Origin of the sequence: Streptomyces celluloflavus, from assembly GCA_000720995.1 — a bacterium.
Taxonomy (GTDB): Bacteria; Actinomycetota; Actinomycetes; order Streptomycetales; family Streptomycetaceae; genus Streptomyces; species Streptomyces celluloflavus.
Window position 1 is genome coordinate 1 of the sequence record JOEL01000039.1, and the last position, 56643, is coordinate 56643.

Sequence of the window (56643 nt, forward strand, 5' to 3'; positions counted from 1 at the left end):
ACCACGATCCACCCCGACCGAGCACTCCCCGCGTGACACTGGTCGGACCGACCAAGACCAGACCCACCAGCCGGAAAGCCACCTAAATCACCGGTATTGGGTCTAGGCAGGCTGCCTGCCGAATAGTTGCCGAACTGTCCGCCACGCATGCATGCGCCCGGCTGCCTCCTGTCGCGGTGCAGTTCGCCACCTGCGCCTGGGCCGCCTTCCGGTCGCCCGCCACGGACGGACTGCGCGCCATCGCCAGTAACCGCTCCAGTGAACTGCGGTTTCCGGGCGAGGCGTTCGACCGGCTCGGCCGGGAGTACCCGGCGGTTCACGACGGGTTGTCGCCGTCCGAGCGGCGGATTCCGGCTGCCGTCTCCGACGGTGCGACGGATGCCGAGTCGACGTTCGCCCGCGTCACCGCGTGTCAAACGCGTCCGTTCCTCGGCGACAGCTGGTGCTTCGCGATGACGGACCGGATGGCACACGCGCCCGTCCCGCTCCTCCAGGCCGAACCATCGGACCGCCCGGTCGGGATCGGGACCGGCCTGCGCCCGACCGACACCGGAGTACGGGTACTCGCCGGTGTGGCGGACCATACGACGCTCAACGGCATCGACCGGTGGATGGGCGGGGTGCACCTGCGCGGGCGCCACCTGCCCTGGCGTTGGGACGACGGGACCGAAACCCTCGTCCGCCCGCCCGAGGGGACGCGTAAGCCGCAACACGCCCCTCCCTCCGTGACGGCAGCCGGGCCCGGTGCGGCAGCCGGGCCCGGCGTCCGCGACATCGTGCCGCGGCGTATGGGGTGTGGTCTCTCCGCGTGCCAGCCGTGATCAAACGCGGGACTGTCGGCGGGGCGGCACGGGCGCGAGCGCTACGCCGGGGCCGTCACCCTGGTATCGCGTGCCCGGGTCCCGTCCGGCGCACCGCCCGCCCGGCTCACCGCCCGGCCCGCGCCGGCATATGCCTGTCGAACCACATGACGACCCGGGTGAGGTAGTCGGTCAGCGCCGGGTACATCCGTATCCCGTGCCCTTCGAGCGGGTAGACGGCGAGTACCGATTCGACGCCGTGGGCGAGCAGGGCTTGGTGGAATTCCTGGGCCTGACCGGCAGGTGTGCACAGGTCCTTCGCCCCCGCGACGTTGAGGCACGGTGTACGTACCTTGCCGGCGTGCAGGACGGGGCTGCGGTCCTGGGCCGGCGCACCGGGAGCGTCGCGGTCCGCTTGCAGGAACGCGAGGCCCCAGCCGCCAATATTGCTGGTGAACGTCTGGCTGCACCAGTCGGTCACCGGTGCCGTCGGGACCGAGGCGGCGAACCGCTGATCCTGTGTGACCAACCAGGACGACATGAATCCGCCGTAGCTGCCGCCGATCAGCCCGATCCGGTCCGGGTCGGCCAGGCCACGCTCGACCAGCGCGTCGATGCCCGAGAGGATGTCCAGCGCGTCCGCGCCGCCCATGTCCCCGACGACGGCGCCGGCGAACTCCTGTCCGCGTCCGCCGCTGCCTCGCGGGTTGGGGTGGAACACCGCGTAGCCGCGCGAGACCAGGAGCGGCACATAGGGGGCGTGCATGGACCACGTGTCGCGGTACGCCCACACCGGCCCGCCGTGCACATTGACCACCAGGGGGTGCGGACCGTCGCCGGGCGGGGTGCACAGGATCCCCTCGATCTCCAGGCCGTCGCGCGAATTCCACGTCACCGCCTCGGCGTTGCCGCAGGTCGAGAGCAGGAAGTCGGTGCCGGGATGCGACGTCGAGGCCAGTACCCGCTCACTCCCGGCCGCGACGAGAGCGAGGCGCGGTGGCAGGCGGTACGCCGACTGCACGACCAGCACTCCGCCGTCAGCGGTGAACGTCCCCTCCGGATAGAACAGTCCGCCGCACGAAAGGCCGGTGCTGAACACCTCGGTCACCTTGCCGTGCGGGACGTCGGCGATCGCGGCCACCGAGTCGAGATGGCGCTGGCCCAGATAGCCGAGCCGGTCCGCGTCCAGCCACTGGAGGCAGGTCACATCGGTCCCGGCCGTGTCGATCGCCGACCTGGTGCCGGTCCGCAGGTCGATCACGCTGAGCTCCCCGGCCACCAGCCACCGGTCGCTGCACACCGCTTCCACGACGCCGACGTAGCGCCCGTCCGGTGAGCCGGCCGGCCACCCGAGCTGGACGTCGCTGCGCATCAGCTCGCGGCACTCGCCCGTGTCCAGCTCGATCAGCGTGAGGACCGCCCCGTACCAGTCGTCCTCGGCCGGCGCGTCGCTGGTGACGGCGGCCAGCCGGGACGGGCCGCACCAGCCGGCCTCCCAGCAGTTCATCCCCTCCGGCGACACCCGGGACAGCTCCCCGGTGGCCACCGTGTAGAGCCACAGGCTGCGCCACGACGCCTCGCCGGGCCCGGTGTCGATGGCCGGGTGCCACTCCGGCAGACCGCCGTCCTGGGCCACGTTCTTCCTCGCACCCTGACCGCCGGACAGGTCGGCGCCGAGGCCCGCGACGCCCAGCAGGAGCCGGGTGCCGTCCGGCGACCAGTGCGCGTACTCCACCGTTCCCGGAACGGCGGGGGCGGCTTCGGCCTCGCTCATGCGCCCTTCGTGGAGGAGGTGGAGCTGGAACCGGCCCGACTGGGCGCGGTCCGAGAGGAACGCCAGCGTCCGGCCGTCCGGCGAGACGCGCGGGTACCGCGCCGACGCCGTACCGGAGGTGATCGCCCGCAGTTCGCCGTCCTCGACCGCGTAGACCGTGGTGCGAGGCACACCGGCCAGCTTGTCCAGCACCGCTCCGGTCACCACGATCCGGCGGCCATCGGGTGAGGTGTGCGGCTCCGACAGGGCGGCCGGGCGGCCGAAGGCAGGCTCGTGCGACCTCAGCAGATAGCCGTGAACGGCCTCGTACTCGGCGGTGTCACGCACGTCGGTCGGCAGCATTGCGATCTCCTTTGCGTTACGTCGGCGCACGGCGTCACACGATGCCCGCGCCATCGGCGGTCGTACTCATCCACGTCTGTCGAAGGACCGCAAGGGGGCCGCTCGACAGCCTTGGATCCTGCGGCCACCGGAACTCTTCGCTGCGCGCGCCCCGCATCCGGCCGGCGTCGCTCGCCCGTTGCACGGCTGAGCGGACGCACACGGAACCGTCCGGTGACCTGGCTCCGTCGGATCAGCCCAGGACGGTGCCGGAGGAGGTGGTGGGGCGGTGGTTGCGGGAGAAGGTTCCGAGGTTGATGCGGTGGCCGGTGTGCTCGTAGGCATGGTGCGGCGGTTGGCGGTCATGGTCGTGGCCGTGGTCGTGGTCGGCCTCTGTCTCGTGGACCGGGGTGGCGACGAATCGGCCGGTGAGGGGGCGTACTTGACCTGTTTGGCGCTGCTGCCGCTGGTGCCGATGGCGATGTGGAAGCCATCGAGGTGGGTGCGGTAGTAGAGGAGGCCCGGTCGTCGGTGACGTTGTGAATGTCGGCGACCCCTCCGGGCCTGCTGGGGACGCGCAGTCCGGGCAGCCGTCGGCGGCGCGGGGCACCAGCGTGCGTAAGCGTGGCAACGGTGGCGCCGGGGCCGGCCAGGTCCGGGTCGGCGATCCATTCCAGCGGGTCGCAGTCCGGTTCGGTGCCGCCGGTCATCGGCCGGCCCCTCCGGCACCGGCCGGCTTCTGGACGGCCCGGTGCGCTCGCGACCGCATCGTGGCCGGCGGACGGCGTCGACCGGCCGTCATGACCCGGTGTCCGGTGCCCGGATCGCTGCCGCGGGCGGACTCCCGGGCCCGCCGGAAGGCCAGGAAGCCACTGCGGTGGGAGAGCGCCTGCGCCGGCACGTATGGGGTGCGGCGAAGTGCCTCGGCGGCGATCCGGCGGTCCATCGATCGCTCTCGGGGGGCATGGTGCCTCCTGCTCTGCTCTGTGTCGTCGGGGGTGGTTTCGCCGCGGCGGGCGGATCGGGGGGCGGCCGGGGTCGGCCGGAACTTGGCGTCGGGAGGCGGACCGGCCCGGAGGGCGGCCGGCGGCCGTGCGGTCCGATCAGCTCTGCGGGAGATGGTAGGAGCCATGGGACTGCCCCGACCCCCCACACCTGTCGCGAGCGCACGGTGCGGGAATCGACAGATGTCGGCCCGACGATCCGACGGCCCGAGGCACGGGCACGGTTCCGCTGGGACCCATGGGCCTTTACGGTGCGGGCGCAAGGTCTCCGAACGAGTTGATCGACGAGCCCGGCGCCCTCGGCGCCCTTCTTGCCCGTGGTGATGACGAGCCGGGCGGCGATGTCGCGCAGGCTCATCTCCTGCCTACGCAGGTGGAGGCCATGGAGAGCATGTGGTCGTCCATGACGCCCGCGCCGCCGATGGTCCTGCCGCGCTCGCGAGCGGACTCGTGGCCGTCGAGGGTGCCGTCGCCGATGTACTCGCGTTCCACCCCGGACACGGCTGCGAGCACGGTGAACACGATGCCGGACGGGTCGTGCGAGCCCGTCAGCTCCCCGGTGAGGAACTCCAGCCCGACATCGCCGGTCTTCAGTCCCTCGGCGCGCATGGCGAGTTCGATGCCGAGGCCGAGCCCGCCTGTGCTCGTGGACAACGAGGGTCACGGCGACGCCGGAAGAGCGGATCTCCCCGGAGAGCTGCACGGCGGCCGCCAGCTCGGGCCGCTTCGTGGCGCGGGTGGAGATCTTCTCCGAGAAGAGCCGCGTCACCCCGGCCTTCCGCGAGTGAGTCGAGCTGTGCGTCGAAGGACTGCCGGGCGGTCGCGGCGCGGGCACAGCCAAGGCGGACATGCCCGACCGGTTCGGCGCCGGTGCTCACCGGCCGGGGCAGCTCGGTCCACACCGACCCCGGCTGCGTACGGCGGGGGCCGGCACGCTGAGCGCCTTGGCGAGTTGGGACACGAGGCGGAAGCGCGCGGTGTGGTACCGGATGCCCACCTTGCCCCTGTCGGCCCGACACGGGGACCCTGCTGGGGCGGCGCAGGTGGCCATCGGGCAGTCGTGCGATTCCGTCTCGTGCCCTTGTGGTCGTCGCTCACGGCGGCCCGGACCGTTTCATGAAGGTGCTTCAGATGCCCCGTTGATTGCAACGGCTCATGAAACATGATCACCGCAGGTGGGCCGCCGGGCAGCCGGGTCTTTCACGAGCGGCTACCTGTGGAACATCGCGCTACGTCGTCGGTCCGGGTGTCCGGGCTGGCGGAGCTGTCTGCGAAGATCCCGAGTTCGGATGGCTACGCTGGATCCGCACGCAGGAGGAGGCCGCGATCCGCATGGGTGACGGGAACGGACCCGGAACGTCTGAGCAGGAGGACTCGCTCGGAGCCGGATGGGAGAGGCACCGGCCCGCGGTTTTCGGTGTGGCCTACCGGCTGCTGGGGAGCGTGGCCGATGCCGAGGACGTGACCCAGGATGTGTGGCTGCGGGCGGCCGGAGCGGATCTGCGGGGCATCGTTGATCTGCGGGCCTGGCTGGTGACGGTGGCCGCGCGGCGGTCGTACGACATTCTCAGGAGTGCGCGTTTCCGTCGGGAGACCTATGTCGGACCGTGGTTGCCGGAGCCGCTGCTGACGGGGCCGGACGCGTCGCAGCCAGTACTCGTCGATGAGTCCGTCAGCTCGGCGATGCTCCTGATCATGGAGGAGCTGTCCCCGCCGGAGCGGGTGGCCTTCGTCCTGCACGACGTCTTCGGCCTTGAGTTCGGCCGGATCGCCGAAGTGCTGGACGTCTCCGTGCCGGGTGCCCGGCAGCTCGCCTCTCGGGCGCGGCGGCGGGTGGCCAAGGCGAAGCAGTCCGTGCCGCCAGCGCCGAAGGCGGAACGCGAACGCGTCCTCGCGGTTTTCCGCGCCGCATACGAGGCGGGGGACCTGGCCGGTTTGGTCAGGCTGCTGCACCCGGACGCCGTCTACGTCACCGATGGCGGCGGCAAGGTCTCCGCGGCACGCAAACTCATCCACGGCGGCGAGCGCGTCGCCGAGGTCATGGTGCGCGTGGGGCGTCAGTGGCGCCCGGACCGCATCGACTTCGCCGAGGTCGGCGGCGAGCTCGCCCTTGTGTACCGTCGCGAAGGCCGGGTCTACTCCGTCGACACGGTCCAGATCGCAGACGGTCTGATCACCGCGTACCGCAGAGTCATCAATCCCGACAAACTCGCCCGCGTCTGAGCTGTCACATGAGCCGTCACATGAGCTGTCACACCCGGAGGGGCTACCTCGTCTCCCTGATGAGACCGGAAAACAGGCGACGAAGGAATGCGCGAGCAGGTGATATCGATCATGCGGAACGGCATACATACCCCTGTCGCACCTTCCCGATGACGAGCCGCTGTGAGCCCTGTGTGTGAACGGGCTGCGCGTTCGAGTCGCCCCTCCCAGTAAGGACCTGTATGCAAGCCATCACTGTGCGAGACCGTGACGCCGGTCTTGCCGGGATGTCCCTGACGGACATGCCCTACCCCCATGCGGCCGAGAACGACGTCATCGTGCGGGTGCACGCCGCGGGCTTCACCCCTGGCGAGCTGGACTGGCCGGGCACGTGGACCGATCGCGCAGGCCGCGACCGGACGCCGAGCGTGCCCGGGCACGAGCTGTCCGGTGTCGTCGTGGAGCTGGGGTACGGCACCACCGGCCTGAGCGTCGGACAGCGGGTGTTCGGCCTGGCCGACTGGACCCGCAACGGCACGCTCGCCGAGTACACCGCGGTGGAAGCCCGCAACCTCGCCCCACTGCCGGCGGACATCGACCACACTCTGGCCGCCGCACTGCCGATCTCCGGGCTGACCGCCTGGCAGGGCCTGTTCGACCACGGCCGGCTCACCACGGGCCAGACCGTCCTGATCCACGGTGCCGCGGGCGGCGTCGGCTCGATCGCGGTCCAGCTCGCCCGCGAGGCCGGCGCCCGCGTCATCGGCACGGGCCGGTCCTCCGACCGGGACAGGGTGCTCGCCCTGGGTGCCGACACCTTCCTGGACCTGCAGACCGAGCAACTGGGGGACGACGGTGAGGCCGATGTCGTGTTCGACGTGATCGGCGGCGACATCCTCGACCGCTCGGCCGCCCTGGTCCGGGCCGGCGGCACGCTCGTCACCATCGCCATGCCGCCCAAGGTCCGGCCCAAGGACGGGCGGGCCGTCTTCTTCGTTGTCGAACCCGACCGCGCCCGGCTCACCGATCTCGCCGCGCGCCTGAGGGACGGACGGCTCAAGCCGGTCATCGGCGCCGTGCGGTCACTCGGTGCAGCACCTGCCGCATTCGCCCCGGCCACGCGCACCCGCGGTAAGACGATCATCCGCGTCACCGAAGGCTGAACGGGAGACCCCTCGTGATCACCATGCGGATCGCCGGCGGCTTCCTGGCCGCCTCCACGCTGGCCGGGGCCACCGGCTGTACCGCCTCGGCCCGGCTCACCCCCGCCAAGACGCCTACCGCCACCGCGGCATCGGAGCACCCCGCCGAAACCCTGACCCCTCTGCTCCAGCAGGCCCTGCCGAACGTGAAGGGCAAGACGTTCACCTCGGTGGTCGTCAGCTTCCCGCCCCGTGCACGCGCCGTGCCGCACCGGCACGGCCAGGCATTCGTCTACGCCCACGTCCTCGAAGGCACCGTGCGCAGCAAGCTCGACGGCAAGCCCGCCACCACCTACCGCCAAGGCCAGAACTGGGTCGAGCAGCCGGGCGCCCACCACGTCCTCACCGAGAACACCAGCCGAACCGAACGCGCCAAGCTCCTGGTCATCTTCGTCTCCCACACCGGAGACAAACTCAAGGTCGACGACCCGAGCCCGTAGCCCGGGACACGCAGCGAGCGGCAACGCTCCGCACGAACTCTTCCCCTGCCGGAACACACACCACCGGCCACCAAGACGCGCCCGAAGGACGCAGCGCAGACCACACGAACGAATCGAACGTGCCATGTCCGCCCCTCCGACGCGTCAACATCGGCAAGCAGCACCCGACCGCCCACAAGGACCTCATGCCCTGTCGTCGGAGGGAGAAGAGACCGGATGCTTCTCCGAGACCGACCGCGCCGCCCTCCGCCTGGCCGAGGCGACTTCGACGCCGTGACAGCCGGACTCACCCTGGAATGGAGCTCCGATGGCACCGAGGGCGCCGTGAACCGCATGGAGAAGATCAGATGCAGCTCTACGGACGCGCCGGATTCGAGCCACTCCGCAAGATGATCCTGCTTCGGTGACCGATCACGAAGGCTCCCTGATCGATGCCGGAGTCCGCTGAACGGGGACTTTCCAAGCTGTGGCCACGGCTGGACGCGAGTGCCTGAACGGTGCCGGCGGCAGCTGCGAGGGGAGCAAAGCAGCGTTGCCATCGCCCCCCACGAAACCTTTTGCGCGTGCCGCCGTCCGGATGATGAGCTGGCACAGTGACCAATCACGACGAGGCAGTGGCCGTCCGACCGTTGACGCTGGCTTGGGTGGGCCGGCACCTGGATGTCGGCGAACGGATCGTCAGAGTCCAGGCGTTGCAGGGCGGCATCACTGCCGAAATGCGGAGGCTGACCATCGGTACGCGGGATGGAGGTACCCGTGACCTGGTGCTGCGGAGTTTCGTCGACCCGTTCTCTGTGGAGCGCGCCGACGACTGGTTGAACAGGGAGGCCGGCGCCCTGACCCTGCTCGCGGGGACCGGTGTGCAGGCTCCTGGGCTGGTCGCGGTTGATCCGGCCGCCGCGCATTGCGAGTATCCGTCGCTTCTGATGACGCACCTGGCGGGACGAACGGTCCTCGACGATGAGGGACTTGAGGCGCGCGTCCCACTGCTGGCCCGTCAGCTCGTGGCGATCCACGCGGTGCGACCCGCCGAGCGGCCCCCGGAGTATGTGGCGTTGACGACCGCGGACACCGTCGTGACTCCGAAGGGCGCCGACGCGGCGGCATGGGCCGCGGCGATCAACGTGATCCGCAACCCCGCGCCGCCCTATGAAGGGCGGTTCCTGCACCGGGACTTCCAACCCGGCAACGTGCTGTTCGACGTGCCGCCCCCAGGGTCGGCAGATGCCCGGATCGCCGGCGTCGTCGACTGGGCAGCGACCTCCTGGGGCCCGGCGGATCTCGATGTGGCGCACTGTTCCACCAATCTCGCGCTGCTGCACGGCCCGGCGTGGGGTCTGCGGTTCGCCGAGGCGTATGAGGAGGCCGGCGGAGTGCTGGCCGCGGCCGCGAGCGAGCGACTGTACTGGCAGGTACGGGACGGGCTGGCGGCCTCGGAAGAAGTGCAGCAGGTGGCGCAGCTATGGCGGGGGGAAGGGAGGACAGAGCTGACGACGCGGGCCGTGGAGGAGCGGCTGGATGCCTATGTCACCACCCTGATGGACACGCTGGGCTGAGCCAGCGCAGCCCGGGGCGCGGGCACGGTCGAGAGCGCCGGGCCATCGCTCGCTGCGGTAGTCGAGCCAGGCGAGGACAGCCTGGCGGGTGAGGGGTCCAACTGGTCGCGGACGCCCAGGATGTTGTCGTGGGTGACTTCGCGCAGGTGGTCGAAGCGAGTGGAACATTCCAGCAGCACGGGAAGCGCGTGGAACATTCCAATTGCACGGCACCTGCCGTCGGCATCCCGAGCAGGTTCCGACGGCGTGGGCCTGGCCGTAGGTGTCACGGCCGCGGCAGGACAGGCCCGGCGGCCGGCCCCCGGCGGAACAGCCCGTGCAGGAGGCCGCCGGGTCGTTGGCGCTGGTCTTCCCCGTCGCTGTCCTCCTGCATCACGGCAGCGGCAGGGGCAGGGGCCGTACGTACCGGAGCGTGGCCGCCGGCGATTGGGTGCGGTCAGGTCTTGTTGGTGAACAGGCGGTTGAGGTGCTGGTCGACGGCGGCCAGGGCATCTTGGGGCTCGATCACGCTCAGTTCGATGAGCGGGGTCAAGCCGGTGAGTGCCAGGAGCAGGTGGGTCTCCGTCGCCGGGTCGCGGTCGGGGCTGATGTGGCCATCGGTGATGGCCTGGCGGACGATCTGCTCGATGAGGTCGCGGCCGTGGGCCAACCCGTCGCGTGCGCGGGCATGGATGTTCGCGTTGTGCAGTGCCTCCAGGACGTAGGCGGCGCTCATCCGGCTCGTCGCGCGTGCGTCGGGACGTAGCGGGAGCATCTCCGTAAGCATCGCTCGGAGCATGTCACGGGGGTGTGGCGGGTTGCCGAGTTCTCTGACGCCATCGGCGACGCGTAGTGATGTCTGTTCGGACGCGAAGTCCATGGCGAAGACCAACAGCTCTTCCCGGGTGGCGAAGTAGTGCTGCACCGCGCCGTGGGAGATGCCCGCTTCCTGGGCAACCTCGCGGACGCTCGCGTGCGCGATGCCGCGTTGTTCCACTACGCGCCAGAGTGCTCGGGCGATCGTCTCGCGGCGTTCGCGATGATCCACTTGCTTGGGCATCGTCGGCCTCCTATTTCCATACGGTTGACATATTACAGCTGACCGGTAAAAGCTGGGAGTCCGTTCGCGGAGGAGGGGTCTGACATGCCCGAACAACCAAGAGCACGGACTGCGGAGGGCCTCGTCGAAGGGTTCTGGCGGGGAGAGCATGCGGTGTTCCGCGGCATCTCCTATGCCCAACCGCCGGTCGGGCCGCTGCGGTTCCAGGCGCCTGCCCCGGTCAAGGGGTGGGGCGGGACGAGGCAGGCGACCGAGTTCGGCCCCGTGGTTCCGCAGGCGGGACCGACGGCCGAGAAGTCGGTGGGGAACGACTGGCTCACGCTCAACGTCAGCACCCCGGCCCTGGGGACGGCCGGGCTGCCCGTACTGGTGTGGATTCACGGTGGTGCCTACATCGCGGGGGCCGCCAGCGATCCGATGTACGACCCTGCGGCCCTGACCAGCGCGGGCCTGGTCGTGGTGAGCATCAACTACCGGGTGGCGGCCGAGGGTTTCGCTCTTGTCGGGGGCGCCCCGGCCAATCGCGGGTTTCTCGACCAGATCGCGGCCTTGGAATGGGTACAGCGCAACATCGCCGCCTTCGGCGGGGACCCTGACCGGGTCACGGTGGCGGGGCAGTCCGCCGGGGCGGGGTCGATCGCGGCCCTGCTGACGATGGAGCGGGCGCACGGGTTGTTCCGCAGGGCCATCGTGCACTCGGTGCCGGGAACGCTGTGCACCCGTGCGCTGGCGGAAGAAGTCGCCGCCGCGCTCGCGGCCCGGGTCGGTGCGGCACCTGACGCTGAAGCGCTGTCCGGCATCGACCCCTTGCGCCTGGCCGGCGAGCTCACCGCCCTTGGTGCCGACCTTCCCGGCCGCCACAAGAGTTGGGGGCGGCTCTCGCAGACCGGTGTCGCCGTGTGCCCGGTCCTCGACGGCGTGGTGTTCACCGAAACGCCCTGGAGGGCACTGGCCGGCGGCCGTACGGATGGGATCGAACTCCTCGTCGGCCACACCCGCGATGAATTCCGGCTGTTCAGCGTCATGATGGGGCGGCTGGGCACCTTCACCGAGGACGAGGCCCAAACGGCCCTGGATCTGTTCGCCCCGGCACCGGACGGCGCCGACGCCTACCGCGCCGCCTACCCGCAGGCCACCCCCGAAGAACTGCTTGAACTGGTCTACTCCGATGCCCTGTTCCGGATGCCCTCACTGCAGCTGGCCCAGGCGAACCGAGCGGCTGGCGGCACGTCGTTTCTCTTCGAGCTGCAACTGGCGGCTACGGCGTCCGGCGGAGTCCTGGGCGCCTGCCACAGCCTCGACGTTCCCCTGGCGTTCGGCACGTTGGACAGCCCCGCCGGCCGGCACCTCTTCGGCGACCGGCCAACGCCGGAGGTCTCGGCGGTATCCCGGGAACTGCAGCGGGGATGGGTCCGCTTCGCCACGGCCGGCGACCCCGGGTGGCCCGCCCACGGGCCCGAGCGACAGCTGACTCGCGTCCTGGATATCGAGTCGAAGACCTTGCCCTATCCAGAAGAGACATCTCGCCGGATCTGGGAGCGATACGACCCGGCCCCCTTCGACCTCATGTAGAGGAGGGGCCGGTCAGCCTGGGGCTTCCCGACCGGCGGGGCGTAGAGCTGCCCATCATGGCCCCGGTGTCCTGGCTCAGGCATCCGACCCCGCCCAGGGGCGCCCCGGCGCCAGGGTGATCACATGCCGATGGACTGGTACTCGGTATAGGCGCTCAGGCCCGCCGCGCCGTACTCGCGGCCGATGCCGCTGGCCTTGAAGCCGCCGAACGGGGTGCGCATATCGCGGGATGCGCCGTTGACGGAGAAGGTGCCGGTGCGGATGCGGCGCGCCACCTCAAGGCCGTGCTCCGGGTCGGCGGTCCATACGCCGCCGGCCAGCCCGTAGGGGGAGTCGTTGGCGATGGCGACGGCCTCGTCCTCGGTGTCGAACGGGATGACCGCCAGGACCGGGCCGAAGATCTCCTCCTGGGCGATCTTCATGGAGTTGGTGACGTCGGCGAACAGGGTCGGACGCACGTAGAAGCCCTTCTCCAGGCCCGGGGTGTCCGGCGCGTCGGGGCCGCCGAGGACCAGGCGGGCGCCTTCGGCGATGCCGGCCTCGATATAGGAGCGGACGCGCTGCTGCTGCGCCTGCTTGACCATGGGGCCGATCCAGGTGGCCGGGTCCAGAGGGTCGCCCACGGTGACGTCCCGCATCATGGCGGCGATGGCGTCGACGACCTCGTCGTAGCGGCTGCGCGGGGCCAGGATGCGAGTCTGGGCGATGCACGCCTCTCCGTTGTTGCCCAGCGACAGGCCCTTCAGGGCCGTCGCGGCCCGGGCCACGTCTGCGTCCGGCAGGACGATGGCGGCGGACTTGCCGCCGAGCTCCAGGCTGACGCGCTTGAACTGCCCGCCGGCGACCGCGGCGATGCGGCGCCCGGCCGCGGTCGAGCCGGTGAAGGCGATCTTGTCGACGCCGGGATGGGCGATCAGGTACTCGCTGACCTCCCGGTCGGCGGGCAGCACGCTCACCACGCCCTCGGGGAACCCCGCCTCGGCCAGGAGCTCGGCGAGCCGCAGGCCGTCCACGGCCGTCTCGGGCGACGGCTTGAGGATGACCGTGCAGCCCGCCAGCAGCGCGGGGACCATCTTGACCAGAGCGGACTGGTGCGGTGCGTTCCACGGGATCACCGCGGCGACGACCCCTACGGGAGCCCGGCGCACCACGGTGCGGCGGCCGCCCTCACCGGGCAGCTCGGTCTCCCAGTCGAAGCCGGCCGCGATGTCGATGAAGTCGTTGTTGAAGTCCTTCAGGTTGCGTTGCAGCATGCCGGTGAACCAGATCGCCGAGCCGTTCTCCGAGGTGATGAGCGAGGCCAGTTCGTCGGCGCGCGCGGAGTGCAGTTCGTTGAAGCGTGCGACCACCCGCCGGCGCTCCTCGGGCGCCATCCGCGGCCAAGGGCCGTGATCGAAGGCCGCGCGGGCCGCGGCCACGGCGCGGTCGACATCGGCGACGGACGCCTCCGGCACGACGCCCACCAAGGACTGGTCGTGCGGGGAGCGGACGGACAGGACATCGGAGGTGGCAGGGGCGGTCCAGACCCCACCCACCAGCAGCTTGTCGAACGTGATCATGATGCCCTCCCGATTCGGCACGGCCGAGTTAGCGGAACCTTGTTCTCTTACGCCTCTCACCGTAACAGAACTGCGTTCTCTTATGTCGGGGGTGGTCAGTATCCTGGCCGCAGCGACACAGCGAGCGGCGCAATCGGGGCGAGCGGGAAGAAGGCCATGAGCGAGACCACGCAGGGGTTCATCCGCGCACGCAGTCCCGAGAACCGGGAGCTGCGCCGGCAGTCGATCCTGGACGCGGCCGAGCAACTGCTGGACAAGGCGCAGGTCGCCGACATCACCCTTCGTGACATCGGGCGGCAGGCAGGGATCGCCACCTCGAACGTGCTGCGCTACTTCGAGAACCGCGAGGCGGTCTTCCTGGAACTCCTCAACCGGGAGTACGGCGCCTGGCTGGACGCGCTCCCGGCGGAACTGGCACCCGCCGACGACGGCACGGGGCCGACAACGCCGGTGCGCGGTTTCGCCGACGCCTACGCCGCCTCACTCGCCGCCCGGCCGGTGCTGTGCGAGCTCGCGAGCGTGCTGGCCAGCGTGCTGGAACGCACGGTCTCGGTGGAGACGGTGCGCGCCTTCAAACGCCAGGCACTGGCCAGCAACGACCGGCTCGCCGACATCATCCACGCCCGCATGCCCGAGCTGGACCGGGCGGCCGCGAAGGAACTGGCCTCGGCGACCATCGTGCTCATCGCGGGGCTGTGGCCGCTCGCCCACCCCGGACCCACCGTCGTCGCGGCCGTGGAGGACCCCGAGCTCCTCGCCGCCCACGTCGACTTCCCCGCCCGCTACAGCCGCATGATCGAGCTGCTCACCGCCTCACTGCGGGGCCCTGCCGCCCGCTGAAGCGTGGCCGGCGACACCCGGTCCCCGACAACACCCCTATGGCTCGCCCCCCGTCAGCCGACCACCCTCGTCATTCCGGCAGCTCATTCGGCACCTCATCCGGGCGGCGAAGGGCAAACGCGCACGGCGAGTAGCGGCGGTTGAGTCCGGATCGGCATTGCCGTGCGTGCCGGGATGCCGGACCCTGCGTCCAGGAAGCCGTGGTGGTCTCAGGAGGCGCGGATGAGGTTGCTGGACAAGCAGATCAAGGGCGCGCCGGTGAAGCTCTGGGCCGTGCTCGTCGCTCTCGTGCTGTTCGTGCTGATTCTCGTGGCCGGCCCGGCGCTCATCGTGATGACCGGCCTCGGCGACCACTGCTTCAGCAACTGCCAAGCACCGTCGGAGCATTCGGCAGACGGCGGGGGAGGGGGAGGCGGCTGAACCGCATGCCGTTCACCATGCCCACCGGGCTGCACCGTCGCGCCCGCAGCCCCTATGCGGTGGGTCTGCGGCAGCAGGCCAGGGTGCGGGCGGGGCGAGAGCCTGGCCCTCGCGCCGGAGACGCCGCTCGGTCCGCCCGTGGCGCGGAGGGGCGCCACGGGCGGACCGGCTGCTGCTGCGATGTGTTCCGAGGCTTCACACGCGGTGTGGCCTACGGAATGACGCGGTTCCTCAGGTTGTGAGGGTAGGGGCCTTCGCCGTGGATCCGGAGTTCCGTGGCCACGTCGAAGCTGTAGTAGGGGTGCGAGGAGAAGTAGCTGTCCAGGTTGGTGCCGCCGAAGCAGATGAGATCCGATCCGCCCGCGGAGTTGGGCCCGTTGCACAGGCTCAGCGTCGGGTACCGGAACCCGTCGAGCGGGCGGAAGCCGGCGCCACCGGGGCCGGGAACGGGCAGATGTCCGACGAGCCCGCCGGGGTCGCCCGGCCAGTTCGACTCGCCGGGCTGCCGCCGGCCGTCGGCGAACAGGATTCCCTGGATGTTCCGGCCGGGCGGTTCGGTTTCCAGGACGGTGCCCGCGACGAGGGCGCCGAGGCTGAACCCGACGATGTACACCTTGGTGTTGAGGTCGCACCCGTAGGTGACGTAGAGGTTGTAGAGCGCCGTCCTGAGGTTGGCGACACCGGCGTCGACATCGGTGTACAGGTTGATGTCGTTGACGCTGTTGGGGTAGGGGATGCGCACCGGGTTGGCTCCCTCGGGAGCGAACGCCGGGTCCAGGAGCTTCTGGGCCCCGCCGTCCTGCCAGCCCGGGACCACGAACATGACCGGCCCGCAGGGCTGGGCAGGCCGTGCGGGAGCGGCCTGGACCGTACCCGCCGATCCGATGAGGGCGCTGGCGACGCCGGCGATCGACAGGACGATGGCCAGGAACCACCTCCGTCGCGGTGGTACGAAGCTTCTCGTCACGCTTTCTCCTTTCGCTGGTGGTATCCGGTGCCGACCGGGCTACGTCAGGGACGCCGACTGGGCAGCGTTGTAGACGGCCTGCTCCCCGTCACCGAAGTGGGTGGAGCTCATGTTGGGACCCTCCTGCCAGCCGAGGACGCCGATGATCTGGCCGGGGTCGTCGTAGCGGGAGAAGGCTCCGACCTGGACACCCGCGCCGGTGGCGGGGTCGAAGTCCTGCAGCACGGCGCCGCCGCTGCATCCGGGCGACAGGGCCCCGGGCATGACGTCGCTGTAGTAGACCGGGTCGGCCCGGGTGGTGCCCTGGGCGACCATGAGGCTCCGGCCGTCGAAGGTCCGCTGGAGCTCCGGGGAGACATGGCCGGGGCGGTAGTAGTTGCGTTCGTTGATGGTCGGGTAGCCGAAGATGTGGTCGGTCTGGTTCTGCGGCTGGTTGAAGCCGATCCGCTGGGCGCCGGTGACCTCGCCGATCGGCCGCGGGTCGTCGGGGCTGGCCACCAGGACCGCGGCCATATCGTGCCCCAGCAGCCAGTCGGCGCTCTGGCTCCAGGTATTGGTGAACCACTCGCGGGTCACTCCCCAGACCCCGTACGGGGCGATGTCCTTGCCGGGGAGCGCCGTGCTGGTGGTGTGGCGGGGCAGGCTCGCGCCGTTGAATCCCGGTACGAAGGCCATGTTGGTGACCACGATGTTCCCGAAGCCCACATCGACCGGGGTGTGGACGCGCAGACAGTGGGCGGCGGTCACCACGACGCTCTGATTGGCACTGGTCACCACGTTGCCGGAGCATGCTGATTCCGTGACGGCACCGTTGTCGAGGTTCTTGTACTCCATGAAGAACTTGCCCGCGGTGCGCGAGACCAGACCCGCCTCCCGCGGCCACGGCTTGCCGAGGTCGTCCCAGCCCCCCGGGGGCGGAGTGGCGTCCTGGTCCTCGTGGTTGAGGCCGACGGAGGCCATCTTCGCGAGGGTCCAGTGCGCCACTTCGGCCTTGAGCTTCTGCTGGTGGTCGGCGCCGGCCGGCACCAGCGGAAGGAGTTCGAACGCGGGGGTGGCGGCCCGTGCCGGGGTCGCCGCGGTGAGCAGTGCGGCAACCAGGGCGAGCACGCTGAGCAGAGTCGTTCTCGTGCGTGGTGACAGCATCCCGATGGACAAGGCAATTCCCCTTGGCAGTAGGGAGAGTTGGCGGCGATGGCTTCGGTTGATTCCCGCCGGGGACATCACGGGTTGGTGGTCACCTCGAAGCCCGCGCCGAAGACACCGCCGGCGGTGGCGGTGTCCCGGGCGCGCAGGTCGGCGAGGATGTTCGCCGAGCTGGTGTAGAGGAAGGGCGGCAGTGCCAGGGTGATCCCCTTGGTGATACCGGCCCAAGGGCCCGATGCCTGGAAGTTGTTGGCCTGGGAGGGGAGGTCGGTGCCCGGTACGTGCCAGATCGCCGGCCCGCCCGAGTCGCCCCGCATGTTCGCGGCCGGCGACCGGTAGACACCGTCGGCGTTGTCCATGACGGTGCCGTACCACACACCCGTCTGGCCGGACGTGATGATCTCGTTGCTGCCGGTGGCGAGCAGCCGCTCGTTGTCGAGCGCGGGGGTCAGAGCGTTGGGGCTGACGGTCCCGCCGGGGACCTTCACCTCGCCCGTCTGCTTCAGATACGGCCCCTGCGCGGAGGGCGTCACCTGCGGGACCAGCTCGATGACCATGTAGTCCTTGGTCACGTGACCTGTCTGGGAGCCCTCCGGGTCCTTGAAGTAGCGCACGTATCCGATCGGGCCGAACCCGGTGTCCGCCCGGTCGTAGACGGGGGCGATGTCGTCGTGGATCTCGTGGTCCGCGTACTTGGGGTCGTCGAGGCAGTGGCCCGCGGTGATGGCTATCTTGTGCCCGTACTTGTCGCCGCCCACCGCGCCGAGCGTGCAGAAGAGATCCGGCAACGACGGGCTGAAGATGATCTGCATCGCGTTGAAGACCCGCTTGCCCGGCTGGGCATGGGCGGCGCCGGCCCCCACGGTGCACAGGAGCGCCAGGCTCAGCAGCAGCGTGCACAGTCGCTTGAACATGTACGTAGCCCTGTCTTTCGGGAGCGGGAGGGGTCAGGCGGACGCGAAGGCCGCTTCCACGCGCGGTACGAAGTCGACGAGATCCTGCGCCCAGCAGTTGTAATCGTGGCCGCCGTCGCAGTTGCCCCAGCCGGAGCCGTTGCCGTAGTCCACGTAGTGGTACGGGTACCCGAGGGCGTCCAGGTGCTCCTTGGCGTGCTGGGCCGCCGACCTGACCCAGAACTCCGGGTTGGCGGGGTTTCCTCCGCCGTCGCCGGTGTAGAGCGAGATGCCCATACCGGCCAGCCGGTCCATATGCGTGGACGGATCCGCCTCGTTCCAGCGCCAGTCGGCGTCGAGGATCGGGTACGGCGTGCCGAAGATCGCGTCACTGGACACCGTGGGCCCGAAGTTGAGCGAGCAGGTGGGGTCGCCGGAGCCGCAGAGCGGTGCGCCGATGTTGGTGAGCGTGGCGACCACGGCCGCCCGCATGACGGCATGGTCCCTGGAGAGGTCATCCGCGCCGGAGAACGCCCCGACCTGGCTGAACAGTTCGGGATGCGCCTGGGCGTAGTGCAGGGAGCCGAAGCCGCCCATCGAGAGGCCGGCGACGGCCCGCCCCTTCTTGGCCGCGATGGTGCGGAGGTTGGCGTCGATGAACGGGATCACCTGGTCGATGTGGAAGTTCTCCCAGTTCTGCGCACCGGCGGCGGTCTCCTGGTCGAGCCAGTTGCTGTACCAGCCCCGGTGGCCCCCGTCCGGAATGACCGTGATCATCGACTTGGCCGCGAGGAGGGCGGGGTAGGCGAGTCTCGGGTTGCCCGGGTCGTCGGAGGCGCCGTGCAGGAAGTAGAGCACCGGGTAGCGCTTGGCGGGGTTGGCCGAGTAGTCGTCGGGCAGCAGGATCCGGATGCGGTGCTCGCCGGCGACCTGGGCCGTCTTCACGGTGACCACGAAGTTGGTGGCGGAGCCGGATACGGAGTCGGTCTGGGTCAGACCGAATCCGTCGGCCATCTTCGGCGGACCCGAGGGCTCTGCGTGTGCAGAGGGCATTCCCGCGAAGAGGAGGAGAGTGGCGGCCATGGCGGCGACTGCCGCCCTCGCGCGCGGGAGCCGGACGGGCAGGACTAATCTCATCAGGTGTCCTCGGGGTGGGCCGGATGCCAGGCAACCGGTGGTTCGGCCGGACAGCGGAAATCTCACCGCAGTTGCCTCGTCCGGCGCCATACGAGGCGGTGGCGCAATGGGGCCACTGGCACAAGTGCGCCACCCGCGCAGTAGGCTTCGGCGGCCGGGCGGCCGTCCCCGGTACGGGCGAAGGGAGCGCCGTGCGCGACGTGTTGGACCCGGACTCCGACCGCGGGCGCGTCTACCGGTCCCTGGTCGGTCACCCACGCGAGTCCGCCGGCCGGCTGGCGGACCGGGCCGGGCTGAGTGAGGCCGTCGTGCGGGCGGTGCTGAAGGAGCTCGCCGCCGAGGACATCGTCATGACGACGGGCGCCGGCGGCGCGGAGGAGTCCTGGGAAGCGCTGCCGCCCACCCAGGTCGTCGAGGCGCTGCTGCAGCGTGATGCCGCCCGGTGGACGGCCCTGCGCCAGACCGGGACGGAACTGGAACAGCTCTACCGCTTCGCCAGGCGGGACACCGGTCACTACGGCGCGCTGGAGGTCGTCGAGGACGCCGCCCGCGTTCTCGCCGTCAGCGGGCAGCTTCAGCGGTCCGCGCGCCACCAGCTCCGGGCCATCGACATGCCGCCGTACTCCGGCACGGTCGACCACTACCTCGGACAGGAGGCGCTCCAGCGCGAGCGGATGGCCGACGGAGTCGTCTACCGCACCATTTACCACGGCTCCGTGTGCGACGACCCCATCGCGGGGCCCAACATGGCCCGCATGATTGCGGCCGGGGAACAGGCGCGGGCGCTGGACGATCCGCCCATGAAACTCGCCATCGTCGACAGCGAGTTGGCAGTGGTCACCCTCGCCGCCGACGCCCACCCCGGTGTCGTCTCTCTCCTGGTACGCCCCTCCAGCCTCTTCCGGGCGCTGTCCAACGTGTTCGAGTCCCTGTGGAGGCTCGCCGTTCCCGTGACGACGACGGGCACCGGCACCCAACTCGACGCCCGGGACCGCCAGATCCTCACCCTCATGGCCAGCGGCGCCACCGACGACGCGATCGCCCGGCGCCTGGGCCTGGGCCGCCGCACCGTCGTCCGCCGCGTCGCCGTCCTCCTCGCCGGGCTGGGTGCCACCACCCGCTTCCAGGCCGGGGTCCAGGCGGCCCGGCGCGGGTGGCTCTGAGGGGGCAATCTGCGATAACTCGCCAGATTGTGAGGTGAGTTGGGGTCAGGGGTGGCCGGTGCGGGCTGGGCAGGGGTGAACAGGGCGAGTTCGGATTCGGTCTCGCGGGTGGCGGGTCAGTCGTCGGCGGCGTGCCAGGGGGCGTCCGGGCGGGTGCGGCGCGCTTCGGCGGAGAGGCGCAGGGCGTAGACCGTCGGTTCGCCCGGGGAGAGGGGCCCGAGGTAGGTGTGGCCGGTCATATGGCACCAGGCGGGCAGGTCGAGCGGGGCCGCCGGGTCGGTGGCGATGACGTGGACTACGGTGCCCGGCCCGGCACCGTCGATCTCCTTGCGCAGGCGGAGCAGGAGGGTGACACAGAGCAGGCCGGTGCCGTCGACCGTGATGTCCGGTGCGGGGATGGGGTTCGGGTGGGTCATCGGCGGTAGGCGGTGGCGGCGACGGCGGGCAGGACGGCGAGGGCGAGGATGCCGCCGGCGAGGGCGAGGACGGGGAAGCTGGTGGCGGCGACCATGATGCCCGAGGCCATGCCGCCGGTGGCGCCGGCCAGTGCGATGGCGACGTCGACCATGCCCTGGGTCTTGGCGCGGGTGGCGAGCGGGACGGCGTCGGTGATGATCGCGGTGCCGGCCACCAGTCCGAAGTTCCAGCCGAGCCCGAGCAGCGCGAGGGCCAGGGCGAGGAGGGCGACGGAGTCGCCGGGGGCGAGGGCGGCGAGCACACCGGCGGCCAGCAGGGTGATGCCGGAGGCCGCGGCGATCGCCAGCCGGCCGTAGCGGTCCACCAGCCAGCCGGTCAGCGGCGACGGCAGATACATGGCGCCGATGTGGATGGCGATGACGAGGCCGGAGGCGGCGGTGCCGTGCCCGTGGTCGTGCATGTGGACTGGGGTCATCGTCATGATCGCGACCATGACGAGCTGGGTGAGGATCATGACCAGCGTGCCCGGGACGACTCCGCCGCGGCCCTCCCGCGTGCCGGCGGTGTCGGCGGTGGCGTCGGCGTTGGCTGCTTCGCGCTCGGCCAGGGTACGGGCCAGGAGCAGCGGGTCCGGTCGCAGCCAGTGGGTGAGGACGAGGGCGGCGAGCGCGTAGGCGACTCCGGCGAGGAGGAAGGGACCGGCCAGGTTCGGGATGCCGAGGGATTCGGCGAAGGCACCGGTGGGGGCGGCGAGGCTGGGTCCGGCGACACCGCCGACGGTGGTGGCGACCAGGACGGTGGAAGAAGCGCGGGCGCGGTGGTTGGGCTGGGCGAGGTCGGCTCCGGCGTAGCGGGCCTGGAGGTTGGTGGCGGTGCCGGCGCCGTAGACGAAGAGGGCGAGGAAGAGCAGCACGGGGTTGCTCAGGACGGCGGCGGCGATGACTCCGGCCGAGCCGATGGCTCCGCCGAGGTATCCGGCGGCGAGGCCGGGGCGGCGGCCCCGGGCCTGGGAGAGGCGGCCGACGGCGACGGCGGCGAGGGCGGATCCGGCGGTGAACAGGGCGCTGGGCAGTCCGGCGAGGCTGGTCGTGCCGAGCATGTCCTGTGCGAGGAGGGCGCCAACGGTGACACCGGCGGCCAGCCCGGCGCCGCTGAGGACCTGGGAGGCGACCAGGACACGCAGGATGCGGGCCTGTGCCTGGCCGGCGTCGGGTATCGGGGGTATCGCGGCCGTCGGGCCGGCGGGTGCGGTGCTGGTCATCTCTACTTTCCGGAGCGGGGGTGAAATGGGGGACCACGGCCCGGCCCGGTCCCCCGAGGGGGTGTGGGCCATGTGCGAGAGGGCGGTCCGTCAGTCGGCGTCAGGGCTGGGGGAAGGGCCGGCGATCAGGCCGTCGGCGCTTCGAGGCCGGCCGACAGCGGATCACGCCGTCGGCGATGCCGCGCTCGGTGCGTTCGGCCGGATCCGGGCCGTGGTGGGTGGTGGCGACCGGGCGGGAGATCAGGGGCTCGACGCCGCCGCGGCCGGGAGTAATGGCGAAGGGCGCCAACCGGTTGCCGGTCGTGGCCGTCCGTGCGGCGTCCGCATCGCGGGCGGCGCTGAGCATGCCGCCGCCGCGCGGCTGCGCGTGCGTGATCTGCTGCCGGCCGGTGGCCGGGACAGGGTGGTGCGCGCGGGGCCCGCCGGGGCCGAGTGCGGCGGGCCGTCGGCCGGTGCACTCATCTGAGGTCCGCGGCATCGACGGGCATCTGCGACAGACGCCATTCGAGCATCCCGTCGGTGAGGCGGAGGGCGCGGCGGCCGAGACCGGTCAGCAGGCTTACGGCTTCGTAGGCGAGGACGCAGTACTCGTCGCGGCAGTAGACAACGATCTCGGTGTCCTCGGGCAGCTCGTCGATCCGCTCGGCCAGCTCCTCGACCGGGATGGAGACCGCGGCCGGAATATGCCCGGCCCGGTACTCCTCCACCGCCCGCACATCCAGCACGACGACCTCCCCGGCCGCCACCCGCACGCGCAGCTCGTCGTGGGACACCTCGGCCGCGCCGTGCTCGCCGAGGTAGGCGTCACGGGCGGCGGGGACGGCGGCCTGGTGGTTCTCGGCGACCTTGCGCAGCAGCGCGAACAGCTGGGCCACGTCGTCGCCGGCGAGCCGGTAGTGGATGCGGACGCCCTCCCGGCGGGTGGTGACGAACCCCGCCTGCTTGAGGACCTGCAGATGGGCCGACGCCGTGGTCAGGTTCAGCCCGGCCGCCTTCGCCAGCGCGTCGACGGAGCGCTCGCCCTGGGCCAGCAGCTCCAGCAACTCCAGACGCTTTCCGCTGGCCAGGGCCTTGCCGCTGGCCGCGAACGCGTCGTACAGCCTGACCTTCGTCGCACTCTTCGCGTTCTCCGGCAACCCATCCTCCATAAATCCATGGATAAGTGTAGCGGGGTGGGAGCCGGTGGCCGCACGCGCCCTTCAGTCCGGAGATCTTGGAGGGCGCTGGGGGCTTCGAGGGCGTTCACCTGCTGCTGCCCGTTGGCGAACGGCTCGGCAGCAGCGCCTGTCTCGGTGCGTGGAGCGCCGGCACCGCCCGGGAGCTGCCGAGTCCGTCGTGCACTGACGCTGTCGGCCCGTGAGCCGGGCCACCCACGCGCGGGTTTGTATCCGCCGCGTATCAGGCAGCGCTTGGTTGTCCATCGAGTTACCGCGCCGGGCCACGGGGGAGAGGCGGGACAGTAACTGTGGTGGAGGTGGTCCAGGCGTCTTCCCGAGGTCGTACTGTCCGCTCTGACCTGGGGTTTCGATGAGGACGGATGCGGGGGAGGGGCGGCCGTGTGTCCGCTGCGTGACTGCTCGCCGCGCCCGGAGTCTGCCTTATCGTTTCTTGCGGTTCTCCGGTTACCGGTTCTCCGGCTCCGCGGTGAGTATCCAGGGGGCCGACGTCGTATCACCGCCCGAACAGGAGGCAGCTGCCCGTGTCCTCGTCCGCCCCGGCTGGGGTCTCTGCGCGACCTGTTCGCGTGTTGCTGGTGGAGGACGACGATCTGATGCGCCGGTCCTTCGCCGTCGCCCTGGAGCGCTACGGCTACGAGCTGCGGGTCGCGGCCGACGGTCTCGCGGGGCTGGAGCTCTTCCGCGAGGAGAGCTTCGACCTGCTGATTCTGGACGTGATGCTGCCCGGTCTGGACGGGATCGGCCTGTGCCGCAGGGTCCGGGAGACCAGCCTGGTGCCGGTCCTGATGATGTCCGCGCGCGGCGACGGACTCGACGTCGTCGCCGGTCTGGAGGCCGGGGCGGACGACTACGTGGTCAAGCCCGTGGACACCTACGTGCTCGTGGCCCGTATCCGCTCGCTGCTGCGGCGGGCGACCTACGCGCCCGCACCGGTGGCCGAGCCGGCCGCGGACGACGTGCCGCCGCCTTCCGGGGAGGGCCTGCTGGTCTTCGGGGACCTGGCCATCGACACCGGCGGCCTGGAGGTGTCGGTCTCCGGCAGCCCGGTGGCGCTGACCCCGACCGAGCTGAAGCTGCTGCTGGAGTTCGCCGCGCACCCGGGCATCGTGCTGGAGCGGCACACCCTGCTCCGCAACGTCTGGGAGTACGGCTGGGACGGCGACAGCCGGGTCGTGGACCTGTGTGTGCAGCGGCTGCGCAAGAAACTGGGCCGGGACCGGATCGAGACGGTCCGCGGCTTCGGCTACAAGCTCAGGCGCTGAGGCCGGTGCGTCCGTTCCGCCGGCTCCGGCCGGACCGCGTGCCCCTGCGCTGGAAGATCGCGGGGCTGGCCGCGGCCACCGCTTGCCTGGTCGCGGTGGTGGTGGGCGTGCTGGTGCACCTCTGGACCGCGCACGACATCCGTGCCCGCGCCGAGCGGGACGCGTTCAACAGCGTGTACGCGGCGATGGATGTCCACCGGCGTACCGGAACGCTGGTGGACGGTGCCGAACTCGATCCGGCCGCGCTGCCCACCGCACTGCGACACCCCTCCGACGGCGACCGGCACACGGTCTACGACGGGCGCGTCGAGGGGAATCTGGGCCCGAGCTTCTGGGCCGCCCAGCGGACCGGCGACCCGGGCAGCCCGGTGCTGGCCGTCCGGGTCAACATGAGCCCGGAGCTCAACACCCTGCGCCGGCTCGACGTGACCATGGCGGTGGCCTCGCTGGTCGCCCTCGCGGCGGCCACGCCCCTGGCGGTCTACGGCGCCGGGCTGCTCGGCCGCCGGCTGCGGTGGGTCTCCGAGACCGCGGGCCGGATCTCCGCCGGGGACCTCGATGCCCGGACCGGGCCCACCAAGGGCCGTGACGAGGTGGCCGACATCGCCGCCACCGTCGACCTCATGGCCGACAGTCTCGGCAGGCGGCTGCGGAGCGAACGCCGGTTCACCGCGGATGTGGCCCATGAACTGCGCACACCCGTCGGCGGGCTGCTGGCCGCCGCCGACCTGCTGCCGCCCGGTGAGACGGAGGACCTGCTCCGGGCCCGGGTGCGCGATCTGCGCGGCCTGGTCGAGGACCTCCTGGAGATCTCCCGGCTCGACGCCGGTGCCGAACTGCCGGTCCACGCCCGTGTCCCGCTCGGCGCGGTCGTCTCCGATGCCGTGACGCGCACCGGCCTCGACACCGAGGTCGACATCGTCGACGTACGGAGCGGCGAGGCCGTACAGACCGTGGAGACCGATCCGCGCCGCCTGGAACGGATCGTCGGCAACCTCGTCGTCAACGCCCACCGGCACGGCGGCGCGCCGGTGCGGGTCACCGTCGAAGGCCGCACGGTCGTGGTGCGCGACCACGGCCCCGGCTTCTCCCGGGACCTGCTGCGCGACGGACCGCGCCGCTTCCACACCGGCGCGGCCGAGCGCGGCTCGGGCCACGGCCTGGGCCTGACCATCGCCCTGGGCCAGGCCCGGCTCCTGGGCGCCGAACTGCTTCTGGACAACGCCCCGGACGGCGGCGCCGTCGCCACCCTGCACCTGCCGGCCTGACCGCCCGCGCCCACAGAACCGCCGGCACCACAGAGCCGCTGCGGAACCGCCGGCACCACAGAGCCGCTACAGAACTGCCCGCACCACAGATTCGCTGCAGAACCGCCCGCACCACAGAACCGCTACACAGCGGAGCGGACGCCGATACACAGTGGCTCAGGCTCCGATACGTTCCGCGGACACCCTTCGAAGTGCACCGTTTCGCACTTGACGAGGAGTCTCCCGTGACCGCCGAACCCTTCGCCCCCCATGCGCCGCAGCCGATGCCCACGATCACGGCCGCCACCTCCGGTCTGACGAAGGTCTACGGGAGCGGCGACACCCAGGTCGTCGCCCTGGACCAGGTCAGCATCACCTTCAAGGAGGGCGAGTTCACCGCGATCATGGGCCCCTCCGGCTGCGGTAAGTCCACCCTGATGCACTGCGCCGCCGGGCTCGACTCGCCCACTTCCGGCTCCGTGCGCATCGGCACCACCGAGCTGAGCACGCTCAACGACCGCCGGCTCACCCAGCTGCGCCGCGACCGGATCGGCTTCATCTTCCAGGCGTTCAACCTGCTGCCGACGCTGACCGCGCTGGAGAACATCACGCTGCCGCTGACCATCGCCGGACGCCGGCCCGACCCGCAGTGGCTGGAGCGCGTGGTCGCCATGGTCGGCCTCGCCGGGCGCCTCGGCCACCGGCCCGCACAGCTGTCCGGCGGGCAGCAGCAGCGCGTCGCGGTCGCCCGCGCCCTGGCCGCGCAGCCCGCGATCATCTTCGGCGACGAGCCCACCGGCAACCTCGACTCCCGCGCCGGGGCCGAGGTCCTCGGCTTCCTGCGCGACTCGGTACGCGAACTGGGCCAGACCGTCGTCATGGTCACCCACGACCCCGTCGCCGCCGGCTACGCCGACCGCGTGGTCTTCCTCTCCGACGGCCAGTTGGTCGACGAGATGACCCGCCCCACCCCCGACCGGGTCCTGGACCGGATGAAGTCCCTCGACACCCGCTCACGCACCAGCTGACCCGCCCCGCCCCAGGACCGCATCAGCCCCCGGCTCGCATCGCCGAGCCACGTCCCCCGGAAGCCACCCATGCTGAGAACAGCCCTGCGCAACATCCTGGCGCACAAGGCCCGTCTGGTGATGACCGTCCTCGCGGTCTGCCTGGGCGTCGCATTCGTCTGCGGCACCCTCGTCTTCGCGGACTCCACCGCCGCGGCCCACCGCGCCGCCGCGTCGAAGAACTTCGCCGACATCGCGGTCACCGTGACCGCGAAGGAGCCCCCGCCCGGGAGCTCCCCGGACCAGCACACGAGCGTGCTCGACGACGCGCTCGTGCGGAAACTGGCCGCCGTACCCGGTGTCGCCGCCGTACGGCCCTCGGTTGACGGCTCGGCCGCCTTGAACGCGGCGGACGGCACCCCGCTGCGGACCGGCAAGAGCGGGTCGAACCTGGCCGGCGCCTACGTACCGGACAAGGACGGCGCGGACAGCCGCTACCCGCTTCTGAAGGGCCACGCCCCGAGGAACAGCGGTGAACTCGCCCTGGACAGCGGCACCGCCGAGGCCGGCCACTTCCGCATCGGCGACTCGGTCACGCTGGCCACCGACGGCCCGGTCATGACCAAGCGCCTCGCCGGCATCGTCAGCACCAAGGACACCCGGGTCACCGCCGGCGGCACCCTCACCCTGTTCGACAAGGCGACCGCCCAGAAACTGTTCGCCACCCCGGGCCACTACACCGCCATCGACCTGTCCGCCGCACCCGGCACCGACCAGTTCGCGCTCTCCCGCAAGGTCGCCGGCATGCTCCCGGCCGAACGGGCCGAAGCCACCACCGGCGCCGCCCAGGCCAATCAGCAGGCCATCCTCGTCGACACCCTGACCCGGGGCTACGAGAAGCTGCCGATGGTCTTCGCCGGGGTCGCCCTCTTCATCGGCTCGTTCCTCATCATCAACACCTTCACCATGCTCGTGGCGCGGCGCGCCCGTGAGATCGCCCTGCTGCGGGCGATCGGCGCCTCGCGCCGCCAGGTGGCCGGCTCCATCCTCCTGGAAGCCCTCCTGGTCGGCCTCGCCGCATCGGCGGCCGGATTCCTGCTCGGCCTCGGCATCGCCGCCGTACTGCCCGACATCCTGAGCACCGGCGCGACCACCCTGCCCCACGGCCCACTGGTGATCGGCCCGCGCCCGGTCGCGGCGGCGCTCGTGGTCGGCGTGGGGGTCACCCTGCTCGCCGCGTGGCTGCCCTCCCGCCAGGCGGCGAAGGTCGCGCCCGTCGAAGCGATGCGCTCCGCCGCGCAGCCGCCCGCCACCGCCCGGCCCCGGATCCGTGCCGTGGTGGGGCTGGTCCTCCTCGTCGCCGGCGCCGGTCTGCTGATCTCGCTCACGGGGGCGAAGGATGCCTCGGAGGAGAACCTGCGGAGCGCGATGCTCGGCTGCGCCGTCCTCGTCGTCGCCCTGATCGTGCTCGCGCCGCTGCTCGCCGCACCCGTGATCCGGCTGACCGGACGGCTGACCGGCGGCTTCGGGATCGTCGGCCGGCTCGCACGAGAGAACGCGCTGCGCGATCCGCGGCGCACCGCGGCCACCGCCGCCACCCTCATGATCAGCACCGCACTGGTGACCGGGCTCGCCGTCATCGGAAACTCCACCGGGCAGGCCCTCGACCGCCAGGCCGCGGCCGGCCTCGGCGCCGACTACGTGATCAGCTCCCGCACCACCATGACCGGCATCGACCCGGCAGCCCTGGGGCGGGTGGCCGGCACCTCCGGGGTGCGGACCGCGGCCGCCGTCACGGACTCCACCATGGTCGCCGGCGGCCATGTCCGGACGATCTCCGGCATCGACCCCGACAGCGTGAACGCGGTCATGAAGCTGGACTTCACCAGCGGCTCCGCGAAAGACATCGGACCGGGCCGGATCGCCCTCTCCGGCACCGTCGCCCGGGAACACGGTGTGCGCGCGGGCGGCAGCATCGACGTCCGCATGGGACGGAGCCAGGACCTCAAGAAGTACACCGTTGTGGGCGTCTACAAGGACAATCCCGTCGCCCACGACGCGCTCGGCGCCCGCAGTGAGGTGGCGCAGCACAGCTACCTGCCCGGTTCCGTCCAGCGGCTCCTCGTCCGTACCGAAGGCGACGCAACCTCGAAGACCCTTCAGGAGCAGCTGCGCACCGCCGTGGGCAACAGCCCGCTGCTGAAGGTGCAGGACCGCGGCGAACTCGTCGACGAGGCCGCCGGCGTCGTGAGCGGCCTGCTCGACGTGATGTACGGGATGCTCGCCATCGGCGTCGTGATCGGCGCGCTCGGCATCGTGAACACCCTGGCCATGTCGGTCGCCGAACGCACCCGCGAGATCGGCGCACTGCGCGCCATCGGCATGGACCGCGCCGGTATCCGGCGGATGATCCGTCTGGAGGCGGCGACCGTCGCCGCGTTCGGCACCCTGCTGGGCCTGGCGGGCGGAGTGTTCGGCGCCTGGGCGGTCGGAGCGCTGGCCAACGGGGCGCTGGAGCAGTACTCCCTGGTGCTGCCCTGGGGGACGCTGCTGCTCGTGTGCCTGCTCTCCCTCGTGATCGGTACGGCCGCCGCCGCCGTCCCGGCCCGCCGGGCAGCCGCCCTGAGCCCGCTGGAGGCTGTCGCGGAGGGGTGACACCGGCCGCGCGGGCGCCGCCGGCCGCGCACCGGTGCCGATCGGCCGGTCCCCGGCGCTGCTCGGGTACGGCGGCGTCCGGGTCGGCAGCGGCCGGAGCGTGGACCTCGGCGATCCGCACCGCCGCCTCGCCCTGCCGGCCGGTCGGCCGGCAGGGCGTTCAGCATCTGAGTGTGACGGTTCGTCAGGCGGTGGCCCGCACGGTGGGACGATCGCGGCGCCCCGCTCCCGGCCGCGCCGGTTGACGAGCGCGGTCGGGGGCGGGGCAGCAGCCCCACCGGAGTGCCGATGCCGAACCACCGGGCCGGCGCCCCGGTTTCGTCCTCGCCCGCCACGCCCACCGCCCCTTCCGCTCCGGCCATGACCCCAGCGGGCCGCGGCCGCCCGTCACGAGCTGGAGGGAGTGCCCTGGCCGCCCTCCGGCCTGTCGCTGCCCGACAGGTCGAAGGCCGCGAGCATCCCGAGGACCTGCTGTACGGCGGCGTCGGGGCCATCGGGGCGGTGGACGGCGGCGACCGCGGTCTCCAGATAGGGGGAAGCGCCGCGCAGGGGTCGGCAGGTCACACCGGGGATCCCCAGCGAACGCACCTGCGCGGGGGTCAGTGCCAGGCAGAGGCCGGCGGCGACATAGCCGAGCAGTCCCGGCAGGTCGTCCGCCCGGCCCCGGGGGCGGGGGGTGAAGCCGGCCTGCGCGCAGGCGAGCGCGACCTGCTGGGTGAGGCCGGGCAGCGCGCCGGGTTTGGGGAGCGCGAACTCCTGCTCGGCGAGTTCGCTCAGGTCGAGGGAGGGCTCGGCGGCGAGCGGGTGGCGTTCGGGGAGGGCCGCGACCAGCCGTTCCACGCCGATCTGCCGGACGGTCAGCTGGTCTGCGCCGGTGACCGGGAGGCGGACCAGCGCGAGGTCGAGCGTCCCGGTGTGGAGCATGCCGAGCAGCTCCGCGGAGGAGTGCTGGCTCAAGTGCAGGCGCAGACCGGGCAGTTCTGCGTGGGTGCGGCGCAGCAGGCGCGGCAGGAGGTCGTAGCCGAGGCTGCTGATGAACCCGAGCCGGAGCTCGCCCTCGTGGCCGCTCGCGATCCGCCGGACCCGGTCGATGGCGGCGGCCTGTGCTTCGAGCAGCCGCCGGGCGTCTTCGGCGAACGCGCGGCCGGCCGGGGTGAGCCGTGCGCCACGCGGGCCGCGGTCGAACAGGGCGACCCCCAGGCCGCGCTCCAGCCGCTGGATCGCCTGGCTGAGCGGTGGCTGGCTCATGACGAGCCGCTCGGCGGCGCGGCCGAAGTGCTGCTCTTCGGCCAGCACGACGAACTGCTGGAGGAGGCGCTGGGTCAGTTCCATATGGCGAAGCATATGAGATGCGGCAGAAGGAAGTATTGGACGATATGGGGCGCAGGGGATTTGACTGCATGTCAACAGACCGGCGTGCGAGCCGGTCCCGATGAAGATCGGAGACATGCCATGTCGTCAGGACGGCAAGAGACCGGCGGTGGGGGCCCGTTGAGCGGCGTGCGGGTGGTCGAACTGGCCAGCGTGATCATGGCTCCCTACGCGGCGCAGCAGCTCGGGGACCTCGGGGCGGACGTGATCAAGGTCGAACCGCCGACCGGCGACATGACCCGCCACTACCCGCCGACCCGCAACCCCGGAATGGGCGCCGCGGCGCTCAACCTCAACCGCAACAAGCGCAGCGTCGCGATCGACCTCAAGGCCCCGGGCGGCCGCGACGCGCTGCTCGCCCTGATCGCGACCGCGGACGTGTTCATCACCAACATCCGCCCGCAGGCCCTTCGGCGACTCGGTCTGGGCCCCGAGGACGTGGCGGCCGTCAACTCCCGCCTGGTCCACCTGAACGCCCAGGGCTTCCGCAGCGACTCCGAGCTCGGCGGACACGCGGCCTACGACGACATCGTGCAGGCCGCCTCCGGACTGGTGTGGCTGAACGAACAGGTCAGCGGCGTCCCGTACTTCGTCCCCACCGTGGTCGCCGACAAGATCTGCGGCCTGGTGATCGTGCAGTCGGTGCTCGCCGCGCTCCACCACCGTGACCGCACCGGTCAGGGGCAGCACATCGAGGTCCCGATGGCCGACACCATGCTGGCCTTCAATCTGGTCGAGCACCTGGCAGCGGCGACCCTCGACCCGCCACAGGGCCCGATGGGCTACTCGCGCGCGCTCAGCTCCCGGCGCAAGGCCGCCCGCACGGCGGACGGCCGGATGTGCATCCTGCCCTACAGCGACCGCAACTGGCGCGACTTCTTCACCTTCGTCGGCCGCCCGGAACTGGCCGACGATCCGCGCTTCGGCTCGCTCGCCGACCGCGCCCGCAACGCCGACGAGCTCTACGCACTCATGGAGGAGTTCTCCCCCCGGCACACCAGCGCCGCATGGCAGGAGTTCTGCGATTCGGCCGGCATCCCGGCAGCCCCGGTGCTGAGCCTGGACGAGGCCGCCGCCAGCGACTACGCCACCGAAGGCGGCCTGCTGCGGACGGCCGAGCACCCCACCGAGGGCACCTACCGCCTCATCGGCCAGCCCGTGCGCTTCCGCACCACCCCCACCGGCCTGCACCGGCACTGCCCCCGGATCGGCGAGCACACCGAGGAGGTCTTCGCCGAGATCGGCTACCGCCCCTCCGCCTGAACCCGCAAGCCCACCACACCCGGAATCGAGGACCCATGAGCGAACAGGAACCGCTGCGCGTCGAGCACCGGCCGAACGGCGTCACCGTGCTCACCTTCGACAACCCCGACCGACGCAATCCCATGACCAGGCGGCTGACCGAGCAGTGGCAGCGCACCATGCGGTCCCTGCGCGAGGCCCCCGACCTGCGCGCCGTCGTGGTCACCGGCACCGGCCCCGCGTTCTGCTCGGGAGCCGACCTGGGGGAACTCGCCGACGCGCACGGCCAGGGCCTGCCGGCCGCCCGCGCCCACCTGTCGGCCTTCTACCGGACCTGGCTGACCATCCGCGACCTGCCCGTCCCCACCGTGGCGGCCGTGGGCGGCCACGCGGTGGGTGCCGGACTGGCCCTGGCCCTGGCCTGTGACCTGCGCTACGCCGCCGAGGAGGCGAAGCTCGGCGCACCGTTCGTCCAGCTCGGCCTGCACCCGGGCATGGCCACCACCGCACTGCTCGCCGAGGCCGTCGGCCTGCCGCGCGCCCGTGAACTCCTGCTGACCGGACGGCTGGTGAGCGGCGCGCGAGCCGCCGCCCTGGGCCTGGTGCACGAGGCCCTGCCCGCCGACCAGGTGCTGCGGTACGCACTCGACGTGGCCGACGAGGCAGCCGCCGCCGCCCCGCTGGCGGTGCGGCTGACCAAGAGCGGCCTGGCCCAGGGACAGCCCACCGTCGAACAGGCGCTGACCTGGGAAGCGCTCGCCCAGCCGGTGACCGTCACCACCGACGACTTCCGCGAGGGCGTCCAGGCCCGCCGAGAACACCGCCCCCCGCGTTTCACGGGCGCCTGACCACAGACCGCTTCCGCACCCCTACCTGTGAGGAGTACCCCCATGGCCCTCTCCGTCCTTGGCGCCGGGGCAGTGCAACTGCCCCCCGAAACACGGCAACTGCGGCAGGAAGTGCGCGACTTCCTCGATGCCGAGCGCGCCGCCGGCACCATCCTGGGCCGGCCCGACTCCTGGCTGACCGGCTGGGATCCCGCCTTCACCCGCCGCCTCGCCGAACGCGGCTGGGTCGGCATGGCCCTGCCGCAGAAGTACGGCGGCGTCGGGCGCGGCAACCTCGAACGCTATGTCGTCATCGAGGAACTGCTGGCGGCCGGCGCCCCGGTCTCGGCCCACTGGGTCGCCGACCGGCAGGCCGGGCCCTCCATCCTGCGCCACGGCACCGAAGAGCAACGGCGCCACTTCCTGCCCAGGATCGCCGCCGGCGCATGCTTCTTCTCCATCGGCATGAGCGAGCGGGACAGCGGCTCGGACCTGGCCTCGGTGCAGACCCGGGCGGTGCGGACCGACAACGGCTGGCGGCTGACCGGCACCAAGATGTGGACGGGCGGGGCGCACGTCAACGACTACGCGATCGTGCTCGCCCGCACCGAAGACTCCGAGGACCGCCACGCCGGGCTGAGCCAGTTCATCGTCGACCTGCGCGATCCGCACGTCCGCACCGAACCGATCCGCCTGCTCAGCGGTGAGCACACCTTCAACTACTGCCACCTGGAAGGCGTCGAGCTCGCCGACGACGCGCTCCTCGGCCGCCCCGGTGACGGCTGGCAGCAGGTCACCGGGGAACTGGCCCTGGAACGCAGCGGGCCGGAGCGCTTCCTGTCCACGCTGCCGCTGCTGACCGCACTCGTCGGACAGCTGCGGCGGACCACGTGCGGCCCGGAGCAGCACGCCCGGGTGGGCCGTCTCACCGCGCGCCTGTCCTCGATCCGGCAGCTGTCGCTGGGCGTGGCCGCCGCCCTGGAGGCCGGCCGGCCAGCCGATGTGCACGCCGCTCTGGTCAAGGACCTCGGGACCCGCTTCGAGGGCGAACTCGTCAACGCGGTCCGCGAGATCCTGCCGGTCACCGCCCGCTTCGACGCCACTCGCGGCACCTATCCCGAACTGCTCGCCACCGCGATCCTGCACTCGCCGGGCTACACGCTGCGCGGCGGCACCAACGAAATCCTGCGTGGCATCATCACCCGAGGTCTGGAGCTGTCCTCATGAGCACCGAATCCCTCCTCGAACGCGCCGCCGCCGTGCTGGCCGGAGCGCAGGAGACCGACGCCCGGGAGCGGCCCGCCGAGTCCGCCCGGACGGTGTGGGACGAGCTGCGCGCCGCCGACGCCCTGCCGCCGCTCGACACCGATCCGGCCGCTCTGGTGGCTCTGGTGTGCGAGGCCGGCTACCGCGGTACCCCTGCTCCGCTCGGCGAGACGCTGCTCGCCGCGCGTCCGCTGCTGGCCGCGGCCGGGCTCACCGTCCCGGACGGGCCGCTCACGGTCGCCTCCGGACCGCTCGACGCACGGTTCACCCACGTGGACACGGGCAGCAGGGTCGGCCCCCTGGGTGCGCGCGGCACCGACGACGCCCTGCGCGTCAGCGGCACCCTGCACCGGGTGCCGTGGGCCCGCGCCGCCGACGCCGTGGCCGTGCTGACCGAGGGGCCGTCCGGTGGGCCCGTGCTCCTCCTCCTCGAAGCCGCCGAGTGCCGACGGGCCGAGGGCACGAACCTGGCGGGCGAGCCCAGGGACGATCTCGTCCTGACCGACGTGGCGGTCCCCGCCGAGCGGGTCCGCCGGGTCCCGGCCGCACTGGTCCGGGAGGCGCAGTGGCGTGCCGGCCTGGCACGGGCCGCCCTGATCGCCGGCGCGGCACGCCGCTGTGTCGAGCTGACGGTCGCCCATACAACGTCTCGCGTGCAGTTCGGCCGTCCGCTGAGCCACTTCCAGGCCGTCAAGCAGGAGGAGGCCAAACTGGTCGAGGAGGCGGCCCTGATAGCGGCGGCCGTCGAGGCGGCCGCCGCCGCTCTCGCCGATCCGGGCACCGCTGCCGATCCGGACACCGCCGAGTTCGCGGCTTGCGTCGCCGCCGCGCAGGCTTCCGCCTCGGTGGCCGAGATCACCCGCATCGCCCACCAATTGCACGGCGCGATCGGTTTCACCGAACTCAGCCCGCTCCACCTGGCCACCACCCGCATGTGGTCCTGGCGCGATGAGGACGGCAGCGAACACGCCTGGTTCCGGAGGATCGGGCGGCGGGTGGTGGAAGGCGGCAGCGACCGGCTCTGGCCGCAGGTCACCGGAGTGGGCGGCGACCCCAGCAGGTGATCAACGGCGCGGTGGTGACGTCCAGTTCCTGCTCCGGCTCCCGGTCCGGGTCCTCACGCAGGTTCGCCAGGTGCTCCTCGATCTCCGCGGGGGTGGCCAGCCCGGCCGCGACCAACTGCTCGCGCAACTGGCGCACGGTGGCGGCCTCCAGCTCCCGGCAGGCCGGCGAAGTGACCGGGAAGTACGCCTCGGCCGCCACCTCGCGCAGCCCGGCGGCGCGCAGCAGGGCCGGCAGGGTGCGGCCGAAGGCGAGGTCGGCGCCGCGTTCGGCGAGCAGGGACCGGAAGCCCTGCCGGATCCGGTTGGCCAGCTCCTGGGCCGGGCCGCGTTCATCGGGGCAGGCCAACGGCTGCAGCGCGGGATCGGCGTCCTCGATGACCAGCCGGCCGCCCGGCCGCACCGCCGCGGCCAACGTGCGCAGCACCTGGGCACGTTCGGGCAGATGGACGAGCACGAGCCGGGCATGGACCAGGTCGAAGTCCCCGCCCGGCGGCTCCTCCCTGACCACGTCGTGGCGGAGCACCCGCACCGGTGCGCTGTCGGGTCCGCCGTCGGCCGCCCCGGTCAGCCAGGTGGTGTCGAGGTCGGTCACCAGCACCTGCCCGGTCGGCCCGACCCGGGCGGCGAGCGCGGCCGGCAGGGAGGGGCCGCCGGCCCCCACCTCCCAGCAGCGCAGACCCGTCAACGGCCCCGGCCGCTCCAGATGCCCGAGCGTCCACGGATCGAAGAGCTCGGCGAACGCCTCGAAGCGCCGCCCGGCCTCCCGCTGCCGGTTGTCCAGCAGATACGCGTTGTCAGCTGCCATACCGCCCATCCTGCCGCAGCCGGGGCGGGCCTCCGGCAGCGGCCGGGTTGGCGGTGCCGGCTTGGCTGCTCGGATCTGTGCCGCGGACGTCGTGGGGGCGCCCGCCTGGACGGGGTCAGGGCGGCGAGTGCCGCGAGGACGGCCATGGCGAGGCCGCAGCCGGCGAGCACCTGGGCGGAGGCAGGCTCCTTCCGCGGTCTGCCGTCGCCTTCAGTCGCCTGCCGGACCGTCGATCCAGCGGCCGATCCCGTGCACTGCCGCCTCGACCGGGTCGCCGGGGGCGGCGGAGGCCCGAAGAGAGGTACGCGCGACCTCGGCGAGCGTCATATCGCTCAGCCCCAGCTGCTCGCGGCAGCGCCGGTACTCGGTGAGCAGACCGGTGTCGAACAGCAACGGGTCGTCGGCGTTGACGGTGCACCGGATTCCGGCGGCCAGCAGGCGCGGCAGCGGATGCTCGCGCAGGGAGGGCACAACCGAGAGCAGGACATTGCTGGTCGGACAGACATCCAGCACTGTTCCCGCCGCGGCGAGCCGGGCCACGAGGTGCGGATCCTCCAGGCAGCGGACACCGTGCATGACTCGCCGGGCGCCCAGAAGATCGACGGCCTGGGCGAGGCTGTCGGCGCCCAGCAGCTCTCCCGCGTGCGGCACGACGGCCGGCCCGGCCCGGCGCGCCAGGGCACACGCGTCGGCGAAGGGAGCCGGCGGGTGGCGCGATTCATCGCCGTCGAGTCCGAACCCGACCACGCCCTCGCCGACGAAGTCGGCAGCCAGCCGGGCGATCTCCCGCGCCCGGTCCGGGCCCTGGCCCCGGTTGGCGGCCAGCACGAGGCCGACCCCCGCCCCATGGCGGGCCTCGGCCGCACGCGCGGCCTGCACGAGCACCCGGACGGCCTCCAGGTGTGGTCCTAATCGTCCCGCGAACAACCCCGGCCACACGGACACCTCGATCCACACCGCACCAGCCGCGACGGCGTCCTCGGCGATCTCCGCCATCACCCGGGCGACATCGTCGGGCGTGCGCAGACACGCGGCGGCGGCCGTGATCGTCGCGGTGAAGTCGTCGAACGACCCGTATTCGGACGGCAGCGGCGCCTCGATACCCGCCTTGCCCGCCAGGTCGGCCAGCGTCGATGCACGGAGGGCACCGTCGAAATGCAGGTGCAGATGCGCCTTGGGCAGGGAAGCGAGGTCACGAAGCATGGAACGGATTCCCCTTCCTTTTCTCTCGGTGAGACGTTGCGTCGGGGCGACTGCCGAAATCACGCTACCGAACACGGCATCCTTCGGATAAGTGCTCTCCACCAGCCGCTCCGGGCCCGTCGACACGGTTGTGTGGCGGCCGTGCAGTGCCGGGAGTGGGCGGCTCCTGGAGGGCGTTGCCAGAACCGCCCGCCCTGCCGGGACTCGCGGCGACGCCTTTCGCTGTCCCCGGGGTCGAGGACAACGAGCGGCTCACAGTGCAGACACACCCGGGCGCGCAACGGACCCCACCCGGCCCCCGGAAATCCCGACTACCGCGCCCAGATTCCGACTACCCGTCCTTGGGCCCCACAGCGAATGGCTCATTCGGTCCGCTCGCCTCGGGTGAAGAAGTTGATCACCTCCTGGGACGTGGGGTTGTGGGCGGCTACGGCGGTGGCCGCGGCGCCGCGGGGGAACAGCGCCTGCTCGTATGCGGTGAGGGCCGTCTCGATGTCGCCGGGGTGTGCGACGAGGGCCTTGCCGAGTTCGGCGCCGTCCTGCATGGCCACGTTGGCGCCTTCGCCATTGGGGGTCGCGAGGTGGGCGGCGTCGCCGAGGAGGGTCACGCCCGGCACCCGGTCCCAGCGGTGCCCGGCTGGCAGGACGTGGAGGGGGCGCAGGACCGGTGCGGTCTCGCCGGCGGTGACCAGGGCGATGAGTTCCGGTGCCCAGCCGTCGAACTCGGCCGCGATCCGCGCGGCGGCCGCGGCGGCATCGGTGAAATCGATGGCGGCGAACCAGTCCTGCGGCTTGGTCAGTGTGAGGTAGTTGCGGAGGGTCCCGCCCCTCTCCCGGTGAACCACGAACCACTTCCCGTTCGCGTCCGGGTCGAGTGCGACGAGCGTTCCGCCGCCGACCGCTTTCGCGGTGGCCGGGTGCCGGGTGTCGGCGTCGTACACAGAGGTCTCGACGACGGACCGGCCGGCGTACTCGGGTGTGGCGGTGGAGAGCAGCGGGCGGACCCGTGACCACGCGCCGTCCGCGCCGACCAGCAGGCTCGTGACGGCGGTGGTGCCGTTGGCGAAGGTCACCTCGTGGCGGCTCTCGCCGAGGGTGCGGACGCCGGTGGCCTTGTGGCCCCATCGGACGGTGCCGGCCGGGAGCGAGTCGAGCAGGAGCTGTCGCAGTTCGCCGCGCTGCACCTCGGGGCGTCCGCCCGTGCCGTCGTCGGCCTTGTCGAACAGGACGGTTCCATTCCGGTCGAGGAGCCGTATCGCTTGGCGGCCCTCCAGTATGAGGCCGCGGAACTCGTCCATCAGGCCAGCCGCCGCGAGGGCGAGTTGGCCGTTGCGGTCGTGGATGTCGAGCATTCCGCCCTGCGAACGCGCCGTGGGGGAGGGTTCGGCCTCGTAGACGGTGGCCGGGATGCCGTGGAGGTGCAGGACGCGGGCGAGGGTGAGGCCGCCGAGTCCGGCGCCGATGATCGTGACGGGGGTGTGCATGAGGGCTCCTTGCGTGTCGCACAACTGCCGGGCGGGCCCGGCAGGATCGCTGGAAGGAATTCGGCTCGCGGGGCCGTGCAACTGCGCGGGAAACGGCTCAGACCAGCACGACCCGGCGCCCGCGCGTGTGACCGGCATGGCTGTCGATGTGCGCCGCCGCGGCCTCGGCGAGCGTGTACGACTTCTCGACCGGGATGTGGAGCTTTCCCCGGGAGATGAGGCCGGCGGCCTCGGCGAGCGCTTCCGGCACGCTCCCGGCCACGCCGGAGTATCGGGCACCGAGCTCCGGCGCGGCGAGATCGGCGATGGAGACCACCTTCTGCGGATCCCCGGTCAGCTCGACGAGCTCGCGGATCACGCCCGAGCCGGCCAGATCGAGGGCCGCATCGACATGGCCGAGCCGCCGCACCCGCTCGACCCAGCCCTCGCCGTACGTCGTGGCGAGGGCACCCAGGCTGCGCAGATAGTCCTGGTTCGCGGCCCCGGCCGTGCCGATCACCGTGATGCCGCGGTCGCGGGCGATCTGCAGCACCGCCGATCCGACTCCTCCGGACGCACCGCTGGCCAGCAGCGTCTGCCCGGACCGCACACCGGCCTGGCGGATGATGCGCAGCGCGGTCTCCACCACGGAGGGGTACCCGGCCGCCTCTGCGAACGTCAGCCCCTCGGGCATCCGGGCCCAGGCCGACAGCACGGCGAACTCGGCATAGGTGCTCGAACCTTCGCCGAACACGTGGTCGCCGACCTCGACCCCTTCGACGCCCTCGCCGACCTCGTCCACCACCCCGGAGGCGTCCTGCCCCACGCCGGCGGGCAACTCGATCGGACGGACCTTCTGGAACTGGCCTTCCCGGATCCTCCAGTCGACGGGGTTCACGCCCGCCGCCCGCACGGCGATGCGTATCTGGCCGGGGCCCGCGTGGGGCTCCTCGGCGTCCACGAGTTGCAGAACGTCCGGACCGCCGAACTCGGCGAAGCTCACTCTCTTCATGCGGTCGAACATAACACTAACCGTTAGGGTTTAAGAACCGTTCCGCCTTTGTATTTGATAGCGTCAGGGCATGACCGTGCCATCCGGACGCCGCGAGCGTAAGAAGGCCGCGACCCGCCAGAAGATCGCTGACACCGCCCTGCGGCTCTTCCTGGAACGCGGGTACGACGCGGTGGGCATCCGCGACGTGGCCGCCGAGGCCGACGTGGCCGTCACCACGCTCTTCTCCCACTTCGCCTCGAAAGAGGCCCTGGTCTTCGAGCGGGACGACGACTTCGAGCAACGCCTCACCCAGGCGGCCACCGGCCGGGCACCGCACGAACCGCTCATCCCTGCGCTGCGCCGCGAGATCCAGGCCCTGGTGCGACATTGCACGGCGGACAGCGCCGCCCCGATCTGGCGCTTGATCGACGAATCACCTGCCCTGCGGGAGTACGAGGAGTCGATGAGGCTGCGCCACGCAGAGTCGCTGGCAACGGCCATCGCCGCCGATCCCGGCCTGCCGCAGACCACCACGGCCTGCCGGACGATCGCGAGGTTCGCCATCGACGCCTATTCGCTGGCCCGCGAGGCGGCCGATCCGGAGGCCGCGGTGGACGAGATCTTCCAGATGATCGAGGCGGCCTGGGCGGTCACCTGCCCTACCCGACGCGCGTGAGGAACTGCTCCTCCAGGCAGGGCAGGGGCCGGTCGGGCCATGCCATGACGAGTCGCTGAACGCCTGGGTTCGACCTCAATCTGCTTGAGCAACTGGCTCACGTCGTCCCGGATGAGGCGCTTCAGCTCGGCTGTCGGGACGGTCTCGACTTCCCGGACGCGGTGTTCGGCGCGCTTGACCGTGGACCAGCTCCAGCGGCAATCCGCCGCCCTCTGCCCGGCCTTGGACGGCCGCTCTCCGCCGGCGCCTGCCGGACGGGTGAGCCGGACCAGCCCTTCGCACTGCTCGTCATGGGTGCCAGTGGGCAGGGCCCGGCCTTCGGAGAGGAACCCCCGAACTCGCTGTTGGCCTGCGGCACGGTGGTGAAGACGACCAGTCTGCGGATATCACCCGCGAGGCCGAGCCCGCCGTAGAGGCCGGCCCGAAGACATCAGGATCTCCGGCGGGGCATCTACTTCGGCGTGACGGGAGCAGGCCGCCTGGCCCCAGCCATCTGGGCCTGGGCGAGGGGCCGGCCGAGGACTTGCTGATCGAAGGCGGGCCACAACCATCCGGCGAGCAGCGAACCAGGGCCGGACGGGGCCTCGGTGCGAGCTCTGGTTCTGCAGAAGCCAACTCGTTGGAGAGCGACATCCGGCCCCGCTCCCGAACTGCCAGGCAGCCGCACGGGTTGGAGACCTACCGGCTGCCCACTCTCAGGTCGAGGCGACGAGCACTGCGGTAATGGCGGGCAAGGTCCCATGTGGTGGGGAGGGCGGTCGTTGTGCCGGTATCGGCGTGGCGGGCGGCAATGCTGGAGGGGGACTGGCACGCGTGCGCCTGGTGCCGGCATCCGTGCCGCGAAACCGTCGCTCTCGCTCTCTCAACGGCGTTGGGCGCCGTTCCCAGTTGGCCGGAAAGTCGACCTGCCAGGTGCCGTGGGTGGGTCGGGCCTCGGTGCCCCGGATCGTCTGGATTCTGCGGGAGGTTTCTGACGACGCGGGCTGGACGGCGGACGAGGTGATCGCGTTCCTGGACCGTAACCACGTCCCGGACCTCGTGCACCGTCCGTCTGAGCGGCGGGCGAGAGCGGTGGCCCCGTAGCCGACTGCTGAGGGCCGGGCGTGCCGTACGGGCGTACCGGGACTCCCGCAGCGCGGAGCCGGCCCGCCCCACGGAGTGGGAAGGCAACCGGCAGGCCCCGCGCAGCGAGTCGGTCCGCCGCCTGGTCGCCGAAGCGTTCGCCGCACGCCCGCAGCAGACGGACGAGGAGCAGAGCGAGGTGCTGCCCGCGCAAACCGACGCCGACGACTTCAGCACGGAAGACCGGGCAGACCTGCGGACGACGGCCTCGGGGCGAATTCATGAAGCGTGAGACGACGGCCGACACGTCCGGGCGGCCCGCCGCTGAGTGGGTCTACGGCGCTGACCTGGTGCAGCGTGCACTTCGCCTCGCGAATGGGCAGCAGCAACTCGCTGATGGCGAGGGGACACCGGTGGGTGGTCACCGGCTTCGACTTGGCCCAGGCCGCACTGCACCAGGCGCGCGAGGTCGCCCGAAGGCGGGCGTCAGAGCGCCGTGGTGAGCATCAGCGCATGCGGTGTCACCGCCGGGCCCGCGGCTCGGCCGGTGCGATACCCGCCGTCTCCTGGGCCTGGGCCATGCGGTCGGCGACCTGCTGGCGCAGGGCGGGGAGCAGCGCGTAGAGGTCCTCACCCGGGCACAGCGTCGCGTACACGTCGCGGTGCCCGGAGACGACGTCGACCGTCTTGGGCTTCTGCCCGGCGAAGTCCAGGACGGCCTTCCCCTTGGGGTCCAGCTGGTACTGGGCGCCCTTCCAGGCGAGGATGTCGCGCACACCGTTGAGCATGTCCGGCTCCGGCTTTGCGCTGCCCTCCTCCGTGGGTTCGAAGTTGCCGAGGGTGGCCACGCCCAGAGTGCCGGTGTTGTACCCGGCGGCGTGGCCGCCCAGGATCGCCTTGGGGCTGGCGGAGGGACTCGCGGCGATGCTGCCCCGGCGCCCCTCCCATATGCCGCCGAACCGGTCGACGACGAAGTGGTACGGGAAGTCGCCGTACCCCTCGTTCTCGATCTTGTCCGTGTAGATGGCGCGCATCAGGCTGGGCACGTCTTCAGAGCGGTAGGCATTGCCGTTGACGGTGTGGTGGACCACCATCGCCCGAACGGTGTCCATCCCCTTGAGTCCGGGGTCGGCCTTGGACTCGTCCGCGCCCCAGTCGGCCCTGGTGTGGACCACGGGTTCGAGCCGGTCGGCGGCGGACGCCCCGGCCGTGCCGACGGCGGCCGCGGGCTTCATGGTGAGGCGCTGTGTGCCCTTGCTGCCACTTGCCTCCGGCTTCTTGTCCGGGTTGATCAGGGAGAGCCGCAAGTTCCTGGGGAGTTCGCCCTTCTCGGTGGTCAGGCGCAGTTGCGCCCCGTCGGCGGTGTCGGAGAAGAAGACCCCGGAACCGGTGCGCTTGGCCTCGCCGGAGTCCTGGTCGCCGCCGAGCGGGATGTCCTGCCATGCGGTCCACTCGCCGTTGCGGTGGAACCGGGCGGTGGCATGGGCCCCGTGGTCGAGGCGCACCCCCTTCTCCCAGGAGAGGCTGACGGCCCGGAAGGTACCGGTCGCGTTCCGCTCCACCCTGATCTCGCGCTCGGCTTTGCCGTACGTGGTGCCCGGCCGCGGTTCGCCCGCCGATCCGGTCAGCGGAACGTTCGTCATCTCCGTCGTGGGCGCGACATCCGCGACCGGGATGGCGACATCCGAGGCGGCGGGCTGCCCGGCCGTCAGGACTGCCGCAGCGAGCACGCCTCCGGCCAGCAGCGTGGCAACGGTCCAAGCTGTTCGTATTCGTGACATCTGGGCGCTTTCACTGAGTGCGGGCCGTAGTAGCCCTAAATGATCAAGTGTGCAGGCAGTACATCACAACAAGCAGCGCCAAAAGACCCTTTATGGGCCTGAACGGTGAAAGCACATACCATCCCGGAACACAGACACCGGCGAGTCGGCCGGCAACGCCCGGAGCAATGCAGGCGATCGAGGCCGCAGACGCACTGCACACGCACCACGACCTCGACCGCGACGACGAGTTACGGGACCGACTGGCTGCCGGGCTCAAAGCCGGGAAACTCCGGCAGCGACGACCGGCACGGCATCCGGCATCACCCACCACCGGCGTTCTCCTCGGCACCCCCGCCTGCATGCCCTCCCGGTGCGCTGCGGCGCCTTCGGCTGCCGCTTCGACCTGTACTTGCCCGGGTGCGTGCTCGACGGGATGGTCACCGGGCAGTGGCCTGTCGGCTGCGACTCCAGAACAGGTGACAACGGCTCAGCAGGGCGCGCCCCGTGTGAAGGCTCCGACCGGCTCAACGACTTACGCACCTACCGAGTCCGGATCCCCGCCGATGTCCCGGCCGGACAGCAACTGCGGCTGAGGGGCTTGGTGCCCGGGGAGAACGGCGGCGCACCGGGGGACCTCCTCGTCACGGTGCACATCGACCGACGGCCACAGCCGGCCCTGGTCCGTGAGCCCGCTCACCTGCGGTATCCGGCCAGGGGAACGCTTTCCGTCAATCACAGGCAACCCCGCCACAGTGCCGCCGGACCCGGGCTACACAAGGGGGCTGGAATGGGCGCCCGCTGCCTTGTGGCGTGGGCGTCGTGGTCTTGTGGGAGGTCTGCGCGCTTGCTGACTATCAACGTGACGCTGCTGCTCGTGGTCATCGTCCTCTTCCGGCTGCGTCGCCGTACGGAAGCCAGGAGCAGGCTCGACGAGAAACTGACCGTGGTCATCGTCCTGGCTCTGGGCGTCCTGATCGCCCCAACCCCGGTGGGTCACGGAATCCTGACCTTCCTGGGCCAGCTCGCCAACAGCGTCTCCCAGTCCAGCCGCTGACCAGCAGAGAGAGGCAGACGACGGACTTCGAGTTCGAGTGCTGGCGGCGCGAGGCGGCCGCGCCGCGCTGATCGCGGACCGCGTTGTCCGTGTCGCCGGCCATGAGGACGGTGCCGAAATCGTCCTTGGCGGCGGGCAGGTGCGAACGGCGGCCCGAGAGAGCGACCTTCGAAAAACGGGTCACTGAATCTCCGGCGCCGGCTGCGTGGCAAGGGCATCTGCGGCTGCCCCGCAAGCGTTGATCCCTCGGAGTCGGCACAGCGAATTGTGGTTGTCCGGGCCTCCACGGAAAGCGATGATCCTCCTCATGTCCAACGCTGCGACTGAGGATTCCCCACTACGGCCGTATCCCAAGATCTCCGCCAGGGGAGGGCTCGGCGTGTCCGGAGTCCGGGAGTGGGTCGCAGTGGAAAAGGTGCATGGAGCGCACTTTGCGGTGGTGTGTGACGGTGCGCGGGTCCATCCGGCGAAGCGGCGTGAGCTGCTGGGCGACGAGGCGTTGGATGGCTTCTTCGGTGTGAGCAGAATCTGGCCGGTGCTGTCGGTGGCGGCGGCCCGTTTCACCTCCGCACTGCGCGGTATCCGGGGGGACGCTGCGGTGGTGACGATCTACGGTGAGCTGGCCGGGGGAAGTTACCCGCACCCGGATGTTCCTGCTGTTGCCGGGGCCGAGCCGGTGCAGACGGGCGTGTGGTACGCGCCGGGCCTGCACTGGTTGCCGTTCGACGCATCGGTCGAGACGGCTGAGGGACGCTGCTGGATCTCCGACCATGCCCTGCGCGGAGCCGCGGCGGCCGCCGGGCTCAGCTGCCCTCCCGCGCTCGGGCGCGGCGCCCTGAACAAGCTCCAGGAGCTGCCGTGCGCCTTCCCCACAAGGGTCCCAGCCCTCTTTGAACTGCCCGAACTGGCGGACAATTTCGCCGAAGGCTACGTCCTCAAACCGGCCGACGAATGGCCGGAGGCGGGTTCCGCGCAGGCAGGCACGCGTCCGGTGGCCAAGGTGAAGCAAAAGTCGTTCGCGGAGGACGAGCGGTACGACGGCGCACGTCCTTACCTGCCACCACCGCAGGGAGCGGCCGGAGTCCCCGCCTGGCTCCTGGCCCACGCCTCGGCACTCCTCACCCCCGCTCGCGCGGCCGCGGTGGTCAGCAAGCTGGGCCCCCGCACTCCGGTGGACGCTGTGGCGGAGGAGATCACTCGGGATGTTTCGGAAGAGCTCGCCGAAGCGCTGGGAGGCTTGGAGGACACACTCCTGCGCCCCCTGGAACGAGCGCTTCTGCCCGGGGCACGCTCCCTGGCGGTGTTCGATGCCAAGGACCGCAATCCCTCCCGGACAGGCAGAGAAGGCACCCGGTGACGACAGCGAGCAGCCGTCTCAGCAAAAGGCTCGGCGGGTAAGGCGACGGTCAGGTGTGGCTGGTCGGCTCAGGCTGGATCGCGCGCCCGCCGTCCGGTTCAGGTCAGCGCCCTCGGGGGCACTCGGGTCGCGCAGAGGGCGCAAGCCCCCGACGGCGTCGCTGACCTTGATGTTGAACTGGTAGTCGAACAGGGCAAAACGTCATCCGTCAGTCCGCCGCCCCGGTAGCAGGCCGTCCGTTGTGGACTCGCGGAACTCCACCACGGCCCCGCCGTGCTCGTGGGCCCACTCGGTCAGCACGGCGATCGGCTTCACCAGCGTCCGGCCCAGGTCCGTCAGCACGTACTCGACCTTCCCGGCCCCGGCATGGCGGTCGACGAGGCCGTCCCCTTGCAACCGCCGCAGCGTCTGAGTCAGCACTTTCCGGGAGATCCCGCCGATCAGATCGACCAACTCGCCGTGCCGGCACGGTTTCCGACTCAATGCGAACAACACGACCACCGCCCACTTGTCGGCGATGATCTCGATCGCCAACCGAGCCGGGCAGTCGGCGAGGAAGACGCTGCCGGGGTACTCACGCACGCCCCGATGCTAGCCCGCTGCCAGGAACCTCAAGGTACCTACCGCCTCATTAGCGTTCACAGCGGAAACTACCGAAACAGGGGAAACGCATGAGGACAGAGATCGACTGGCCGGGCGGGCGGAAAGTCGCCGTGCTGGTCACAGTCGCGTTGGAGCTGTGGGCACCAGGGCACTGTCCCGCCTACGCGCCGATGGCCGCGGCGTGGCCGCTGCCCGGCATCGACGACACGCACAGCGCCTCCTGGGTGGACTACGGCGTCACCACCGGCATCTGGCGACTGCTCGACATCCTCGGTGACCTGCCGGCCACCGTCGGCATCAACGGCCTCGTCGCCGAGCGATACCCCGACACGGTGATGGCCGTACACCACGCGGGGCACGAGATCGCCGGGCACTCCTGGACCCAGGACGTCGTACCCGCGCTGCTCGACGTGGACGCCGAGCGGGACAACATCCGCCGCTGCACCGACGTCCTTGAGCGCGTCACCGGCGTTCGCCCGACCGGGTGGATGAGTCCACGCTCCACTGGTTCGAAGCACACCAGCGATCTCCTCACCGAGGCCGGCTACGGCTGGACCGGCGACCACAGCGACCACGACCTCCCGCAGGTCCTGCCCACCGCCCACGGCCCCCTGGTCTCCCTCATGCACGGTGATCACTCCGACGTCCGCAGCGCCGCAGCAGGCCCGTACGCCTACCGCGACCTGCACCGTGCGCTACTGGACCAGCTGCTCGCCGCCCCCGGCCCAGGCGTCTTCCACTTCACCGTCCACGCCCACGTCGGAGGCCGACCGCTCCTCGCGGGCATGGCCGGCCAGATCCTCGACGACATCCGCGCGTCCGGCGACGTCTGGGTCGCCACCCACGCCCAGGTGGCCGAACACGTCCTCACCCGTCTCGGGGGAACAACGCCATGACCCACGTTCTCGTCGGCGGCGGCACCGGAGCCATGGGCAGCCACGTGGTCCAGCACCTGCTCGCCACCACCGACGCCACCATCACCGTCCCCACCCGCCACCCGGAGTCCGCTCACGCCACCGAACTCGCCGCCACCGCGCCCCACCGCCTGCAGCTGGTCCGCTCCGACCCAGCGGCCCTCAACGCCCTGATGGAGCAGGCCGACCGGGTGTTCGCCAACACCGACTTCTTCTCGACGGGCAGCGCCGTGGGCGAGTACCGGCAAGGCATGGACCTGCTGACCGCCGCGGAACGGGCCGGCGTGGAGCGTTTCATCTGGTCCTCGTTGGACAGCGCGGTGTCACTGACCGGCCACCCCGTCCCGCACTTCGACAGCAAAGCCGCCGTCGCCGCCCACATCGGCCTGATGCGGTCAGAGGAAATGCTCCGCAAGGAGACCGACGGCTGGTACACGAACCACGTCTCGGTACTGACCACGGCGCCGTACTTCGAGAATCTGCGCGACCGACTCACCCCCCGGCCAGACAATCGGGGTGGCCTGGTCTTCAGGCTCCCCCTCGGCGCCGCCCGCTACCCGCTCGTCGCCCTCGACGACATCGCCTGGTTCGCCGGCCACATGTTTGAAAACTGGCAGTCCTGGGGCGCCCGCGACCTCGCGGTGATCGGCGACAGCCTCACCGGCGACGAGATCGCCGCCACCTTCACCCGGGTCGCGGGCACGCCCAGCACCTACATCCCGATGCCGCATGACGATCTCCGCGCCGCGGTCCCCGACTTCGGCCACGACTACGCGGCGATGTTCCAGTTCTTCGCCGACCGTGATCTCTACGGCCGAGACCGGGACATCACCCTTCTACGCCGCCTGCACCCCGACTTGATGACCTTCGAAGACTGGCTGCACCACACCGGATGGACGGGATGACCACCCACCACGGATCCTGCTCCGGCCATATGGGCTCGCCGGGTTGACGGTCGTGGCGGTCGGATGTGCGGTGACGTCCGATCCGACCGCTGGGGGCGAGGTGGCCGAGCTTGTCCGTGTGCGCAGACTGACCGACCAGGAGGGGCGGAAGCCGCAGCAGATCGTGCGTCATGGCCGCACCAGTTCGGTGCGCTACCGACGCGCGAGGATGAACGACGTCGACCAGAAGCAGAAGCTCCTCTTCGAGGACCTGACCCGCGAGCAGGCCCTGAACCGGCGCAACCGCGTAGCCGCCGACCACCAGATCGTCCGCGGCCACATCGAGCGGTACGGCGAGCAACCGGCACAGCGCCTGTTCACCCCGTCGTTCGCCGCGACGGTGCAGCGCCTGTCCGGCCTGGGGCACCTGGAACTCGGCTACACCTGGTGGGGCAGGCATGAGCGGCGGTGAGGTGTCCGGGGCGACTGGTCCGGGTCGCGCTGCGGGGCCGCGCTCGGTGCGCTGGTCACCAGCGGGCCCGGGAACATCCGGCCGCTGACGCCTCTCTGCGGGAGCGAGGGGCGGCCCTCGCCCCGACCTTGCCGGGAACGTCCCCACCGTCGGCTTCGACCCGGACTCCGGCCGGCTCACCGTGTGCCCGGAGTCGTCGGCGTGGACAACGAAGGCGCGCCTGGAGCAGACCCGGGGCACAGAGGCCGCCAACGCCGCGGCGGACCGGACGGTTGTGCGCGCCCTGCGCATCCTGCCGCCCGGCGCCGTGCCCGCGCCCGTGCCCGTCCGGGCCGACGCCGTCTCGGACGGGCTCGGCCACCGCGCGGGCGGTGGAACGGCAGGCCGCCGTGCCTTTGCCGAGCCCGACGTCGCCCCGGTCGGCGGGCCGGCCCCTCGCAGCGGTCGGCACACAGCGCCGCCGCCAGACCGCGGCGACCGAGAATCGCAACGGCCGGACGAGAGGCACCACCGGGTGCTCGGTGCTGCCCGGTAGGCCGGTGAACCTCCAACACAACCGCCGTGCCCGCCACGGATCGGTCCTCATGCGTACCGAGGGACACGGACCGCGGGTGGTCGCGCTGGCTGGGCGTGGGCGGCCGGTTGTCTGGTCGTATACGGCTGCATTCAGCCAGGTTGGAAGAATGCGAGCATTTTCTGGCCGGCATCCGGCGACGTCAGGATTTCCTGGACGTGCGCGGACTGCCGGCCGGCGGCGCTGGTGCGTGCGAACATTTCGCGTTCGTATTCCTTGACGGCGGTGGGAAAGTCGTCCGGGTGCGCGGCCAGCGCGAGGCCGAGCAGGGCGCCGTCGAGCAGCGCCATGTTGGCGCCCTGCCCCACCGGCGGCATCAGGTGCGCGGCATCGCCGAGCAACGTGACGCCTGGCCTCGACGGCCAGGTCAGGCCGACCGGGAGAGTGGTGATCGACCGCGGCACGACCGTGTCGTCGCAGGCGGCGATCAGCGCGGTGAACCGTGAGTCCCAGCCGGTGAACAGCTCGATCAGCCGCACCCGGGCGGCGGCTGGGTCGTCGAACGGAATCCCACTGGTGGCGAACCAGTCCTCGGCGGTGTTGAAGCTGAGGTAGATGCGGACGCGGCCGTCGCCGTTGCGCTGCGCCGACAGGGATTGTCCGTTGCCGAGCACCCAGTAGTTGCCTCGTCCCACCATGGTCGCGAGGTCGGGATGGGTGCGGTCGATGTCGGGAATGCCGAGCTCAATGGTGTTTTGGCCGGTGTGTGCTGGGCGGGCGTCGGTGAGCAGTGCGCGGACCTGGGAGTCCGCGCCGTCCGCGCCGACCAGCAGGTCATACGCCGCGCTGCTGCCGTCGGTGAAGTGCAGCAGGCCGTGGTCGGCGTATGCGAACGCGCGCCCCCAGTGCACCGTGTGCTCGGGGAGAGAGTCCAGCAGCAGGTTGCGCAGATCGGGGCGATCGACCTCAGGTCGCTCGAGTGGGGCGTCGTCGGGTGTGTCCTCCTGGAGCAGCAGGGTGCCGTCCGGCGCGAGAAGTCGCAGGTCCTGGCCTTCGCGACGGGCAATCGCGTGGAACTGGTCGATCAGGCCGGCCTCGCGCAGCGCTCGCTGGCCGGTCCCGGAGTGCAGGTCGAGCATGCCGCCCTGACCGCGTGCGCCGCGTGACGGTTCGCGTTCGTACACGGCGGCGTCGATGCCGTTCACGTGCAGCACACGGGCGAGAGCCAGGCCGCCGAGTCCGGCTCCGACGATGGCGATGGTCATGGTTGCCTCCCCTTCGATACGCCGTACTGATCGATACACTGTATCGACTGATGCGATGTATTGTTAGCGGCATGTTGGTGTGGGAGAGGCCGGAGCCACCGAATCGACCCGTGCTGGCCCCGCTGAACCGAGAGCGGATCGTGCTAGCCGCGATCCAACTAGCCGACGCGGACGGCCTGGAGGCGGTGTCGCTACGCAAGGTCGCCGCCGCGCTGGGCGTCGGGCCGATGCGGCTGTACACCTACATCGCCAGCAAGGAAGAGTTGCTCGACCTGATGGTCGACGCGGTCCACGCCGAGATCCGGCCGGTCGGAGACGGCTGGCGGGAAGTGCTGCGGTCTCTTGCCGAAACCACCCGGCAGGCCGCTCACGAGCACGAATGGCTCGCCGATCTGCTCGGTGGGCGCCCACAACTCGGGCCGCACGCACTGGCCAGGGGAGAGGCAGTGGTGGCCGCGCTGGGCGGCGTTGATGTGGACGCCGTCATGCCGGTGGTCACCGCGGTCGACGCGTACGTGATCGGCGCGGTACGCCGGGAGATCGCCGAGCGGCGTGCCGAACGGGTCACCGGAATGGACGAGAAGCGTTGGCAGGCATCACTCGGGCCCTATCTGGAACGGACCTTCGCCACCGGCCGATTCCCCGCGCTGGCCACGGTGGTGCGCGATGCCGCCCACCTGGACGCCGACCACACCTTCCGGATCGGCCTCGACTTCCTGCTCGACGGAATCGAAGCCCGCATCTCAAGGTGACACGCGGCCGAAGGACCGGACCGGTACCGCCAATAACGCCAGGTCGGCGCGGACGAGTTGAGATGATGCAACCTCACCAAAGCGCGCGGAAACTGAAGAAATTCCATGGGACTGAGATTCAAACCGCATTACATCCCGTGAGATACCTCAGAGATCCGCTGGTCGCTTGGCTGGGTCTGGCGGGAATCGCGTTGGGGCAGTGCTGGTGAGGTATCGGATCTCGCTCGGGTCGTGTCCGGTGATGTCGGCGTGGTGTCCCGAACGGGGTCACCCATCAGGGAGTTTGCCGGACTTGCGGGCGGCCTCCGTCGGATCCAGTACCTCTTACAGGCCGGAGCCGTGAGCGAGTAGGTCCGCAGAAATGGGCGGGCAATCGTGGAGCACGGTCCACACGCCGACCGAGTAGAGCCTCAGCTCGTCGAGGTACTGGGCCGGCGAATTCTAGGGGGCCTTTGCAACACAGGTGATCAACTGGCTGTGGCCAGGAGCTGAGTGGTCGGCGCTCGAAGTCCTTCCGGGGTTGATCATGCGGTGACGCAGGCGGAGGAATCTTCCTGCCGATCGATTGTGTGTCGGTCGATCCTGGCCGGCAGATCGTCCGGGTCGGAGGTGGTAAACCTCCACCGGAATGGCTGTGCCGTGGCGTTCTAGCGGTCTTCGAATGCTCGGAGCCGGTCCCGGACCTCGCTGAGATCCGTGAAGTCGTTGGGCGAGACAACCTTGCGCTGGACGATGGAGAAGAAGATCTCGACCTGGTTCGTCCACGAGGCGTGCACGGGGGTGTGGACCATGACAGCCTTCGGAAACCCCCTGGTCAGGCGATCTATGGCCTTCTTCCCTCGGTGGGAGGAGCCGTTGTCGACGACCCGGAAGACACGTCTGGCACTGGCGTAGGGCTCGGTGGTCATGACCTGGGTGGCCAGGTTCATAAAGGGCCTGATGCCCGTTCTGGGTTCGCAGAGACCAAAGACACGGGCGCGATGGACGTCGTACGCGGCCAGGCAGGCCAACGCGCCGCCGCGGTCGTATTCGTGGTTAACGCGCATCGCCCGGGGCTGCCCGGGTGCCAGTGTCGGGTGGCAGCGGCAACGCGCCTGGATGGAAGTCTTCTCATCCGCAGAGATCGCATACTCGTCCGCGCCCAGCGGGGCGCCGTCGAAGGTGCGGGCGTACGGATCCAGCCCGCGTGCGGCCTTGGGCCGGAGGACGGGGTCGCGCAAGGAGATACAGGACTGGAACTGCCAGGGCTTGAGCGCGTCTTGTTTGAGTCAGCGCCGCACGGTGGAACTGGAGATCGACCCGACGATGGGCTGGGCGACCACCTCCCTGGACGGTTCCGGACACGACCAGCGCAACAACGGCGCGCCGGTCCCGGCGGGTAACTGACAGGCCAGCGCCTTGACCTCGGCAACCTGCCGCGTGGTGAATGAGACCGGTCGGCCCGACCGCTTGCGGTCAGCCAGGGCAGGCAGCCCTCCAGCGGCGAAGCGGCCCCGCCAGGTGCGCACCGTGTCCATGTGCAGCGGCGTCTGCACGGCTATTCGGGCGTTGGGACGGCCTCGGGCCGCCAATAGCACGATGGTTGCCCGCTGACGGACCTGATGCGGGGCCTTGTGACCCGTAAGCCATCTTCTTCAGCCGGTGGCACTCGGAGGCGGTCAGCATGACGGGCACGGCGGAGGTGAGAGGCATGGGAGAAACGCGACCGATCCTTCAAGGCAACGGGGAACTGGCCGACATCAGAGCCCACCCGTCTCCATATCCTGCGACATCATGGCAAAGCCCCCGAGCTTCCGAGGAAAACCGTTGAGCTGCCCGACTTGCTTCAGGCACGATCGACTCGTGGACACCTACCTGGAGACCGAGCGCCTGGCCCTGCGCCGCTTCACTGCCGATGACGCGGACCTGCTGATCGAGCTGGACAGCGACCCAGCGGTGATGCGCTACCTGACCGGCGGCAATCCGACCGCGCCAGAAGTCATCCGCGAGCGCCACCTGCCGAACATCCTCAACGGCTACGAGAAGTGGGGCGGCGACCTCGGACTATTCGCCGCGCACGAGAAGGACGGCAACGCGTTCATCGGCTGGTTCATCCTGCGTCCCGAGCCGGAGGGCCCGCTGGACGAAGTCGAACTCGGCTACCGGCTGCGGCAGGCGGCTTGGGGCAAGGGCTATGCCACCGAGGGCTCGCGGGCCTTGCTGGGCAAGGCGTTCACGGAGCTCGGTGTGCGCATGGTCTGGGCTGAGACGATGTCCGTGAACCACGGTTCGCGCAACATCATGAAGAAGCTCGAAATGACGCTCGCGGATACCATCCCTACTCCCTCCGACATGGAGATGGTCGAGGGCTCCGAGCATGGAGGCGTACGGTACGAGATCACCAAGGAGCAGTGGGAGCAGCAGTAGCCAAGGCGTGAACGGCCGTTCCGCATCGACGCCCACCGGAACCGGTAGGTGGACGGCAGGAGCCGTACCAGGTTGAACCCGATCCCCGCCACGGACTGTTGGCTACTGTCAACGACACCCCTTACTGGGCGATCAGCGACTGGACCGGCAGCAGTAGCGGCGGCGCTGACACGGCGGCCCTACCCTGGCAGCAGCCTCGCTCTGCAACCAAGACACCTGGGCAGGTCTCACCACAAGTCCTGCTCTGAGGTCAGCCCCCGAAGGAATTCGAGCTTGGACCGCTTAGCGAGACGCTCGGCTGGGGTTTCCCAGCCGAGCGTCTCGCGTGGCCAGCTGTTCAGCTCGGCGGCGACAGCGGTCAGGTCCTCGGGGCTGTGGGTGGCGAGGTCGGTGCCCTTGGGCAGACCGTTGGTGTTCTCGTTTGAGCCGCGTTGCCAGGGGCTGGCGGGGTCGCAGAAGTAGACCGGGACGTCGGTGGCGACGGTGAAGGAGCTGTGGGTGCTCATTTCTGGGCTCTGGTCCCAGGTCAGGGATCGCCGGAGGTGGACGGGCAGGGTCTGGATCGTGGTGACCAGCGCGTCCCGGACGTTTTCGGCGCGGTGGTTGTCGGGCAGGTGCAGGCGCAGGAGCATGACGCAGCGGGTGGCGCTCGACAACGGTGGGTACTGATAGCCGACTTGCCGTCCTTGCCGATAATGAGGTCGGCCTCCCAGCGGCTGGGGACGGTACGGTCTTCGGCTTCGGCGGGGCGTTCGCTGATCGTGATCATCGGGGTGGCGAACCGGATGGACGTCTTCTCCCGCAACCAGTCGCCGATGTAAACCCGTTCCTCCTCGCGCAGGTACCGCGACGGCCTTGAAGGCGGCTCCGCATGGTCCACCGGCTTTTCGGGCAGTCCGGGAACTGGATAGATCGGCGGGACCGCCTTCAGACCCTTGCCTCGTGAGTGGTGACCGTGGCGCCACTTCCTGCCGGCCCGCGCATTGATGCCGGTGAGGCGAGCCGCCTCCCGAGTGCTGTGGCCCTGCTCCATGAGCCGAAAGTATGCGGCTCGCTCGGCCATCAACTAGCGGGTCCCCTGAGGAGTCCGCACCTTCCGATCTCGAAGTCCATCGCCTCCCCTGAGCTGGGGTGTTGCGACGACCACTAGAAGGAAAGGTGGGGCCCTCGTGTGTTCGGGTGCCGGTAAGAATCGTTTCATCAGCAGCAAACGGCAGTGGCGATCGAGGTGACGGATCGTTCTTTCGTGATCACGTCGCCGCCCACATGGGGGCGCTACCGTGAGCCCATGGCACACGCTTCCGCGCTCCTCGTCATCGATATGCAGAACGACACGGTGTCCATTGCCTATCGGGCCGCCGAGGCCGTCGCCGTGATCGCCGGACTGCGCGAACGTGCCAGAGCCGCCGGCGTACCGGTCGTGACCATTCAGGATCAGGGCGCCGGAATGGAAACTGGGACCGAGGGCTGGCAGATCGTGCCCGAACTCTCGCCTGCCGCCGACGAGACTGTCGTCCACAAGATCAGCCCGGACAGCTTCCTGGACACCGATCTCGGCAAGGCCCTGGAGGCGTTGGGAGTCACCGAGGTGGTCGTCACCGGGTTCGCGACCGAGATCTGTGTGGACACCACGGCGCGGCAAGCGCTCAGCCATCGATACGACCTGGTGCTGGTCGCCGACGGGCACACCACGTCTGTCCGGCCTGACAGTGGCGAGTACGCCTCGCCGGGGCAGTCGATCGCGCACCACAACGAGATCTTCCGGCACATCGACTTCCCTGGGCGGAACATACGGGTGCTGCCCGCGTCCGAAGTGGACTTCACTGCGGCTTAGAGGTCGTCTTCATCTTTGGTGCGGTGGTTTTCCCTGGTCTTTGCCATGGAGGAGTGTCGTGCCGACGAGGCTGTCGGTGTGGTTGAGTTTCGGGGGCCGGGTGGGGTGACGGCTGGGGCAGAAGGTTGCTTGGCTGCTGCTGCGCCGCCGCAGCGCTTCTTCGCGCCGGGTCGTCGGCGTTCCGCTGGTCGCCCGGCGCTGCCGTTCTCTTCCCGGACGGCGGCCGCCTTGCTTTCCCAGCCGATGCCGATGCCGACCGTCGCCTCAGGGTGTGTCGTCGTCTCCCGTCCGTCGGCGCCCGCGAGCTTGGCGTCCGGCGGGAGCCGGATCAGCTGCCAGATGGTCGGGAAGATTGCCGGGCCGACGTGGTCCTGGCGGTCCGTCCCTCGCGGGGCTACTCCCTACGGGGCGCCGCCCCCTGAGCCAGGTCTTCTTGGGGTGACCGAGCAGCTGTTCCCCTCTGCGCTAGGGTCCTGACGGGCCGCGTTCTGGATCTCTGCGGCGGGGCCGGGAGGGGGACGGTGCAGGTGACGGCTTTCGATGAGTATGAGCGTCGGACGTGGTCCGGTCGTGCTGACGCGTTCGCGGGGAGCTTCGCGAAGCTGTGTGCCTATCCGGCTCCGCAGTTGCTCGATGCTGCGGCGGTGGGAGAGGGAGCGCGGGTTCTCGACGTCGGGACCGGGACGGGAACGGTGGCCGCGGCCGCCTGCGAGCGTGGCGCAAAGGTGACCGCGGTAGATGCCGAGCCCAGCATGGTGGTGCTGGCGGGCCGCGCTGCGCCGGCCGCCGAGGTTCTCACGGCTGTCTTGCCGGAGCTCCCCTTCGAGGACGGCACATTCGATGCAGTGGTCGGCAACTTCGTGCTCAATCATGTGGGCTGCCCGCGGGTCGCTCTCACGGAGCTTCGCCGGGTGCTTCGCCCAGGTGGGCGGATTGCCCTGACGATCTGGGCAGCCCCTGCGCCCGCCGGCCAGGCTCTGCTGGGACGGGCCGTCGAGGCAGCGGGAGTCACTCGGCCCCCGCATCTGCCTCCGCTCGCCGCGGAGGACGATTTCCCGCGGGATCCGGGCGGCCTGGCTGGGCTGATGATGTCGGCCGGGCTGCGTGAGACGGCGTGCGAGACGCTGTGCTGGGACCACCGAGCCAGCCCCGAGGAGTGGTGGAGCGGGCCGATGGCCGGGGTGGCCTTCATCGGGCAGCTGCTGCTGAGCCAGCCCGAACAGACCCGAGCGGACGTCAAGCGGCACTTTGACAGGCTCTCGCAGGAGTTCCTCGGCGAGGACGGCCAGCTGGTTCTTCCCCATGCCGCCTTGCTGGCCAGCGCCTGTCGCTGAGTCGGATGGCTGGGTAGGTGGCAACGGCGTAACTCACAGGCAAGGCCATGGAGGTTTTGGTGCTGTGGGGGTGGATGGTGCGGGTCGTTGGTTTGGGTCGTGGTCGTGTGTGGTTTGGGCAGGGTGTCGCGATGGGGTGTTGAGGTGCTTGAGCACGTTGTCCTTTTTTGGCGGGTGAAGTGGGTGTGCACGGTCTGTTGTGGGGGCCGGGATCGGCGTTGTGCTCCTCGTTCGGGTTCTGTTGGAGGACGGGTTCTGCCTCTCGGGGATCGTCGCTGTGAGCGGCAAGTACTGCCGGGTGGTTTCGGTCTGGATCCGTGTCGTCGATTACGTCCTCGGTTGCGGCGGCGGTTAGGGGGTGTATCGGCTGATCGCCGGCGTCTTGTGTCTGTGGGCGGTATTGGTTGTGTCGTTGGACGGGTTGTGAGTCCGGTGGTAGGGGATTGGGAGCGCGCTTCC

At 70.7% G+C, this 56643-nt stretch carries 49 protein-coding genes and 4 pseudogenes; 29 read left to right on the forward strand and 24 right to left on the reverse strand.

From position 1 onward, the window contains the following. Nucleotides 1–176 precede the first annotated feature (176 nt). The gene (locus IH09_RS27345; RefSeq protein ID WP_052860162.1) at nt 177–821 is read left to right on the forward strand and encodes a hypothetical protein; all 645 of its coding nucleotides are present in this window, start codon (nt 177–179) and stop codon (nt 819–821) included. Between the two features lie 106 nt (nt 822–927). On the opposite strand, the gene IH09_RS27350 is transcribed toward IH09_RS27345, so the two are convergent. Next, on the reverse strand, nt 928–2916 hold the full coding sequence (locus IH09_RS27350) for an alpha/beta hydrolase family protein (RefSeq protein WP_052860163.1): 1989 nt from the start codon (nt 2914–2916) through the stop codon (nt 928–930). 268 nt (nt 2917–3184) lie between these two features. Between IH09_RS27350 and IH09_RS27355 the strand changes: the two genes are divergently transcribed. Next, nucleotides 3185–3406: a hypothetical protein gene (locus IH09_RS27355; protein WP_052860164.1), complete on the forward strand. Its 222-nt coding sequence runs from the start codon at nt 3185–3187 to the stop codon at nt 3404–3406. A gap of 847 nt (nt 3407–4253) precedes the next feature. On the opposite strand, the gene IH09_RS40235 is transcribed toward IH09_RS27355, so the two are convergent. Together IH09_RS40235 and IH09_RS40890 are read right to left on the reverse strand one after the other, a co-directional pair. Then, the gene (locus tag IH09_RS40235) at nt 4254–4553 is read right to left on the reverse strand and encodes a recombinase family protein (RefSeq protein ID WP_240150437.1); all 300 of its coding nucleotides are present in this window, start codon (nt 4551–4553) and stop codon (nt 4254–4256) included. A 220-nt stretch (nt 4554–4773) separates the two neighbouring features. After that, nucleotides 4774–4980, reverse strand: a pseudogene (locus tag IH09_RS40890) (zinc finger domain-containing protein); the annotation flags it as partial. A 251-nt stretch (nt 4981–5231) separates the two neighbouring features. Here IH09_RS40890 and sigJ point away from each other — a divergent pair. The 4 genes from sigJ to IH09_RS27380 all read left to right on the forward strand — a co-directional run bounded on the left by sigJ (nt 5232) and on the right by IH09_RS27380 (nt 9299). Further along, a complete protein-coding gene (sigJ, locus tag IH09_RS27365; RefSeq protein ID WP_052860165.1) occupies nt 5232–6122 on the forward strand; it encodes an RNA polymerase sigma factor SigJ in 891 nt (296 codons plus the stop codon). 221 nt (nt 6123–6343) lie between these two features. Further along, entirely contained in the window at nt 6344–7264 is a 921-nt protein-coding gene (locus IH09_RS27370; RefSeq protein ID WP_052860166.1) for an NADP-dependent oxidoreductase, read from the forward strand. A gap of 23 nt (nt 7265–7287) precedes the next feature. Beyond that, nucleotides 7288–7743, forward strand: a complete 456-nt coding sequence (locus tag IH09_RS27375; RefSeq protein ID WP_052860205.1) for a cupin domain-containing protein — start codon at nt 7288–7290, stop codon at nt 7741–7743. Between the two features lie 593 nt (nt 7744–8336). Next, on the forward strand, nt 8337–9299 hold the full coding sequence (locus tag IH09_RS27380) for a phosphotransferase (RefSeq protein WP_052860167.1): 963 nt from the start codon (nt 8337–8339) through the stop codon (nt 9297–9299). Between the two features lie 436 nt (nt 9300–9735). On the opposite strand, the gene IH09_RS27385 is transcribed toward IH09_RS27380, so the two are convergent. Beyond that, nucleotides 9736–10338, reverse strand: a complete 603-nt coding sequence (locus tag IH09_RS27385; protein ID WP_052860168.1) for a TetR/AcrR family transcriptional regulator — start codon at nt 10336–10338, stop codon at nt 9736–9738. Between the two features lie 84 nt (nt 10339–10422). On the opposite strand from IH09_RS27385, the gene IH09_RS27390 reads away from it, so the two are divergent. Further along, entirely contained in the window at nt 10423–11910 is a 1488-nt protein-coding gene (locus IH09_RS27390) for a carboxylesterase/lipase family protein (protein ID WP_052860169.1), read from the forward strand. 119 nt (nt 11911–12029) lie between these two features. On the opposite strand, the gene IH09_RS27395 is transcribed toward IH09_RS27390, so the two are convergent. After that, on the reverse strand, nt 12030–13469 hold the full coding sequence (locus IH09_RS27395) for an aldehyde dehydrogenase (RefSeq protein WP_052860170.1): 1440 nt from the start codon (nt 13467–13469) through the stop codon (nt 12030–12032). 156 nt (nt 13470–13625) lie between these two features. Between IH09_RS27395 and IH09_RS27400 the strand changes: the two genes are divergently transcribed. Together IH09_RS27400 and IH09_RS27405 are read left to right on the forward strand one after the other, a co-directional pair. Continuing rightward, the gene (locus IH09_RS27400) at nt 13626–14309 is read left to right on the forward strand and encodes a TetR/AcrR family transcriptional regulator (protein WP_052860171.1); all 684 of its coding nucleotides are present in this window, start codon (nt 13626–13628) and stop codon (nt 14307–14309) included. Between the two features lie 222 nt (nt 14310–14531). Further along, complete coding sequence (locus IH09_RS27405) at nt 14532–14729, forward strand: hypothetical protein (RefSeq protein ID WP_052860172.1); 198 nt, start codon at nt 14532–14534, stop codon at nt 14727–14729. A gap of 211 nt (nt 14730–14940) precedes the next feature. On the opposite strand, the gene IH09_RS27410 is transcribed toward IH09_RS27405, so the two are convergent. The 4 genes from IH09_RS27410 to IH09_RS27425 form a co-directional block, all read right to left on the reverse strand. Further along, entirely contained in the window at nt 14941–15696 is a 756-nt protein-coding gene (locus IH09_RS27410) for an alpha/beta hydrolase family protein (protein ID WP_205379165.1), read from the reverse strand. A 39-nt stretch (nt 15697–15735) separates the two neighbouring features. After that, nucleotides 15736–16803: a trypsin-like serine peptidase gene (locus IH09_RS27415; RefSeq protein WP_052860173.1), complete on the reverse strand. Its 1068-nt coding sequence runs from the start codon at nt 16801–16803 to the stop codon at nt 15736–15738. Nucleotides 16804–16916: 113 nt separating this feature from the next. Further along, a complete protein-coding gene (locus tag IH09_RS27420; protein ID WP_052860174.1) occupies nt 16917–17753 on the reverse strand; it encodes a trypsin-like serine peptidase in 837 nt (278 codons plus the stop codon). A gap of 33 nt (nt 17754–17786) precedes the next feature. Continuing rightward, nucleotides 17787–18869: an alpha/beta hydrolase gene (locus IH09_RS27425; protein ID WP_052860175.1), complete on the reverse strand. Its 1083-nt coding sequence runs from the start codon at nt 18867–18869 to the stop codon at nt 17787–17789. A 191-nt stretch (nt 18870–19060) separates the two neighbouring features. Here IH09_RS27425 and IH09_RS27430 point away from each other — a divergent pair, with 191 nt between their 5' ends. Beyond that, nucleotides 19061–20032: a LuxR C-terminal-related transcriptional regulator gene (locus IH09_RS27430; RefSeq protein WP_052860176.1), complete on the forward strand. Its 972-nt coding sequence runs from the start codon at nt 19061–19063 to the stop codon at nt 20030–20032. 116 nt (nt 20033–20148) lie between these two features. Here IH09_RS27430 and IH09_RS27435 read toward each other — a convergent pair whose 3' ends face one another. The 4 genes from IH09_RS27435 to IH09_RS27450 all read right to left on the reverse strand — a co-directional run bounded on the left by IH09_RS27435 (nt 20149) and on the right by IH09_RS27450 (nt 22858). Then, nucleotides 20149–20448, reverse strand: coding sequence for a sulfurtransferase TusA family protein (locus tag IH09_RS27435; RefSeq protein ID WP_052860177.1), 300 nt, complete (start codon nt 20446–20448; stop codon nt 20149–20151). Further along, nucleotides 20445–21710, reverse strand: a complete 1266-nt coding sequence (locus IH09_RS27440; RefSeq protein ID WP_052860178.1) for an MFS transporter — start codon at nt 21708–21710, stop codon at nt 20445–20447. Before IH09_RS27440 ends, IH09_RS27435 begins: the two co-directional genes overlap by 4 nt. Nucleotides 21711–21810: 100 nt before the next feature. Further along, nucleotides 21811–22188: a PLP-dependent aminotransferase family protein gene (locus IH09_RS27445; protein WP_052860179.1), complete on the reverse strand. Its 378-nt coding sequence runs from the start codon at nt 22186–22188 to the stop codon at nt 21811–21813. Beyond that, nucleotides 22169–22858 carry an ArsR/SmtB family transcription factor gene (locus tag IH09_RS27450; RefSeq protein ID WP_052860180.1) on the reverse strand — a complete coding sequence of 230 codons (690 nt, stop codon included), beginning with the start codon at nt 22856–22858 and terminating at the stop codon, nt 22169–22171. Before IH09_RS27450 ends, IH09_RS27445 begins: the two co-directional genes overlap by 20 nt. A gap of 596 nt (nt 22859–23454) precedes the next feature. Between IH09_RS27450 and cseB the strand changes: the two genes are divergently transcribed. From cseB to IH09_RS27470, 4 genes are all read left to right on the forward strand, one after another. Next, a complete protein-coding gene (gene cseB / locus IH09_RS27455) occupies nt 23455–24150 on the forward strand; it encodes a two-component system response regulator CseB (protein WP_094790787.1) in 696 nt (231 codons plus the stop codon). Next, a complete protein-coding gene (locus IH09_RS27460; RefSeq protein WP_205379169.1) occupies nt 24147–25418 on the forward strand; it encodes a sensor histidine kinase in 1272 nt (423 codons plus the stop codon). The genes cseB and IH09_RS27460 overlap by 4 nt, the downstream gene beginning before the upstream one ends. Nucleotides 25419–25681: 263 nt before the next feature. Further along, entirely contained in the window at nt 25682–26425 is a 744-nt protein-coding gene (locus tag IH09_RS27465) for an ABC transporter ATP-binding protein (RefSeq protein ID WP_052860208.1), read from the forward strand. Between the two features lie 69 nt (nt 26426–26494). Continuing rightward, nucleotides 26495–29059, forward strand: a complete 2565-nt coding sequence (locus IH09_RS27470; protein WP_052860182.1) for an ABC transporter permease — start codon at nt 26495–26497, stop codon at nt 29057–29059. 387 nt (nt 29060–29446) lie between these two features. Here the strand turns inward: IH09_RS27470 and IH09_RS27475 are convergent, their stop codons facing one another. Next, entirely contained in the window at nt 29447–30391 is a 945-nt protein-coding gene (locus IH09_RS27475) for a LysR family transcriptional regulator (protein WP_052860183.1), read from the reverse strand. A 120-nt stretch (nt 30392–30511) separates the two neighbouring features. Between IH09_RS27475 and IH09_RS27480 the strand changes: the two genes are divergently transcribed. The 4 genes from IH09_RS27480 to IH09_RS27495 are packed head-to-tail and all read left to right on the forward strand — an operon-like array spanning nt 30512 to nt 34829. Continuing rightward, nucleotides 30512–31693 carry a CaiB/BaiF CoA transferase family protein gene (locus IH09_RS27480; protein WP_052860184.1) on the forward strand — a complete coding sequence of 394 codons (1182 nt, stop codon included), beginning with the start codon at nt 30512–30514 and terminating at the stop codon, nt 31691–31693. A 35-nt stretch (nt 31694–31728) separates the two neighbouring features. Next, the gene (locus IH09_RS27485; RefSeq protein WP_052860185.1) at nt 31729–32520 is read left to right on the forward strand and encodes an enoyl-CoA hydratase/isomerase family protein; all 792 of its coding nucleotides are present in this window, start codon (nt 31729–31731) and stop codon (nt 32518–32520) included. 42 nt (nt 32521–32562) lie between these two features. Beyond that, nucleotides 32563–33726, forward strand: a complete 1164-nt coding sequence (locus IH09_RS27490) for an acyl-CoA dehydrogenase family protein (RefSeq protein WP_052860186.1) — start codon at nt 32563–32565, stop codon at nt 33724–33726. Continuing rightward, nucleotides 33723–34829 (forward strand): acyl-CoA dehydrogenase family protein, encoded by a 1107-nt coding sequence (locus IH09_RS27495; RefSeq protein ID WP_052860187.1) that lies wholly within the window; start codon nt 33723–33725, stop codon nt 34827–34829. Before IH09_RS27490 ends, IH09_RS27495 begins: the two co-directional genes overlap by 4 nt. Here the strand turns inward: IH09_RS27495 and IH09_RS27500 are convergent. The 4 genes from IH09_RS27500 to IH09_RS27515 all read right to left on the reverse strand — a co-directional run bounded on the left by IH09_RS27500 (nt 34798) and on the right by IH09_RS27515 (nt 39312). Next, nucleotides 34798–35634 carry a methyltransferase gene (locus tag IH09_RS27500; RefSeq protein ID WP_052860188.1) on the reverse strand — a complete coding sequence of 279 codons (837 nt, stop codon included), beginning with the start codon at nt 35632–35634 and terminating at the stop codon, nt 34798–34800. The genes IH09_RS27495 and IH09_RS27500 overlap by 32 nt on opposite strands. Nucleotides 35635–35844: 210 nt before the next feature. Further along, complete coding sequence (add, locus tag IH09_RS27505; protein WP_052860189.1) at nt 35845–36837, reverse strand: adenosine deaminase; 993 nt, start codon at nt 36835–36837, stop codon at nt 35845–35847. A gap of 362 nt (nt 36838–37199) precedes the next feature. Continuing rightward, nucleotides 37200–38321 (reverse strand): FAD-dependent oxidoreductase, encoded by a 1122-nt coding sequence (locus IH09_RS27510; RefSeq protein ID WP_052860190.1) that lies wholly within the window; start codon nt 38319–38321, stop codon nt 37200–37202. Nucleotides 38322–38418: 97 nt separating this feature from the next. Continuing rightward, nucleotides 38419–39312: an NADP-dependent oxidoreductase gene (locus IH09_RS27515; RefSeq protein ID WP_052860209.1), complete on the reverse strand. Its 894-nt coding sequence runs from the start codon at nt 39310–39312 to the stop codon at nt 38419–38421. A gap of 70 nt (nt 39313–39382) precedes the next feature. Here IH09_RS27515 and IH09_RS27520 point away from each other — a divergent pair, with 70 nt between their 5' ends. After that, complete coding sequence (locus IH09_RS27520; RefSeq protein ID WP_052860191.1) at nt 39383–39970, forward strand: TetR/AcrR family transcriptional regulator; 588 nt, start codon at nt 39383–39385, stop codon at nt 39968–39970. A gap of 1583 nt (nt 39971–41553) precedes the next feature. Here the strand turns inward: IH09_RS27520 and IH09_RS27525 are convergent. Further along, the gene (locus IH09_RS27525) at nt 41554–42762 is read right to left on the reverse strand and encodes an N-acetylmuramoyl-L-alanine amidase (RefSeq protein ID WP_052860192.1); all 1209 of its coding nucleotides are present in this window, start codon (nt 42760–42762) and stop codon (nt 41554–41556) included. 466 nt (nt 42763–43228) lie between these two features. Here IH09_RS27525 and IH09_RS40720 point away from each other — a divergent pair. From IH09_RS40720 to IH09_RS27535, 3 genes and pseudogenes are all read left to right on the forward strand, one after another. Beyond that, nucleotides 43229–43486: pseudogene (locus IH09_RS40720) on the forward strand (DnaJ C-terminal domain-containing protein); the annotation flags it as partial. 153 nt (nt 43487–43639) lie between these two features. Next, on the forward strand, nt 43640–43849 hold the full coding sequence (locus IH09_RS27530; protein WP_052860193.1) for a hypothetical protein: 210 nt from the start codon (nt 43640–43642) through the stop codon (nt 43847–43849). Between the two features lie 307 nt (nt 43850–44156). Continuing rightward, on the forward strand, nt 44157–45206 hold the full coding sequence (locus IH09_RS27535) for an RNA ligase family protein (protein WP_190233430.1): 1050 nt from the start codon (nt 44157–44159) through the stop codon (nt 45204–45206). 201 nt (nt 45207–45407) lie between these two features. On the opposite strand, the gene IH09_RS27540 is transcribed toward IH09_RS27535, so the two are convergent. Continuing rightward, nucleotides 45408–45788: a winged helix-turn-helix transcriptional regulator gene (locus tag IH09_RS27540; RefSeq protein WP_052860195.1), complete on the reverse strand. Its 381-nt coding sequence runs from the start codon at nt 45786–45788 to the stop codon at nt 45408–45410. Nucleotides 45789–45877: 89 nt separating this feature from the next. Here IH09_RS27540 and IH09_RS27545 point away from each other — a divergent pair, with 89 nt between their 5' ends. The 3 genes from IH09_RS27545 (at nt 45878) to IH09_RS40725 (ending at nt 48079) form a co-directional block, all read left to right on the forward strand. Next, entirely contained in the window at nt 45878–46705 is an 828-nt protein-coding gene (locus tag IH09_RS27545; RefSeq protein WP_052860196.1) for a polysaccharide deacetylase family protein, read from the forward strand. Next, a complete protein-coding gene (locus tag IH09_RS27550; protein WP_052860197.1) occupies nt 46702–47628 on the forward strand; it encodes an NmrA family NAD(P)-binding protein in 927 nt (308 codons plus the stop codon). The genes IH09_RS27545 and IH09_RS27550 overlap by 4 nt, the downstream gene beginning before the upstream one ends. Before the next feature lie 118 nt (nt 47629–47746). Then, the gene (locus IH09_RS40725; RefSeq protein ID WP_404827293.1) at nt 47747–48079 is read left to right on the forward strand and encodes a hypothetical protein; all 333 of its coding nucleotides are present in this window, start codon (nt 47747–47749) and stop codon (nt 48077–48079) included. A 666-nt stretch (nt 48080–48745) separates the two neighbouring features. Here IH09_RS40725 and IH09_RS27560 read toward each other — a convergent pair. Beyond that, nucleotides 48746–49858 carry an FAD-dependent oxidoreductase gene (locus IH09_RS27560; protein ID WP_052860199.1) on the reverse strand — a complete coding sequence of 371 codons (1113 nt, stop codon included), beginning with the start codon at nt 49856–49858 and terminating at the stop codon, nt 48746–48748. A gap of 71 nt (nt 49859–49929) precedes the next feature. Here IH09_RS27560 and IH09_RS27565 point away from each other — a divergent pair, with 71 nt between their 5' ends. After that, nucleotides 49930–50610 carry a TetR/AcrR family transcriptional regulator gene (locus tag IH09_RS27565; RefSeq protein ID WP_052860200.1) on the forward strand — a complete coding sequence of 227 codons (681 nt, stop codon included), beginning with the start codon at nt 49930–49932 and terminating at the stop codon, nt 50608–50610. Nucleotides 50611–51257: 647 nt separating this feature from the next. Here IH09_RS27565 and IH09_RS40245 read toward each other — a convergent pair. After that, a complete protein-coding gene (locus IH09_RS40245; protein ID WP_240150443.1) occupies nt 51258–51830 on the reverse strand; it encodes a transposase in 573 nt (190 codons plus the stop codon). 48 nt (nt 51831–51878) lie between these two features. Beyond that, nucleotides 51879–52202: pseudogene (locus IH09_RS40250) on the reverse strand (helix-turn-helix domain-containing protein); the annotation flags it as partial. Between the two features lie 250 nt (nt 52203–52452). On the opposite strand from IH09_RS40250, the gene IH09_RS27575 reads away from it, so the two are divergent. Further along, nucleotides 52453–53016 carry a GNAT family N-acetyltransferase gene (locus IH09_RS27575; RefSeq protein WP_052860201.1) on the forward strand — a complete coding sequence of 188 codons (564 nt, stop codon included), beginning with the start codon at nt 52453–52455 and terminating at the stop codon, nt 53014–53016. Nucleotides 53017–53243: 227 nt separating this feature from the next. On the opposite strand, the pseudogene IH09_RS27580 reads toward IH09_RS27575, so the two are convergent. After that, nucleotides 53244–53800 (reverse strand): annotated as a pseudogene (locus IH09_RS27580) (IS30 family transposase); the annotation flags it as partial. Nucleotides 53801–54304: 504 nt separating this feature from the next. Between IH09_RS27580 and IH09_RS27585 the strand changes: the two are divergent. Then, nucleotides 54305–54850, forward strand: a complete 546-nt coding sequence (locus IH09_RS27585; protein WP_052860203.1) for an isochorismatase family protein — start codon at nt 54305–54307, stop codon at nt 54848–54850. Between the two features lie 527 nt (nt 54851–55377). Beyond that, nucleotides 55378–56184, forward strand: coding sequence for a methyltransferase domain-containing protein (locus IH09_RS27590; RefSeq protein WP_052860210.1), 807 nt, complete (start codon nt 55378–55380; stop codon nt 56182–56184). The last annotated feature ends 459 nt before the right edge of the window (nt 56185–56643 follow it).

Bases quoted from the DNA above. Each gene is read 5' to 3' on its own strand.
- IH09_RS27350 (WP_052860163.1), bottom strand. From the start codon at position 2,916: ATGCTGCCGACCGACGTGCGTGACACCGCCGAGTACGAGGCCGTTCAC.
- IH09_RS27550 (WP_052860197.1), top strand. From the start codon at position 46,702: ATGACCCACGTTCTCGTCGGCGGCGGCACCGGAGCCATGGGCAGCCAC.
- IH09_RS27400 (WP_052860171.1), top strand. From the start codon at position 13,626: ATGAGCGAGACCACGCAGGGGTTCATCCGCGCACGCAGTCCCGAGAAC.
- IH09_RS27470 (WP_052860182.1), top strand. From the start codon at position 26,495: ATGCTGAGAACAGCCCTGCGCAACATCCTGGCGCACAAGGCCCGTCTG.
- IH09_RS27545 (WP_052860196.1), top strand. From the start codon at position 45,878: ATGAGGACAGAGATCGACTGGCCGGGCGGGCGGAAAGTCGCCGTGCTG.
- IH09_RS27560 (WP_052860199.1), bottom strand. From the start codon at position 49,858: ATGACCATCGCCATCGTCGGAGCCGGACTCGGCGGCCTGGCTCTCGCC.
- IH09_RS27385 (WP_052860168.1), bottom strand. From the start codon at position 10,338: ATGCCCAAGCAAGTGGATCATCGCGAACGCCGCGAGACGATCGCCCGA.
- IH09_RS27535 (WP_190233430.1), top strand. From the start codon at position 44,157: ATGTCCAACGCTGCGACTGAGGATTCCCCACTACGGCCGTATCCCAAG.
- IH09_RS27395 (WP_052860170.1), bottom strand. From the start codon at position 13,469: ATGATCACGTTCGACAAGCTGCTGGTGGGTGGGGTCTGGACCGCCCCT.
- IH09_RS27490 (WP_052860186.1), top strand. From the start codon at position 32,563: ATGGCCCTCTCCGTCCTTGGCGCCGGGGCAGTGCAACTGCCCCCCGAA.
- IH09_RS27425 (WP_052860175.1), bottom strand. From the start codon at position 18,869: ATGAGATTAGTCCTGCCCGTCCGGCTCCCGCGCGCGAGGGCGGCAGTC.
- add (WP_052860189.1), bottom strand. From the start codon at position 36,837: ATGCTTCGTGACCTCGCTTCCCTGCCCAAGGCGCATCTGCACCTGCAT.
- IH09_RS27390 (WP_052860169.1), top strand. From the start codon at position 10,423: ATGCCCGAACAACCAAGAGCACGGACTGCGGAGGGCCTCGTCGAAGGG.
- IH09_RS27445 (WP_052860179.1), bottom strand. From the start codon at position 22,188: ATGCCGCGGACCTCAGATGAGTGCACCGGCCGACGGCCCGCCGCACTC.
- IH09_RS27475 (WP_052860183.1), bottom strand. From the start codon at position 30,391: ATGGAACTGACCCAGCGCCTCCTCCAGCAGTTCGTCGTGCTGGCCGAA.
- IH09_RS27405 (WP_052860172.1), top strand. From the start codon at position 14,532: ATGAGGTTGCTGGACAAGCAGATCAAGGGCGCGCCGGTGAAGCTCTGG.
- IH09_RS27515 (WP_052860209.1), bottom strand. From the start codon at position 39,312: ATGAAGAGAGTGAGCTTCGCCGAGTTCGGCGGTCCGGACGTTCTGCAA.
- IH09_RS27585 (WP_052860203.1), top strand. From the start codon at position 54,305: ATGGCACACGCTTCCGCGCTCCTCGTCATCGATATGCAGAACGACACG.
- IH09_RS27520 (WP_052860191.1), top strand. From the start codon at position 39,383: ATGACCGTGCCATCCGGACGCCGCGAGCGTAAGAAGGCCGCGACCCGC.
- IH09_RS27480 (WP_052860184.1), top strand. From the start codon at position 30,512: ATGTCGTCAGGACGGCAAGAGACCGGCGGTGGGGGCCCGTTGAGCGGC.
- IH09_RS27370 (WP_052860166.1), top strand. From the start codon at position 6,344: ATGCAAGCCATCACTGTGCGAGACCGTGACGCCGGTCTTGCCGGGATG.
- IH09_RS27510 (WP_052860190.1), bottom strand. From the start codon at position 38,321: ATGCACACCCCCGTCACGATCATCGGCGCCGGACTCGGCGGCCTCACC.
- IH09_RS27440 (WP_052860178.1), bottom strand. From the start codon at position 21,710: ATGACCAGCACCGCACCCGCCGGCCCGACGGCCGCGATACCCCCGATA.
- IH09_RS27420 (WP_052860174.1), bottom strand. From the start codon at position 17,753: ATGTTCAAGCGACTGTGCACGCTGCTGCTGAGCCTGGCGCTCCTGTGC.
- IH09_RS27450 (WP_052860180.1), bottom strand. From the start codon at position 22,858: ATGGAGGATGGGTTGCCGGAGAACGCGAAGAGTGCGACGAAGGTCAGG.
- IH09_RS27500 (WP_052860188.1), bottom strand. From the start codon at position 35,634: ATGGCAGCTGACAACGCGTATCTGCTGGACAACCGGCAGCGGGAGGCC.
- IH09_RS27435 (WP_052860177.1), bottom strand. From the start codon at position 20,448: ATGACCCACCCGAACCCCATCCCCGCACCGGACATCACGGTCGACGGC.
- IH09_RS27495 (WP_052860187.1), top strand. From the start codon at position 33,723: ATGAGCACCGAATCCCTCCTCGAACGCGCCGCCGCCGTGCTGGCCGGA.
- IH09_RS27485 (WP_052860185.1), top strand. From the start codon at position 31,729: ATGAGCGAACAGGAACCGCTGCGCGTCGAGCACCGGCCGAACGGCGTC.
- sigJ (WP_052860165.1), top strand. From the start codon at position 5,232: ATGGGTGACGGGAACGGACCCGGAACGTCTGAGCAGGAGGACTCGCTC.
- IH09_RS27565 (WP_052860200.1), top strand. From the start codon at position 49,930: ATGTTGGTGTGGGAGAGGCCGGAGCCACCGAATCGACCCGTGCTGGCC.
- IH09_RS27465 (WP_052860208.1), top strand. From the start codon at position 25,682: ATGCCCACGATCACGGCCGCCACCTCCGGTCTGACGAAGGTCTACGGG.
- IH09_RS27375 (WP_052860205.1), top strand. From the start codon at position 7,288: ATGCGGATCGCCGGCGGCTTCCTGGCCGCCTCCACGCTGGCCGGGGCC.